This is a genomic window from Novosphingobium aerophilum (assembly GCF_014230305.1).
Lineage (GTDB): Bacteria > Pseudomonadota > Alphaproteobacteria > Sphingomonadales > Sphingomonadaceae > Novosphingobium > Novosphingobium aerophilum.
This window is the reverse complement of record NZ_JACLAU010000005.1, coordinates 1-57,193: the sequence shown is the minus strand read 5'-3', so window position 1 is coordinate 57,193 and position 57,193 is coordinate 1. Positions and strand designations below refer to the sequence as shown.

Annotated in this window: 48 protein-coding genes (1 of these 48 cut by a window edge); 22 read left to right on the top strand and 26 right to left on the bottom strand. The window is 68.5% G+C overall.

What is annotated here, in order from left to right; translation table 11 throughout:
- From H7F49_RS05505 to H7F49_RS05485, 5 genes are all read right to left on the bottom strand, one after another.
- Positions 1–1,093 carry the 5' portion of a family 1 glycosylhydrolase gene (locus H7F49_RS05505; RefSeq protein WP_185682575.1) on the bottom strand. 215 nt of this gene lie to the left of the window's left edge, so the window shows 1,093 of its 1,308 coding nt (coding positions 1–1,093); the start codon lies at positions 1,091–1,093; its stop codon lies beyond the left edge, outside the window.
- Positions 1,094–1,192: 99 nt separating this feature from the next.
- Positions 1,193–2,026: a fumarylacetoacetate hydrolase family protein gene (locus tag H7F49_RS05500; protein WP_185682664.1), complete on the bottom strand. Its 834-nt coding sequence runs from the start codon at positions 2,024–2,026 to the stop codon at positions 1,193–1,195.
- Positions 2,027–2,221: 195 nt separating this feature from the next.
- The gene (locus H7F49_RS05495) at positions 2,222–5,635 is read right to left on the bottom strand and encodes a glycosyl hydrolase (RefSeq protein WP_185682574.1); all 3,414 of its coding nucleotides are present in this window, start codon (positions 5,633–5,635) and stop codon (positions 2,222–2,224) included.
- A gap of 38 nt (positions 5,636–5,673) precedes the next feature.
- Positions 5,674–6,963 carry an L-rhamnose catabolism isomerase gene (rhaI, locus tag H7F49_RS05490; RefSeq protein WP_185682573.1) on the bottom strand — a complete coding sequence of 430 codons (1,290 nt, stop codon included), beginning with the start codon at positions 6,961–6,963 and terminating at the stop codon, positions 5,674–5,676.
- Positions 6,964–7,069: 106 nt separating this feature from the next.
- On the bottom strand, positions 7,070–9,181 hold the full coding sequence (locus H7F49_RS05485) for a bifunctional rhamnulose-1-phosphate aldolase/short-chain dehydrogenase (RefSeq protein ID WP_185682572.1): 2,112 nt from the start codon (positions 9,179–9,181) through the stop codon (positions 7,070–7,072).
- A gap of 112 nt (positions 9,182–9,293) precedes the next feature.
- Between H7F49_RS05485 and H7F49_RS05480 the strand changes: the two genes are divergently transcribed.
- Genes H7F49_RS05480 through H7F49_RS05465 form a run of 4 tightly spaced genes read left to right on the top strand, consistent with a single transcriptional unit; the run spans position 9,294 to position 13,918 of the window.
- Positions 9,294–10,715 (top strand): FGGY-family carbohydrate kinase, encoded by a 1,422-nt coding sequence (locus H7F49_RS05480; RefSeq protein ID WP_185682571.1) that lies wholly within the window; start codon positions 9,294–9,296, stop codon positions 10,713–10,715.
- Positions 10,712–11,860 carry an FMN-dependent L-lactate dehydrogenase LldD gene (gene lldD, locus H7F49_RS05475; protein WP_185682570.1) on the top strand — a complete coding sequence of 383 codons (1,149 nt, stop codon included), beginning with the start codon at positions 10,712–10,714 and terminating at the stop codon, positions 11,858–11,860. Before H7F49_RS05480 ends, lldD begins: the two co-directional genes overlap by 4 nt.
- 2 nt (positions 11,861–11,862) lie before the next feature.
- Positions 11,863–13,128 carry an MFS transporter gene (locus H7F49_RS05470; protein WP_235981893.1) on the top strand — a complete coding sequence of 422 codons (1,266 nt, stop codon included), beginning with the start codon at positions 11,863–11,865 and terminating at the stop codon, positions 13,126–13,128.
- A gap of 19 nt (positions 13,129–13,147) precedes the next feature.
- Complete coding sequence (locus H7F49_RS05465) at positions 13,148–13,918, top strand: DeoR/GlpR family DNA-binding transcription regulator (RefSeq protein ID WP_185682569.1); 771 nt, start codon at positions 13,148–13,150, stop codon at positions 13,916–13,918.
- A gap of 3 nt (positions 13,919–13,921) precedes the next feature.
- Here H7F49_RS05465 and H7F49_RS05460 read toward each other — a convergent pair whose 3' ends face one another.
- The 9 genes from H7F49_RS05460 to H7F49_RS05420 form a co-directional block, all read right to left on the bottom strand.
- A complete protein-coding gene (locus tag H7F49_RS05460) occupies positions 13,922–14,887 on the bottom strand; it encodes a fumarylacetoacetate hydrolase family protein (RefSeq protein WP_185682568.1) in 966 nt (321 codons plus the stop codon).
- Between the two features lie 4 nt (positions 14,888–14,891).
- Positions 14,892–15,671, bottom strand: coding sequence for a cyclase family protein (locus H7F49_RS05455; RefSeq protein WP_185682567.1), 780 nt, complete (start codon positions 15,669–15,671; stop codon positions 14,892–14,894).
- Positions 15,668–17,080, bottom strand: coding sequence for an MFS transporter (locus H7F49_RS05450; RefSeq protein WP_235981891.1), 1,413 nt, complete (start codon positions 17,078–17,080; stop codon positions 15,668–15,670). The genes H7F49_RS05455 and H7F49_RS05450 overlap by 4 nt, the downstream gene beginning before the upstream one ends.
- A 33-nt stretch (positions 17,081–17,113) precedes the next feature.
- Entirely contained in the window at positions 17,114–18,799 is a 1,686-nt protein-coding gene (locus H7F49_RS05445; RefSeq protein WP_185682565.1) for a GMC oxidoreductase, read from the bottom strand.
- Between the two features lie 17 nt (positions 18,800–18,816).
- On the bottom strand, positions 18,817–19,440 hold the full coding sequence (locus H7F49_RS05440) for a gluconate 2-dehydrogenase subunit 3 family protein (RefSeq protein WP_185682564.1): 624 nt from the start codon (positions 19,438–19,440) through the stop codon (positions 18,817–18,819).
- 73 nt (positions 19,441–19,513) lie between these two features.
- Positions 19,514–21,883 carry a TonB-dependent receptor gene (locus tag H7F49_RS05435; protein WP_235981889.1) on the bottom strand — a complete coding sequence of 790 codons (2,370 nt, stop codon included), beginning with the start codon at positions 21,881–21,883 and terminating at the stop codon, positions 19,514–19,516.
- Positions 21,884–22,098: 215 nt separating this feature from the next.
- Positions 22,099–23,256, bottom strand: coding sequence for an alpha/beta hydrolase family protein (locus H7F49_RS05430; RefSeq protein ID WP_185682562.1), 1,158 nt, complete (start codon positions 23,254–23,256; stop codon positions 22,099–22,101).
- Between the two features lies 1 nt (position 23,257).
- A complete protein-coding gene (locus H7F49_RS05425; RefSeq protein ID WP_185682561.1) occupies positions 23,258–24,160 on the bottom strand; it encodes a VOC family protein in 903 nt (300 codons plus the stop codon).
- A gap of 72 nt (positions 24,161–24,232) precedes the next feature.
- A complete protein-coding gene (locus H7F49_RS05420) occupies positions 24,233–25,348 on the bottom strand; it encodes an FAD-dependent oxidoreductase (RefSeq protein ID WP_185682560.1) in 1,116 nt (371 codons plus the stop codon).
- Between the two features lie 147 nt (positions 25,349–25,495).
- Here H7F49_RS05420 and H7F49_RS05415 point away from each other — a divergent pair, with 147 nt between their 5' ends.
- From H7F49_RS05415 to H7F49_RS05405, 3 genes are all read left to right on the top strand, one after another.
- Positions 25,496–26,431 carry a LysR family transcriptional regulator gene (locus tag H7F49_RS05415; RefSeq protein WP_185682559.1) on the top strand — a complete coding sequence of 312 codons (936 nt, stop codon included), beginning with the start codon at positions 25,496–25,498 and terminating at the stop codon, positions 26,429–26,431.
- A gap of 100 nt (positions 26,432–26,531) precedes the next feature.
- Entirely contained in the window at positions 26,532–27,293 is a 762-nt protein-coding gene (locus H7F49_RS05410; protein WP_185682558.1) for a TIM barrel protein, read from the top strand.
- A gap of 34 nt (positions 27,294–27,327) precedes the next feature.
- Positions 27,328–28,641 (top strand): MFS transporter, encoded by a 1,314-nt coding sequence (locus H7F49_RS05405; protein WP_185682557.1) that lies wholly within the window; start codon positions 27,328–27,330, stop codon positions 28,639–28,641.
- Between the two features lie 12 nt (positions 28,642–28,653).
- On the opposite strand, the gene H7F49_RS05400 is transcribed toward H7F49_RS05405, so the two are convergent.
- From H7F49_RS05400 to H7F49_RS05390, 3 genes are read right to left on the bottom strand one after another with little or no spacing between them, the layout of a single operon-like run.
- Positions 28,654–30,213, bottom strand: coding sequence for a carboxylesterase/lipase family protein (locus H7F49_RS05400; RefSeq protein WP_185682556.1), 1,560 nt, complete (start codon positions 30,211–30,213; stop codon positions 28,654–28,656).
- 11 nt (positions 30,214–30,224) lie between these two features.
- The gene (locus tag H7F49_RS05395; RefSeq protein ID WP_185682555.1) at positions 30,225–31,082 is read right to left on the bottom strand and encodes a nuclear transport factor 2 family protein; all 858 of its coding nucleotides are present in this window, start codon (positions 31,080–31,082) and stop codon (positions 30,225–30,227) included.
- Positions 31,079–31,519, bottom strand: coding sequence for a DoxX family protein (locus tag H7F49_RS05390; protein ID WP_185682554.1), 441 nt, complete (start codon positions 31,517–31,519; stop codon positions 31,079–31,081). Before H7F49_RS05390 ends, H7F49_RS05395 begins: the two co-directional genes overlap by 4 nt.
- A 244-nt stretch (positions 31,520–31,763) precedes the next feature.
- On the opposite strand from H7F49_RS05390, the gene H7F49_RS05385 reads away from it, so the two are divergent.
- The gene (locus H7F49_RS05385) at positions 31,764–32,786 is read left to right on the top strand and encodes a sugar phosphate isomerase/epimerase family protein (RefSeq protein ID WP_185682553.1); all 1,023 of its coding nucleotides are present in this window, start codon (positions 31,764–31,766) and stop codon (positions 32,784–32,786) included.
- A 14-nt stretch (positions 32,787–32,800) separates the two neighbouring features.
- A complete protein-coding gene (locus tag H7F49_RS05380; protein ID WP_185682552.1) occupies positions 32,801–33,175 on the top strand; it encodes a C-glycoside deglycosidase beta subunit domain-containing protein in 375 nt (124 codons plus the stop codon).
- Positions 33,176–33,238: 63 nt separating this feature from the next.
- Here H7F49_RS05380 and H7F49_RS05375 read toward each other — a convergent pair whose 3' ends face one another.
- From H7F49_RS05375 to H7F49_RS05360, 4 genes are all read right to left on the bottom strand, one after another.
- Positions 33,239–34,252: an aromatic ring-hydroxylating dioxygenase subunit alpha gene (locus H7F49_RS05375; protein WP_185682551.1), complete on the bottom strand. Its 1,014-nt coding sequence runs from the start codon at positions 34,250–34,252 to the stop codon at positions 33,239–33,241.
- A gap of 229 nt (positions 34,253–34,481) precedes the next feature.
- Positions 34,482–35,252, bottom strand: a complete 771-nt coding sequence (locus H7F49_RS05370) for an SDR family oxidoreductase (RefSeq protein WP_185682550.1) — start codon at positions 35,250–35,252, stop codon at positions 34,482–34,484.
- Positions 35,252–36,307, bottom strand: a complete 1,056-nt coding sequence (locus H7F49_RS05365; RefSeq protein WP_185682549.1) for a sugar phosphate isomerase/epimerase family protein — start codon at positions 36,305–36,307, stop codon at positions 35,252–35,254. Before H7F49_RS05365 ends, H7F49_RS05370 begins: the two co-directional genes overlap by 1 nt.
- A 25-nt stretch (positions 36,308–36,332) precedes the next feature.
- Positions 36,333–37,448 (bottom strand): Gfo/Idh/MocA family protein, encoded by a 1,116-nt coding sequence (locus H7F49_RS05360; RefSeq protein WP_185682548.1) that lies wholly within the window; start codon positions 37,446–37,448, stop codon positions 36,333–36,335.
- Positions 37,449–37,558: 110 nt separating this feature from the next.
- On the opposite strand from H7F49_RS05360, the gene H7F49_RS05355 reads away from it, so the two are divergent.
- From H7F49_RS05355 to H7F49_RS05345, 3 genes are all read left to right on the top strand, one after another.
- Positions 37,559–38,758, top strand: coding sequence for an MFS transporter (locus H7F49_RS05355; RefSeq protein WP_185682547.1), 1,200 nt, complete (start codon positions 37,559–37,561; stop codon positions 38,756–38,758).
- Positions 38,759–39,166: 408 nt separating this feature from the next.
- The gene (locus H7F49_RS05350) at positions 39,167–39,841 is read left to right on the top strand and encodes a TetR/AcrR family transcriptional regulator (protein WP_185682546.1); all 675 of its coding nucleotides are present in this window, start codon (positions 39,167–39,169) and stop codon (positions 39,839–39,841) included.
- A 25-nt stretch (positions 39,842–39,866) separates the two neighbouring features.
- The gene (locus H7F49_RS05345; protein WP_185682545.1) at positions 39,867–40,748 is read left to right on the top strand and encodes an alpha/beta hydrolase; all 882 of its coding nucleotides are present in this window, start codon (positions 39,867–39,869) and stop codon (positions 40,746–40,748) included.
- 73 nt (positions 40,749–40,821) lie between these two features.
- Here the strand turns inward: H7F49_RS05345 and H7F49_RS05340 are convergent, their stop codons facing one another.
- The gene (locus H7F49_RS05340) at positions 40,822–41,817 is read right to left on the bottom strand and encodes a sugar phosphate isomerase/epimerase family protein (RefSeq protein ID WP_185682544.1); all 996 of its coding nucleotides are present in this window, start codon (positions 41,815–41,817) and stop codon (positions 40,822–40,824) included.
- A 20-nt stretch (positions 41,818–41,837) separates the two neighbouring features.
- Complete coding sequence (locus H7F49_RS05335; RefSeq protein WP_185682543.1) at positions 41,838–42,218, bottom strand: C-glycoside deglycosidase beta subunit domain-containing protein; 381 nt, start codon at positions 42,216–42,218, stop codon at positions 41,838–41,840.
- Positions 42,219–42,373: 155 nt separating this feature from the next.
- Here H7F49_RS05335 and H7F49_RS05330 point away from each other — a divergent pair, with 155 nt between their 5' ends.
- Both H7F49_RS05330 and H7F49_RS05325 read left to right on the top strand, forming a co-directional pair.
- On the top strand, positions 42,374–43,990 hold the full coding sequence (locus H7F49_RS05330) for a GMC family oxidoreductase (protein WP_185682542.1): 1,617 nt from the start codon (positions 42,374–42,376) through the stop codon (positions 43,988–43,990).
- A gap of 41 nt (positions 43,991–44,031) precedes the next feature.
- Complete coding sequence (locus H7F49_RS05325) at positions 44,032–44,808, top strand: TIM barrel protein (RefSeq protein ID WP_185682541.1); 777 nt, start codon at positions 44,032–44,034, stop codon at positions 44,806–44,808.
- On the opposite strand, the gene H7F49_RS05320 is transcribed toward H7F49_RS05325, so the two are convergent.
- Together H7F49_RS05320 and H7F49_RS05315 are read right to left on the bottom strand one after the other, a co-directional pair.
- The gene (locus tag H7F49_RS05320) at positions 44,805–46,172 is read right to left on the bottom strand and encodes a sensor histidine kinase (protein ID WP_185682540.1); all 1,368 of its coding nucleotides are present in this window, start codon (positions 46,170–46,172) and stop codon (positions 44,805–44,807) included. The two genes, H7F49_RS05325 and H7F49_RS05320, sit on opposite strands and share 4 nt — an antisense overlap.
- Positions 46,169–46,825, bottom strand: coding sequence for a response regulator transcription factor (locus H7F49_RS05315; RefSeq protein WP_185682539.1), 657 nt, complete (start codon positions 46,823–46,825; stop codon positions 46,169–46,171). Before H7F49_RS05315 ends, H7F49_RS05320 begins: the two co-directional genes overlap by 4 nt.
- Positions 46,826–46,985: 160 nt before the next feature.
- On the opposite strand from H7F49_RS05315, the gene H7F49_RS05310 reads away from it, so the two are divergent.
- The 7 genes from H7F49_RS05310 to H7F49_RS05280 all read left to right on the top strand — a co-directional run bounded on the left by H7F49_RS05310 (position 46,986) and on the right by H7F49_RS05280 (position 55,982).
- The gene (locus H7F49_RS05310) at positions 46,986–48,083 is read left to right on the top strand and encodes an efflux RND transporter periplasmic adaptor subunit (RefSeq protein ID WP_185682538.1); all 1,098 of its coding nucleotides are present in this window, start codon (positions 46,986–46,988) and stop codon (positions 48,081–48,083) included.
- Positions 48,084–48,086: 3 nt separating this feature from the next.
- The gene (locus H7F49_RS05305; RefSeq protein ID WP_185682537.1) at positions 48,087–51,221 is read left to right on the top strand and encodes an efflux RND transporter permease subunit; all 3,135 of its coding nucleotides are present in this window, start codon (positions 48,087–48,089) and stop codon (positions 51,219–51,221) included.
- Complete coding sequence (locus tag H7F49_RS05300) at positions 51,214–52,443, top strand: TolC family protein (RefSeq protein WP_185682536.1); 1,230 nt, start codon at positions 51,214–51,216, stop codon at positions 52,441–52,443. Before H7F49_RS05305 ends, H7F49_RS05300 begins: the two co-directional genes overlap by 8 nt.
- 6 nt (positions 52,444–52,449) lie before the next feature.
- Entirely contained in the window at positions 52,450–52,827 is a 378-nt protein-coding gene (locus H7F49_RS05295) for a hypothetical protein (protein WP_185682535.1), read from the top strand.
- 196 nt (positions 52,828–53,023) lie between these two features.
- Positions 53,024–53,662 carry a TadE/TadG family type IV pilus assembly protein gene (locus tag H7F49_RS05290; protein ID WP_185682534.1) on the top strand — a complete coding sequence of 213 codons (639 nt, stop codon included), beginning with the start codon at positions 53,024–53,026 and terminating at the stop codon, positions 53,660–53,662.
- Positions 53,659–54,345 (top strand): TadE/TadG family type IV pilus assembly protein, encoded by a 687-nt coding sequence (locus H7F49_RS05285; protein ID WP_185682533.1) that lies wholly within the window; start codon positions 53,659–53,661, stop codon positions 54,343–54,345. The genes H7F49_RS05290 and H7F49_RS05285 overlap by 4 nt, the downstream gene beginning before the upstream one ends.
- A gap of 2 nt (positions 54,346–54,347) precedes the next feature.
- Positions 54,348–55,982: a pilus assembly protein TadG-related protein gene (locus tag H7F49_RS05280; RefSeq protein ID WP_185682532.1), complete on the top strand. Its 1,635-nt coding sequence runs from the start codon at positions 54,348–54,350 to the stop codon at positions 55,980–55,982.
- Positions 55,983–56,023: 41 nt separating this feature from the next.
- On the opposite strand, the gene H7F49_RS05275 is transcribed toward H7F49_RS05280, so the two are convergent.
- Positions 56,024–56,653, bottom strand: a complete 630-nt coding sequence (locus tag H7F49_RS05275; RefSeq protein WP_214647669.1) for a TetR/AcrR family transcriptional regulator — start codon at positions 56,651–56,653, stop codon at positions 56,024–56,026.
- Between the two features lie 79 nt (positions 56,654–56,732).
- On the opposite strand from H7F49_RS05275, the gene H7F49_RS05270 reads away from it, so the two are divergent.
- Positions 56,733–57,193, top strand: a 461-nt coding sequence (locus tag H7F49_RS05270) for a hypothetical protein (protein WP_407940290.1), incomplete at its 3' end; no start/stop codon positions are given.

Here is a 57,193-nt window from a genome sequence, read left to right as displayed (position 1 = left end):
GTTCGGCCCGGACGCGGTCGTCATCGGTCCCGACCCCGTGTTCGGAGACCAGCACCGGCACCCCGGTCGCGGCGTGGGCGAAGCGGACAGCCCCGGCCAGGGAGGGAGCATAGACCTCGCCCCCGCTCCAGTTGCGCACCGCGTCGGGCGGCGGCGGCAGTCGCCCCTGTTCGCCCCACACCGCCCGTTCGTAATTCTGCACCCCGATGAAATCATCCTGGCGCGCCTCGCCCAGCCATTCGCCGTAGAGCTCGCCGCGCATCCGGTCGCGGATCGACCGGGGGCCGGCCGCCTGATCGTCCAGCATGGCGAGCGAGACCCCCACCGGCAGGCGCGGCTGCACCGCCTTGATCGCCGCCCGGGCCGCACGGTGGCCCGCCAGCAGGCCGCGCTGCAGATCGGCCAGATCGTCCAACCCGGCCACATTGGCGCTGACGAACCGCGGCACGCCCAGCCGGCGGGCAGCAGTCTCAATCGTCAGCTTCTGCAGGTCCCACACCTGCGGCGGCAGCATCGGCTTCAGCAGCAGCAGGATGTTGGGTTCGTTGAGGGTGATCGCCGCGCGCAGGCCGTCGCCGATGGCACGGGTCACCCGATCGGCATAGCGGGCGAACAGCGCGGCGCTATCGGCATGGGTCCAGCCGCCCCGGGCGCTGAACCACAGGGGGGCGGTAAAGTGGCTGTAGGTCACGATCGGGGCCAGTCCGCGCGCGTGGCAACCGTCGACCAAGGCCCGATAGTGATCGAGCATGCCCTGGGAAAACCGTCCCGGCTCCGGCTCGATCCGGGCCCACTCCACCCCGAAGCGATAGGTGTTCAGCCCGATGCTTTGGGCCAGATCGAGATCACGCTCCCACAGCAGGAAGCTGTTGGCGGCATCGCCCGACGGCTCGCTGAAGATCGTCGGCTGCTGGTGCTCCAGATACCACAGGTCCGACGCGGTGTTGCTGCCTTCAACCTGGTGCGGCGCGGTCGCAGCACCCCACAGGAAGCCCTTGGGAAATGTCCGCGGTGACGGGAGGGTAGCCCCCCGCAGCGCCGTGGCCGGGCCAAGCGCAGCACCGGCGGCAAGCAATTGACGACGATCGATCATCCGGTCGAACTCCTGTGCCGGGGGAACAAGCGTGGCCGCAGCCGTTGGCGGCGGGGCCGATGGCGGGGCCGATGGCGTGGGGGGAGCACGGCGCCCGTCTCAGGCTTCGTCGACCACGGGGTTGGTCAGCGTGCCGATCACGCCGATCGACACCTCCACCCGGTCGCCCCCCTTCATGTAGAGCGGCGGGGTCCGCTTGTCCCCGACGCCACCGGGCGTGCCGGTGGCGATCACGTCGCCGGGCGCCAGCGGGGTGAAGGTCGAGCAGTAGGCGATCAGGAACGGGATATCCCAGATCAGGTCACTGATCGGCTGGTCCTGCACCAGCTCGCCGTTGAGCCGGGTCTGCACGCGTTGGCTGGCGAGGTCGGCGACCTCGTCCGAAGTGACCAGGGCCGGGCCAAAGCCGCCGGTCGCGGGAAAGTTCTTGCCCGGGGTGAACTGGATGTTGTGGCGCTGCCAGTCGCGCACCGAGCCGTCCTGGAACACGGCGTAACCCGCGACGTGCTCCATCGCCTGGTCACGCCCGATCCGCCGCCCGCCCTTGCCGATCACCACCGCAAGCTCGCCTTCATAATCGAAGCGGGTGGTTTCCGGGGGGCGGACCAGCGGTTCGCCATCGGCCACCAGGGTATCGGCCCAGCGGGTGAAGACGGCCGGATGCTCCTTCTGTTCCCGTCCGGTTTCCGCAACATGCGTGGCATAGTTCAGGCCGATACAGAGGATCTTGCCCGGATTGGGCACGACCGGGAGCAGCCGCACCGCCCGGCGCGGGTACGTGCCGATGGCGGCCAGCGCGCCGAGATCGCCCGCCAGGACATCCTTGAGCCAGGACGGCGCCCCCGGGTGGCCGAGATCATGGACGGTCTCGCCGTCGAGGCGCCCGAAGCTGGGGGTGCCGTCAGGGCGGGCAAAGCTGATGTAACGCGTCATGGATCGTGAAACTCCCTTGCCCTTCGCGGCGGCGGTCAGGCCGAGCGCGGCCAGGGCTGCGGCACCGCCTGCGAAGGTGCGTCTGTCAATGTTCAAGCGGCCGCTCCAGCCACTCGCGGCGACATGCGCCTTGCGCGCCGCGGATCGTCCCGGCCGGGTAAATCCTGTGGTATGGGGGCAGCGCCCCGGGACCGATCATTTCCGCTCTATCGCCGGGTTACCGGCTTCGAGCAACCGCACCGGTCCGATCAGGCCCGACGGACGCAGCGGAGCATCCGCGCGATAGGTCGGCAGGGCGGTCCAGGTCAGCGGCTTGGCCCCGGGCTGTGCGTCGCCCACCAGGCGATTGACCCACGTGTTGGCGACGAGGATGTCCAGGCGGTTCACACCGGGTCGCACCGCTGCACCGATGTCGATCCGGTATGGCGCGTGCCAGACGGTGCCGACTTCGACCCCGTTCACGCTCACCCGGGCGAGATCGCCCACCTCTCCCAGATCGAGCCACAGCGGACCCGCAGCCCGGCCCCGCTTCGGCAGAGTGACGCTGCGCGAATAGGTCACCGTGCCGGAGAAGTGCTTCACCCCGGGCTCGGCATGGGTCTGCAGCGGGATCAGTCTGGGCAAGGCCAAGGTCGCCGGGGCGCCGCGCCCGGGCTGGAACGCCAGCGACCAGCCCTCGTCCAGCGCCAGCAGCGGCCGGGCGGAGACCACCGGTACCTGCCGCGTTGCCTCGGTGGCGGGCTTGCGGAACACCACGAAGACCGCATCATCGACCGCCAGGGACAGCGGGACGATCGTCTCGCCCCCGACGATCCGATAGCTGACCGGCTCGCTGGTACCGGTTTCGGCGTGCCACAGTTCGGGCACGCGCCCAGCCACCCGGAAGCGCGCCTCGATCGTTTCGGCGGCGGGACCGCGATTGGTCAGGTAGTAGACGTGCTCGTCGCCGCTGGTGCGGTGCACGAAGGGGATGTCAGCTTGCGCCGATCCTCCGGTGAAGGCGAAATCGGGTGCCAGCCCCAGCCCCGCGAGCCCCGCCTCGGCATCCGGGGCGATCAGGGTCCGGCCGCGCCCCACCGTCGCGCCTGCCCCGCCCGGCCAGAGCCGCGCGACCAGCGCCGCGAAGGCCGCATCGTCCCCGGCCCGGCCGGGATCGGCCAGCGGCGGCCGACCGATCACGGTGGCCCCGCCCTCGACCAGCCCGGCCAGCCGGCGCAGGGCGGCCAGGGTCATCATGCGCGACGTGCCGCCCAGATAGATCGCGCGATAGCGGGCCCCGGCCGGGGTGACGACATCGGCGCCATCATTGGCGAGCTGGCCGGTCAAGGCATCGAAGTTCAGGAAGTCATAAGCGTAACCGCGCGGCGCGTCGGCCACCGGGGTGTCGCCGTAAAGCCCGGTCAACGGGGCTTCCTCGCCATGGAAATAGGCCAGATCAGCGTGGTTGCGCCCCCACTGCAGCAGCAGCGAGGACCGCGCGATGTAATCGACCCAGGGCTTCGCCAGCCCGGCCCAGCTTTCCATGCGGTTGAAGTACTGGCCGAAGATGAACAGCGAGAGGCCGGGGGCCTTGTCGTCGACCGGCACATGGACCGAGGTGTGGATCACCGGCCGGTTGACCCCGGTCACGAATTCCAGATCGATGAAGCGCTTGAGGTCTTTCGGAGCGAAGGCCCAGGGCGCCATGGCCGCGGTCATCGATTCCGCCGCGACCAGGTTCTGGCCATAGACATGCGCGACCGAGGCGGCGCCCTTCATGTCGGCAATCAGGGTCTGGCGCGGGCCTTCCTGGCGGTTGAAGGTCCACAGCGCGGCCATCGGCACGTCGGCATGGCGGCGCATCGCCATGTCGTCGCCCAGCATCGGGCGATGATCCTCCAGCGCCTCGCCATAGACGGTCAGGTCGTTCTCGTGCGCCACCCTGGCCACGGTGCCATAGTGCTCGCTGGCGAGCAGGTCGGCCAGGGTGCGGCGATAATCGAACAGGAACCGGTCGCTTTCGGCCCGGGTCCCCACCAGCGTGCCGGTCAGGGCGGGCAGCCAGGGCAAGGGATCATACCCGCGCAGGCGCTGGAACTGCTCGACCATGCGCGGAGTCCAGTTGGCCTCGCCCACCTCGATCGAATCGGTCAGCAGCGCCCGGACGCCGCGCTTGCCTACCAGCTCGGGCCCGGCCGCGTCCTTGTAGAGGCCCAGGTAGTGATCGAGATAGCCGCGCACAGCGGTCCCGTCGTACTTGTCGACCTCGAGCCCGGTCGCCTCGGGCGTGGCGGGATGATTGGTCGTGCCGAGCAGCGAATAGCCCAGCCTCAGGACGCGCCAGACCTGCCCCTGCGGCAGCCGGGGCGCCCTCCAGTCGAGCGTGCCGTCAGCCCGGAGCTTGCCGGTCAGATCGACCACCTGCGCCGGATCGATCCCTCTGGCGCCATCTTCGATCTGGCCCAGCGCGTAGTAGTCCGGGCTCATCGCGAAGCCGGCCTTGGTCTGGAACTGATCGACCGCCGGATCGCCGGCCAGTTGGAAGGTGCGCACTTCAAGCGGGCGCTGGCTGTAGAACCCGCCGATCGACTGCTCGAAGGGGGCCATCACCAGGCCGGGCACCGGCGCGCCCAGACTGGTCCGCGGGGGAACGGGCTCGAGGATGACGCGAAACTGCCGCGCGTTGACCGCGGCAAAGCTCACCGTGGTGGGAATGGCCGCCAGGGTGACATGGGCCACCTTACGCCATTCCGCTCCGTCGGCGCTCGCTTCGAGCCGGGCCTTGTAGGTCACGCCGAAGAAGGGCACCGACAGGTCCGGCAGGAACAGCGTCGCCGCGCGGGCGGTGACCGGCTTGCCGAAATCGAGGGTCAGACCGGGAGCCACCCCCTCCTTGCGCCCCAGCACGACCGGTTCCGGCCCGGCACCAGCGAGCACCGGCGCCTTGAGCGGGTTGCCAAGGCTGTCCACGGCCGAGACCGGAACGAGCGGAACCGGCGTGGGGACCGGAAAGGCCAGCACGCGCACGTCACCATAGAAGGTCGCGGCCTCGGGGGCCGGCTTGCCGGAAATGAGCTCTTCGATCGACCGGCCGGGGGCGACATCCTGGAACGGGCCGGTGCGCTGTGGCGGGGCCGGCAGGGCGGCCCCGGGCGAGGCCCCCGGGGCCAGATCGACCGACGACCAGACCAGCTTCTTCATGGCATCCTGCGGCTTGACCCAGGGCCCGCCGGTTTCCGACCAGCCGGGCGAGGCCGCAATCGCCAGTTCAAGGCCCAAGCGGTCCGCCTCGCTCGCGGCAAAGCGGAACGCCTCCTTCCACTCGGGGGTCATGTAGACCAGCCGCCGGTCCACGATCTGCGGGGTCTGGAGGTTCGCATCGAAGGTCTGCATCCCGCCGATCCCGACCGCCTTCATCCAGGCCAGGTCCTTGGCGATCCCGTCCTTGGTGACATTGCCGTTCATCCAGTGCCACCAGACGCGCGGGCGGGCCGACTGGGGGGGATCGCGGAACAGGGCTTCCAGCGAAGGATCAGCGGACGCAGCTTCGGCGGCGCGGGCGGACGTGGCTCCGACGAGCGCGGTGGTGCCGAGCAACAGGGCTGCCAGAAAGGTCTTGGTCGTCTTCATGGCGCGCTCTCCCCGCCCGTGTTGTTGGTGTGGTCTCCTCAGACGATGCCGGCCCCCAGCCCCACCGCCCGGCGTTCCTGCGCCTTGCGGTCACGGTAGCGGCTCTGCCGATAGACCGCGAGCACGTCGCAGGCGCCGCCCGCCTCGACCCGCGCCTTGGCGAGGATCGGCGAGACATCGATGGTGTAGGCCCGGCGCAGCGCCTGGAAGGCCATCATTGTGTCATTGGCCTCCTGCGCGGCGTGCAGCGCGCCGCGGTCGACCAGGCTGGCCTTGGCATAGCACTGGGCGATCGCTTCGGCGCTCGAGAGCATCGACTCGATCGGGTCGGTCACGTTGTGCGACTGGTCGATCATGTAGCTCGGGCGGAAGCCGTCTCGCGGATTGGCTTCGGCCTCGGCCAGCTCGTTGAACACCAGGAACAACTGGTGCGGGTTGATCGAGCCGCTGTCGAGATCGTCGTCGCCGTACTTGCTGTCGTTGAAGTGGAACCCGCCCAGCTTGCCGAAGCGGTGCAGCCGCGCGACAATCTGCTCGATGTTCACATTGGGCGCGTGGTGCCCCAGGTCGACCAGGCACTTGGCCTTGGGCCCCAGTTCCTGCGCCGCCAGGATCGAGGAGCCCCAGTCGCTGATCACGGTGGAATAGAACGCCGGCTCGAACATCTTGTGTTCCAGCAGCATGCGCCAGTCATCGGGCAGCGCGGCATAGATCTCGCTCGCGGCCTCGAGATAGCGGTCAAGGCTGCGGGCGAAGTCCTGCTGGCCGGGGAAGTTGGTGCCGTCACCGACCCACACCGTCAGATCGGTCGAGCCGAGCTTCCGGCCGATCTCGATGCATTCGATGTTGTGCTCGACCGCCTGGCGGCGCGCGCCGGGGTCCTGCGCGGAGAGCGAGCCGTTGGCATAGGTGTGCGCCTGGCCGGGCTGGTCCTGGAAGGTGTTCGAGTTGACCGCGTCGAAGCCGAGCCCGAGGCCCGCCGCCTCCTCGCGCAGGGCGGCATAGTCGCTGACCTTGTCCCACGGGAAGTGCGGGCTGACCCGGGGGGTGACCCGGCTGAGCTGGTTGATCACCGCGCAGTCTTCCAGCTTCTCGTGGATGTTGGTCGGCTCACCGGGGATCGGGAACTTGGCGAAGCGCGTGCCCCCCCGCCCCGCGCCCCACGAGGGCACGGCCACCGAGAAGGCCGCGACCCGGTCCTTCACCGCGTTGATGTCGATCCCGGCGCGGGCCAGCTTGCGACCGAGCGCGCCGTAATCATCCTCGAGCGCGGCGGCCTGGGCGGCGTTGTGTTCGGCGATCAGGTCGGCCGAGATGGGCAGGGTCATTTCGTCATCTCTCCCACTTCCCACCTCCGCTCACCCTGAGCCTGTCGAAGGGTGCGCGCGGGCTTCGACAGGCTCAGCCCGAGCGGAGGATGGTGCGATACTGCGATTATCGCGTGAAGGCCTGCACGTTGCCGGCATCCACGTTGATCATGTTGCCGGTCGACTTGGCCGACAGGTCCGAGCCCAGCCAGTAGGCGGCCTCGGCGATATCCTCGGGCAGGACGTCGCGCTTCAGCATCGAGCGGTTGCGGTAATGCGCCTCCAGCTCCTCGCCGGCATCGACCTTGTTCGAGGCCGCGCGCTCCTTGCGCCAGTCGCCATCCCAGATCTTGCTGCCCCTGATCACCGCGTCGGGGTTCACGATGTTGACGCGGATGCCCTCGGGCGCGCCCTCCAGCGCCAGGCAGCGCGCCAGATGGTTCGCCGCCGCCTTGGCCGAGGCATAGGCCGAAGCCCCGGCGGCGGCCGCCACGGCGTTCTTCGAGCCGATGAACACCACCGAGGCGCCACCCTGGTCCTTCATCCGCCTGAGCCGCGGCCAGGCGTGCTTGGCGGTGAGGAAGTAGCCCTGGGCGAGCACGTCGAAATTGCGGTCCCACAGCTCGACCGTGGTCTGCTCGATCGGCGCGGACGAGGCGATCCCGGCATTGGCGACCAGCACGTCGAGCCCGCCGAATTCGCGCGCGGCGAAGTCGAACGCGGCCTTGACCTGGGCCTCGTCGGTGACGTCGCAGGCGACGGCGCGGACCACGTCCTGGCCGAACTGCTTCGCGAAGCCGGTGCGCACGTCCTTGGCGGCGGCGGCATCCCGATCGGCCAGGACCACGCAGGCGCCCTCGCGCAGGAAGCGCGCCGCGGTGGCCGCGCCGATCCCGCCGGCCCCGCCGGTGACGAGCGCGATCCGCCCGACCATCGGCTTGGGCGCGGGCATGCGCTGCAGCTTGGCCTCCTCGAGCAGCCAGTACTCGATGTCGAAAGCCTCCTGCTCGTCGAGCGCGATGTAGTCGCCGATGGCTTCGGCGCCGCGCATCACGTTGATGGCATTGCCGTAGAACTCGCCGGCGAGCCGCGCGGTGGTCTTGTCGGTGGCGAAGGTGATCCGGCCCACGCCGGGCACCAGCACCACCACCGGGTTGGCATCGCGCATCGCGGGCGAGTTCGGCCGCTTGCAGCGCTCGTAATAGGCCGCATAGAGCGCCCGGTAATCGGCGATCTTTTCGGCCAGATAGGCGTCGTCCTGCAGCCGCGCCGGATCGAGCGTGAGCGGCGCGATCTTGGTGCGCAGGAAGTGGTCGGGGCACGAGGTGCCCAGCGCGGCGAGCCGTTCGAAATCGGCCGAGCCGACGAACTCCAGCGCTTCGGCATCGTCGGAGAAATGGCCGACCTTCCGCCGCGCCCCGGTCATCAGCCCGCGCAGGCGGGGCATCAGGTCGGCGGCGATCGCGGCGCGGTCCGGATGGGGCGCGACGGCCTGTCCGCCGAAAGCCGGGCGGGCCGCCAGCCGCGCGTTGAGATAGTCCGCGGCATCGGCGATCAGTCGCACGGTGTGTTCGTAACAGGCCCGGGCGCTGTCGGCCCAGCAGATGATCCCGTGCCCGGCGAGCATCACGCCTTCGACCCCCGGGTTCGCTGCGACATAGTCACGCAGCATCACCCCCAGCGTATAGCCCGGGCGCTTCCACGGCAGCCAGCCGATCCGCCCGCCCCAGATCGCGCGCGTGGCCGCTTCCCCGCCCGACGATGCGGCGAGCGCGATGATCGCGTCGGGGTGGACGTGGTCGACATGGGCGAAGGGCAGCAGCGAATGCAGCGGGGTATCGATGCTGGCGGCGCGGCTGTTCAGGTTGAACGTGCAATGCGGCAGGTAACCCACCATCTTGTCGTCATCTTCCGGCCCGGCATAGTGCTGCTCCAGCCCGAGCAGCTTGGCCTGGTACAGCGTGGCGAAGCCATCGAGCGTCATCGAGCCGATGTCCCCGCCCGAGCCCTTGACCCACAGCACCTCGACCGGTTCGCCGGTGAGCGGATCGGTCTCGGTCAGCTTGGCCGAGGTGTTCCCGCCGCCGAAATTGGTGACCGTCAGGTCCGAGCCGAGCAGGTTCGAGCGGTAGAGCAGCAGCTCCGCCGGAGTGAGCGTGGCGGCCACCGATTCGTCCCACCGGCTGGTCGGAACGGCAAAGGGCAGCGCGGCCGGGGAAATCGGGGTTTCGGCGTTCATGGCATTCTGTCCTGGCCCGTGGCGCGATGGTACGGCTGGGCCGGACTGATAATCTTTTTGCTGGAAATGATCAATCATGATCGATAATGATCATTTCCGAAAAGAGGGAGAGATGCGCTTGAACGCGGGCGCCACCATTGTCATCGATCTGGGCAAGACCCTCAGCAAGGTCAGCCTGTGGGATCGTGCCGGGGCGATGATCGATCGTCGGGTGCGGCCCAACCGGCTGGTGGCGACCGACGGGATCCGTCGGCTCGACCTGGACGGGATCGGTGCCTGGCTGGTCGAGACGCTGGGAGCCTTCGCCGATCATCCGGTGGAACGGATCATCCCGGTGGGCCACGGCGCCGGGATCGTCGCCCTGACCGGCGATACGGTGGCCTTCCCGCCGCTCGACTACGAACAGGTGATCCCGGCCGAGGTGCTGGTGGCATACCGGCGCGAGCGCGATCCCTTCGCGCTGACCGGTTCCCCCGCCCTGCCCGACGGGCTCAACATCGGCAGCCAGCTGTTCTGGCTGGAGCGGCTCTATCCTGAGGCCATGGCCGGGGCCACGCTGCTGCCCTGGGCGCAGTACTGGGCCTGGTTCCTGACCGGCCGCGCGGTCAGCGAGGTGACCAGCCTGGGCTGCCATTCCGACCTGTGGAGCCCTGCCGCGGGCGACTTTTCGCCCCTGGCCCGGCGACTGGGCTGGGCGGCGCGCTTTGCGCCGGTGGTCCGCGCCGGCGATCGGGTCGGGCCGCTGACGCCCGCGATCGCCGCCGCCACCGGCCTGTCTTCGCAGGTCGAGGTGCTGGCCGGGCTCCACGATTCCAACGCTGCGCTGCTCGCCGCCCGGGGTTTTCCCGAGATCGGCGCGGGCGAGGCGACCGTCCTGTCCACCGGCACCTGGTTCATCGGCATGCGCTCCCCGGCTGGACCATTCGACATGGCCGCCCTGCCCGAAGCGCGCGATTGCCTGGTCAATGTGGACGTTCATGGCAGGCCGGTGCCTTCGGCCCGGTTCATGGGCGGACGCGAGATCGAAACCCTGATCGAGCTCGATACCCGCCGGGTCGATATCAAGCCGGACCAGCCCGCCCTGCTCGCCGCCGTGCCCCGGGTGCTGGACGCGGGCGCCATGATCCTGCCAACCCTGGCGCGGGGTTGCGGGCCCTTCCCTGAGGCGCGCTTTGCCTTCCGCAACCGCCCCGACGACTGGATGGAGCGGCGCGCCGCCGCCTGCCTCTATGCCGCGCTGATGACAACCACTGCGCTGGACCTGATCGGCAGCCGGGACCGCATCCTGGTGGAGGGCCGCTTCGCCGAAGCCGAGGTCTTTGTCCGCGCCCTGGCCGCCCTGCGCCCGGATTGTGCAATCTACACCGCAAATGCCCACAACGATGTCTCGTTCGGAGCTTTGCGCCTGGTCGATCCATCGCTTACTCCCTCTGGCGATCTGGTCAGGGTCATCCCGCTCGCGCAGGATCTGGCCCCGTACCGGACCAACTGGCTTGCCGCGCTTGCGGCCGGACAAGAGGAGACCAGGGCGTGATCACCGCATCCGTGGCCGACTTTCGCGAGGCGGCCCGCCGTCGCCTGCCGCATTTCCTGTTCGAATATATCGATGGCGGCTCCTATGCCGAAGCGACGCTGCGGCGGAACATCAGCGATCTGGCCGAGATCGCCCTGCGTCAAAGGGTGCTGCGCGACGTGTCCCAGCTCGACATGTCGACCGAACTGTTCGGCCAGCGTCTGGCGATGCCGGTGGCCCTCGCGCCGATCGGCCTGGCGGGGCTGAACGCCCGGCGCGGCGAATGCCAGGCGGTGCGCGCCGCGGAGCGGGCGGGCGTGCCCTTCACCCTCTCTACGGTCGGCGCCTGTTCGCTGAGCGAGGTCACCCGGGCCGCATCCCGGCCCTTCTGGTTCCAGCTCTACATGGTGCGCGACCGCGGCTTCGTGCGGGACCTGCTCGCCCAGGCCGCCGCTGCGAATTGCGCGGCGCTGGTCTTCACGGTCGACATGCCGGTCCCGGGCGCGCGCTATCGCGACTACCACAGCCGGCTCGCCGGTTCTCCGGGGCTGGGTGGCCAGGTGCGCCGGGTCGCGCAGGTCCTGCGGCGACCCGGCTGGGCCTGGGACGTGGCGCTCAACGGCCGCCCGATGACGCTCGGCAATGTCGCCCCGGTGCTCAAGGGCAAGAGCGGAGTGGAGGACTTCTTCGCCTGGATGCGCGACAACTTCGATCCCTCGATCCACTGGCGCGATCTCGACTTCATTCGCGCCGAGTGGAAAGGCCCGCTGATCATCAAGGGCATTCTCGACCCCGAGGACGCGAAGCAGGCCGCTGAGCTCGGGGCCGACGGGATCGTGGTGTCGAACCACGGTGGCCGCCAGCTCGACGGGGTGCTGTCCAGCGCGCGCGCCCTCCCCCCGATCGCCGATGCCGTGGGGGATCGGCTGACCGTGCTGGCCGATGGCGGGGTCCGCTCGGGGCTGGACGTCGCCCGCCTGATCGCGCTGGGGGCCAAGGGCGTGCTGCTCGGCCGCGCCTGGGCCTGGGCCCTCGCCGCCGGAGGCGAGGCCGGCGTCACGCGGATGCTCGACATCATCGCCGCCGAACTGCGCATCGCCATGGCGCTGACGGGCACCACGCGGGTCGACGAGATCGACCGCTCCATCCTGGCCATGAAAGACTGACAATGGGTTCCGCCGTCCACGCCGAAACGATGTCCTCGCGCGATCACTGGCGCAACACGGTGCTGGCTGGCCTCGCCAACTACATCGATGCCGGATCGATCGTCTCGGGCTCGGTCGCGCTGGCGCTGTGGAAGGAGCAGTACCACCTGTCCGACAGCTTCATCGGGCTGATCGGCGCCTTTTCCGCCAATGCCATCTCGGCCGGGGTCGGCGCCCTGATCGGCGGACGCCTGTGCGACCTGTTCGGGCGCAAGCGGATCTACCAGTTCGACATGCTGTTCTACGCCTTCGGCATGATGTTCCTGATCTTCGCCGCGGCCCCCTGGATGATCATCACCGGCTTCCTGCTGGTCGGGCTGGCAGTGGGCGCGGACATTCCGGCCAGCTGGTCGCTGATCGCCGAGCAGGCCCCCGACGACGCGCGCGGGGCTCATTCCGGGGTGGCGCAGATCCTCTGGTATCTCGGCCCCGTCGCGGTCCTGGTCGCGGGCTATTTCCTCAAGCCCTTCGGAATCGACGGGGTGCGCTGGCTGTTCATCCACCTGGCCGTCCTGGCCTTGGCCCTGACCTTCCTGCGCAGCCGCATGAAGGAAAGCGAGCGGTGGGAGGAAACCGTGGCCGAGACCGGCGGAAAGGTCCCCGGCTGGGCCGACGTGCTGACCGGCCGGCACATCGCCGCGGTGCTCTACCTGGTCGTCATGTACGGCATGTGGAACCTGTGGGCGGGCTACAACGGGTTCTTCACGCCCTACCTGATCGAACAGAACCACTTGCCCGAATGGGCCGCCACGGTCGTGCCCGCAGGCTATTTCTTCATCGGCATGCTCTCGATCTGGTTCATTTTCATGAAGCTGTCGGACCGGGTCAACCAGCGCCGGCTGTTCGCGATCTCGGCCGTGCTCCACGTCATCGGCATGGCCCTGCTGGCCCTGCTGGGCTTCACCCTGCCGGTGGTGATCGTCCACATCGTGATCATGGGTGTCGCGGGCGGGTTCGGCGCGCAAAGCTTTTTCCAACTGTGGAGCGCCGAGCTGTTCCCCACCGCGATCCGCTCGACCGCGCAGGGGCTGGCCTTCGCCATCGTCCGCATCGGCCTGGGCGTCTGGAGCCTGGCCGTGCCTTCGCTGGCGGCCAACAACTTCACCGAACTGGCCTGGATCCTCACCGGCTTCCTGGTGATCAGCGGCGTGGTCGGCGTGATCTGGGCGCCGCGCAACGAAGGCAAGTCGCTGGAACAGCTCACCGCCGAGCGCGCCGGCACGGCCTGAACCAGGGCAGGACGGGATCATGCACGCCGCAGAGCGGGAACGCAGGATCGCCGAGGCGCTGAGCGCCACCGGTTTCGTCAGCTATCGTGAGCTGGAACGGCTGCTCGATGCCTCCCCGGCCACGATCCGGCGCGACCTCACCCGGCTGGAGGAGGAGGGGCGCATCGTCAGGGTCCATGGCGGCGCCAAGCTGCCGCAGGCGGGCGAACCGTCGCTGCGGCTGGGCGGGACGCCGTTCGACCAGTCGATCACCCAGAACCTGGCTGCCAAGCGGGCGATCGGCCGGGCGGCGGCGGCTCTGGTTGTCCCCGGCGAGGGGATCATGATCGATGGCGGCACCACCACGCTGCAGATGTGTCCGCATCTGGCCGGGCTGGGCTGTCAGGTGCTGACCAATTCGCTGCACATCGTCAACGCGCTGCTGTCGCAGGACAGCACGCGGATCCTGGTGCCATCGGGCACGCTGTTTCGCGAACAGAACATCATCCTGGCCGCGGCGGGAGAGGAATCGATGCCGCGCTTCCACGCCCCCAAACTGTTCATGGGAGCGGCCGCGCTGGGCCCGCAGGGGGCGATGCAGGCCGACGTGGTGCTGGTCGCGGCCGAGCGCCGTCTGATCGACCGGGCCGAGGAGGTGATCCTGCTGATCGACAGCAGCAAGTTCCGGTCCCAGTCCGGCACGATCGTCTGCGCGCTGGACGAGATCGACACGATCGTCACCGACGCCCTGCCCGCCGACATGGCCCCGGTGCTGGCCGCCGCAGGGGTGCGGGTGGTGCTGGCGGGCTGACCGTCAGGCCTGGACCACGCGCTGGTCGATGGTCCCGAACGGGGTGCTCCCGTCACTCGCCCTACCCTCGATCCGCACCCGGTCCCCGAAGGCCATGAAGGCGGTGCGGGGATTGCCCTCGGCGATGATCTCGATCGCGCGGCGTTCGGAAATGCAGGCCGATCCGCGTTCGGCATATTCGCGGTTGGACACCGTGCCCGATCCGATGATCGTCCCGGCCACCAGATCGCGCGTGCGCGCCGCATGGGCGACCAGCTCGGGGAAGGAAAAGGCCATCTGATCGCCGTTGACCAGGCCAAAGCGGGCGCCGTTCCATTCGACCAGCAGGTCGCAGCAGACCCGCCCGTCGCGCCAGTCCCCGCCCAGCTCGTCGGGCGTAACGGCAAAGGGCGCGACCGAGCAGGCCGGCTTGGCCTGGACCCAGCCGAACCCGGTCTTCATCTCGATCGGCGCGATCGCGCGCAGCGACCAGTCGTTGATCTGGACGATCAGGCGGATATGCTGCGCAGCATCGGCCACGCTGGTGCCCATCGGCACGGCATCGACGATCACGCCGAATTCGCCTTCGAAATCGATCCCCAGCGCGGAATCGGGCACGGGCACATCGTCGCTGGGACCCAGGAAGCGGTCGGACAGGCCCTGGTACATCAGCGGCCGTTCGCGATCGATCGGATCGAGCCCGAAGGCGATCTGCATCAATTCGCCGTGCGTGGCGAAGGCCGATCCATCGAGCCACTGCCACGATCGCGGCAGCGGCGCGCGCAGGGTGGCGGGATCAAGTGGATCGCCCTGCCCGGCCTGGATCAGCTCGGCGCGGGCCTGCAGCATCGGCACCAGCGCCTCCCACCGCTCCAGCGCGGCGAGCAGGTTGGGGGCGATGTCGGCGGCGGACAGGCAGCTTGTGGCATCGCCGGAGACGACGATCAATTCCCCGTCCGGGGTGCCGTTGGCGCGGGTGGCGAGACGCATTGGTTCAATCCTCGAAAATGGCGACGGCGCGGGTCCACCCGGCCGAGGCGCCCTTGATCTTGTGCGGGAAGCAACTGACCGTGAAGCCGTGCGGCGGCAGCACTTCCAGGTTGTGCAGCTTTTCCAGGTGGCAGTAGCCGATATCGCGACCGGCCTTGTGCCCTTCCCAGATCAGCGAGGTATCGCCGGTTTCCTTCACCTTTTGCGCGGTGTGGACAAAGGGCGCATCCCATGACCAGGCATCGGTCCCGGTCACGCGCACACCCCGGCTGGTCAGGTACATCGTCGCCTCATAGCCCATCCCGCAGCCGCGGCTGACATAGTCGGGATCGCCCAGCGCCTTGCCTGCGGCGGTGTTGACCAGGACGATCTCGAGCGGCTTCAGCTCGTGGCCGATCCGCTTGAGCTCGGCCTCTACGTCGGCGGCGGTGACGACATAGCCGTCCGGCAGAGCAGTGAAGTCCAGCTTCACCCCCGGCTGGAAGCACCATTCCAGCGGGATCTCGTCGATGGTCAGTGACGGCTGCCCGCCGTCCTGCGTCGGGTGGAAGTGCCACGGCGCGTCCAGGTGGGTGCCGCTGTGCGTGGTCAGACGGACCCATTCCGCCGCTGCGAAGCCTTCGCCGCCCGGCAGGTCCTCGGCCTGGAGCCCGGGGAAGAAATGCTGCATCTCGTCCACCGTCTCGCGGTGGGTCTGGTAGGTGATCTCGGGCCGCAGGAACGGCGGGTCACTCACCACATCGTTGCACAGCATGATCGACAGATCGACAAAGCGGCGGGTCATGGCGCGGCAGGCTCCGGGTTGGTGGCGGGATGGAAGATGGTGCTTGGCAGGCGGGTGGCGAGCGTCGCGCACCACGCCAGAATTGCGGCCAGGAGCCAAGCACAAAACAGCGAGGGGCGCAGGCCGATCGCCGTCGCCCAGCCGAAGTAGGCGCTGCCGATCAGCGCCACGCCCAGCCCGCTGCCGAGCTGCTGGCAGGTCTTGACCAGACCCGACGCTGCGCCGGCATGGGCGCGGTCCATGTGCGAGAAGGTGATCGGGCCGATGCTGCCAATCGTCATGCCCATGCCGCTGCCCGCCGTCACCATCGCCGGGACCACGCTGACCAGCGGCCAGCCCAGGCCGATCGCGGCCAGCACCAGCAGGCAGGACACGGCCATCACCAGCGCGCCGATCAACGGCAGGGTGCGCCCCATCCGGGGCAACAGCCGGCGGCTCATGAAGCCGATCCCGAACATCGCTCCCAGGCCAAAGGGCATGTGCAGCAGGCCCGCCATCAGCGGCGACTGGCCCCGCTCGGCCTGAAGCGCGAAGGCGAAGACGAAGAGGAAGCCGGCATTGGCGGCGGCGAAGGCCACCGACATGGCCAGGCCGAGGCGGAAGGTGGGGATCGCCAGGATCGCCGGATCGAACAGCGCGGGGCGGCCTTCCGCGGTGCGCCGAGTCACATGCCGCCAGCCCAACCAGCCAAGCGGCAGGGCCGCGAGGGTCAGCCACAACTGGTCGCCGTGGCCCCGGCCTTCTCCCTCGCCCCCGATGAGCGGCCAGATCAGCGCGCCGACCGCCGCCCCGAACCACAGCGTCCCCGCCAGATCATAGCCGCCGGGCAGATGCGACCGCGAACTCGGCAGGAAGCGCAGGGCCGCCAGGATGGTCACCACGCCCACCGGCACATTGATCAGGAACAGGAGCCGCCAGCCGAGCCCGAAGACATCCGCGTCGATCAGGATCCCGCCCAGGATCGGCCCCGCGATCGCGGCCAGTCCGCCGACCACGCCGAACAGGGCCATCCTGGCAACCCGCTCCAGCGGATCGAACAGGACCTGCAGCAGGGCCATCGACTGCGGCGCCATCAGCGCCCCCGTGGCGCCCTGCAGCAGCCGCGCCGCGACCAGTTGGGCCCCGTCCTGCGCCAGCCCGCAGGCGGCCGAGGCCAGGGTGAACCCGGCCACGCCCCAGACCATCATGCGCCGATAGCCCAGGCTGTCGCCCAGGCGCCCGCCGGCCATCAGCAGCAGCGCGAAGCTGATCGAATAGCCCGCGACGATCCACTGGGCGTGGACGGAATCGGCCCCGATGCCGGTCTTGATCGCCGGCAGCGCGATGTTGACGATCGTCATGTCGACGATTTCCAGCACCAGCGCCACGACCAGCACCAGCACCGCCAGGGTCTTCTGGCGGGGGGTCATCGCCTCGGACTCCATCACGATCCGCGCATCATGTCAGATCCGGCCTTCGCGCAGCATCGACACCGCCGCCGCACAGGCCCGCGCGGTGAGCGCCATGTAAGTGAGCGAGGGGTTCTGGCAGGCGGATGAGCTCATCTGGGCGCCGTCGGTGACGAACAGGTTGGCGACGTCGTGGGCCTGGCTCCACCGGTTGAGCACCGAACTGGCCGGATCGTGCCCCATCCGGGCCCCGCCCATCTCGTGGATCGCCGTGCCGCCGGCGCCCGGGCGGTCGAACCCCATGATCACCGTCCCGCCCGCGGCGGTCAACATCTCGGCCGCATCGGCCTTGGCCTGGGCGAGCGCGGCATGCTCCTCGGCCCCGAAAGCGAAATCGATCTTCAGCAGGGGCAGGCCGTTGGCATCGGTGCGGCGGCGATCGAGCGTCAGGCGGTTGGTGGCGCGCGGCACGCAGTCGGCAAAGCCGACCAGGACCATCTTCCACATGCCGGGATGGCGCAGCTTGTCCTTGTAGTCCGCGCCGATCCCGGCCTCGCGCTTGCCCGCGGTCCAGGTGCTCTGCAACGCGCCGCCCTGGAACGAAAAGCCCCGGGTATGGCCCACGCCGTCCATGGTTTCGAGATTGCGGTAGCGCGCGATGATCGCGCCGGTCGGGCGGTTGCCGAAGGTGGTGTGGCCTTCGAACCCCGGCATCAGGGCCATGGCCGACAGCGTGTTGGCATGGTCCATGATGTGCGTGCCGAGCACGCCGCTGGAATTGGCGAGCCCGTTGGGCATGGCTGCGCTCACCGAGTTGAGCAGGATATGGACCGAATTGAACGCGCCCGCGTTGAGAAACACGATGCGCGACCGGGCGACCTGGCGCTGCCGGGTCTTCGTTTCGATCCAGCGCACCCCGGAGACCCGGCGGGTGGCGGGATCATAGTCGAGCGCCTCGACCACGGCATCGGTGATCACCGTCAGGCGCCCGGTCTTCATGGCCGCCGGCAACGTGCTCGACTGGGTCGAGAAATAGGCGCCATAGGAACAGCCGCGCGCGCAGATCGAGCGGTTCTGGCAGGCCCCGCGCCCCTCGTCGGGCTTGGCCTGGGTGAGGTTGGCGGTGCGCCCGATGGTCAGGCAACGCTCGGGCCATTTGGCTCGGATCGCCTCGCGCGTGTGCCGCTCCACCACATTGAGCGCCATGCCCGGCTGAAAGCGCCCATCGGGCAGTTGGGCCAGACCCTCGGCCTGCCCCGATACGCCGATGAAGTCCTCGACCTTGTCGTACCAGGGGGCGAGATCGGCGTAGCGGATCGGCCAGTCGGTGCCATGGCCGTCGCGCTGGTTGGCCTCGAAATCGTAGTCCGACCAGCGGTAGGACTGGCGCCCCCAGGTCAGCGAGCGCCCGCCGAGCTGATAGGAACGGAACCACGTGAAATCGGTATCGGCCCCCGTGCTGTAGGGGTTCTGGGCATCGTTGACGAAGTGACCCTGCGTGAATTCGGTGAAGTGGCGGTTGAGCATCTGCACCGGGTACTCCCGGCGGTAGAGCGCGGCATCGCCCTGGCCGCGGAACGGCAGCTCCCAGGGCGCCTTCGTCTCGGTGGCATAGTCCTGCTGGTGCCGGATCTCGCGCCCACGCTCGATCATCAGGACCTTGAGCCCCGCCTCGGTCAGTTCCTTGGCGGCCCAGCCTCCGGTGATTCCGGAGCCGACCACGATCGCGTCGAAGTCCATCGGCAAGCGTTCCGTTATCAGCCGAAGTCCACCGCGGTCCAGTCGCTCGAAAAGGCGACGGTCTGCGGGGTGGCGGGAAGATCGGGGTCATAGCGGCCCGGCACCAGTTCGTAGCGCAGCTCGCGCGATCCGCCGATCTCGGTGGTGTAATAGCCGGTCAGGATCAGGCCCTTGATCGTGCGCCACGGATTGTCGCCCGCACCCTCGGCAAAGGCTTCGGCATCCAGCGCGGCGAGGAGTTCCGCCCGCCTGGGGGGGGCAGCGGCCATGAAGCGTCCGCCCCCGCGCCGATCGAGTTCGGCGGCCAGCCAGGCGGCATGGCGCAACGATCCGTCGGGACGCAGATGGGGCAACAGATCGGGGGTGATCGCACCGGGCGGCCGGCGCGAGGCATCAAGTCCGTGCGCCAGGGCCAACAGGACGAAGTCGCCCGCTCCCACATCGCCGGCTCCCGGCGTTGCGGTCCGCGGGATGACCAGCTGGCTCACCTCGCGCAGCAACGCCCGATCCGCCGGACCGGGCCGATCCTCGGCCGGAACAGCCGACCATTCCACCGCGGCCAGCGGCAAACCGAAGGCCAGGGCCACCAGACTTGCCGCACCGAGCACGTCGCGGCGGTTCCAGCCTGTCGCATCGGTCATCGCCCAGCGGTACTCCAGAAGGCGTAAGCACGGCAGGGCGGACCAGCCTGGCCCGCCCTGCCCGATCGTCAGATCAGAAGTCGGCGCTCAACCGCACGCCGTAAGTGCGCGGCGTGCCGAACTGCCAGTTGAACACGTCGTCCACCGGACCGGCCGAGATGAAGCTGCCGTAGGTGAGCGGACGGTTGTTCTCGAGGTTCTTGACGAAGCCCTGGATCGAGAACCGCTTGTTCTCCGGCCGGTATTCAAGGTTCAGCTCGGTGTTGGTGAAGGCCTTCTGCTGCCCGTCACGGTAGTTGTAGAAGTCCGTGAAGTACGAGCTCTTGAAGGTCGTGTTGACGCGACCGGTCAGGCTCCCCGCAGCGCCCAGATCGATGGTGTGATCCAGCCCGGCGGTGATGATCCACTCGGGCGAGAAGCCCGGGCGGTTGCCCGCGAAGTTGGGCTGCTGGACACCCGCAGTGTTCGGATCGAGGTCACCCACGCCGTTGATGTCCGGCCCGGTTCCCGGGACGGCATAGACGTTGAACTGGGCCTTCAGGTCCTTGTACTGGGCGTTCAGGTAATTGACCGAGGCATGGAAGCCGGTGTTGTCGTCCAGCTTCAGGTCAGTCGTCGCCTCGATGCCCCAGATCTTGGCCTTGCCTGCGTTGAAGGTCTGGCCACCCAGCCGCGTGTCAAGCAGCACGGACACCTGCAGGTCCTTGTAGTCGTAGTAGAACCCGGTGAGGTTGAAGACGTGCTGGCCGTACTCGCCGAAGTTCTTCTTCAGGCCGGCTTCGTACGCCGTGTTGGTCTCGGGCTTGTAGTCGCCGACCGAGTCGAACCCGCCGCCCTTGAAGCCGGTCGAAACCTTGCCATAGATCAGCGTGTCGGCATCGGGCTTGTAGTTCAAGCCGGCGAGCCAGGTGACCCGGTCTTCACTGCTGTCGAGATTGAGCGTCGAGCCGAAGCGCAGCGCCGAGAAGTTCTGGCGCTGGATCGGGCCGTTGAACAGCAGCGGATCCGGCGGACCGGCGCCGAACGGGCTGGCATTGCGATAGATGCCGGTGCGCTCGTTCTTGGTGTAGCGCAGCCCGCCGACCGCGGTCAGCTTGTCGGTGAAGGCATATTCGACCTGGCCGAACAGCGACTTGCTGTTGCTGTTCACATAGCGGCCGAAGTACGACAGTTGGACCACGTTCGGACCGAAGGTCGTAACGAAGGCGCTCTCGTTGTTGACCGATTCCTGGAAGTAGAACCCGCCGAACTGATAGGTCAGCGCGCCCGCCGTGCCGTTGAGCCGCAGCTCGTGGCTCTGGGTGTTGGTTTCGCGGTTCCAACTGAACGAGCGATAGGTGTAGGGCAAGGTCAGGAAGGTGCCCGGATCGCCCTTGAAGTTGCGATAACCGCCCGTGTAGGTCAGCGTGGCGCTGTCGCCCAGTTCGTAGGCCAGCCGACCGCGGATCGCCCAGGTCTCCTGACCCAGCTTACCCAGCCCGAAGTTCGGCGGAAGATAGGTCGAACGGTCGATCTTCGACAGCAGGTTGGTGTTGTTGGGCACGCACAGCACCTGCGGATAGGCGGGTGCGACGCGGGTGAAGCCGTTGTTGCAAGCCCCGCCGGTCGGACCATTGCCGGCCACGTTAAGGTCCGCCGCGGCGAAGGCCTGCGGAGTGAAGTCTCGGCGCGCGAATTCCGCTGAAACGTTCGCGGTCAGGCGCTCACCGGGGGTCAGCTTGAGCGAGATGCGCCCGCCGTAGGACTTGTTGTCATCCGACTTGCCGCCGGCGAAGGCCGGGTAGTTGAATCCGCCGCCGTTGAACGCCGGACGCGCGGGGTGGCTCACGTAACCGTCATGCGAGTCGTAGAAGCCCGCGACACGAACGGCAGCCACATCGCCCAGCGGCAGATCCACGCCGCCATCGAGGCGCACGGCATTGTAGTTGCCATAGCTGGCGGATGCGTTGGCGCCCAGGGTGTTGCCGGCCTTGCGAGTGATGAAGTTGATCGCGCCGCCGGTCGAGTTGCGGCCATAAAGCGTGCCCTGCGGCCCGCGCAGCACTTCGACGCGTTCCATGTCGAACAGCGCGACGCTCATCGCGTCGGGGCGGTTCATGTACTCGCCATCGATGTTCACGACGACCGAGGTGTCCTGGGATTCGTCATTGGTGGCGGTGCCGACGCCACGAACCGAAATCTTGACCGTGCCCTGGTCCTGGTTGAGCTGGACCACCGGCGCGATCTTGTCGATGTCGTTCAGGCCACCGAAGCCGGTCTTCTTGAGCGCTTCGGCGTTGACCACGTCGATCGCGATCGGCACGTCCTGCACATTCTGGCTGCGGTTCTGCGCGGTCACGACGATTTCGTTTTCGTTGGCATCGTTACCAGACCCGGCCGCCCCCTGCGGCTGGGTCTGGGCGAACGCCGATGCCGCAACCGCCAGCGAGCAAACACCCGCCAACAGACCGATTCCTGTCCGTCGATATGCCATGTCAGTACCTCCCCTCGAACGCCCCTTTGGGGCGCCAACTATGAATTAGAATGCTAATTTCATAAATTCCAGCCCGATGTCAATAGGTGCTGGCTATGCAGGCTTATGGCTGGTTTCAAAGTCCGGGAAAAATACGGTTTTCTTATGCTCCCATAGGCAGGACCTATGGCTTTATTCCCCGCTCATCAGGCAATCTGGCCACCCAGCGTCTCGGCGAACCAGTCGGCAATGCAGTCGCGCCCATAGCTCATGTTGTCGGCGCCGACGTGCTCGACCCCGCCCTCGCGTTCGGTGAAGATCACCTTCTCGCGGCGGGGCGCGTTGATCAGTTGGTCGTACAGGTCGTCGGCATAGGCCACGCTGATCTGGCGATCGTGCGCGCCGTGAGTGACCAGGAACGGCACCTTGATCCGGTCCATGTGCCCGTTGAGGTTCATGTTGGTGGACTTGGCGAGGAAATCGTCCATGTCGGTGGCGCCGAAGGCCCACATCACGTGGGCCCAGTAATGCGGCACGGGGTTTTCGCCCTCGCGCGCCATGCGCTTGTCCTGGACCTCGCGCCAGTTGTGGTTGGCGCCCCACACCGCGCCGCTGGCGAAGCGCGGCTCATAGGCGACCGCGCGGGGGGCGAAGTGGCCACCCAGGCTGATCCCGGTCATGCCGATCCGCGCGGGATCGACATCGGGCTGCTGCTCCAGCCAGTCCACCGCCTTGCTTGCCCAGCTTTCCGAATGGGGATCGACCGGCAGCCCCTGCAGCCGCAACGCCTCGCCGGAACCCGGCTGATCGACACAGAGGGTCGAAACCCCCCGCCGCGCCAGCGCCTCAGGGAGGCGGCTCCAGTAGAGCAGCTCCTTGCAGCTATCGAGCCCGTTGCAATAGACCACCACCGGATGCGGGCCCGAACCCGGCGCGCGGGTGTAGAGTGCGGGCATCGTTCCGGTCGCCAGCGGAACCTCGACGCGCTCACGGTTGATCTTGCCCAGCGCGGTCGACTTCTCGAAGGCGGCGAGGGCCTTGGCGTAGGTCTCCTTGCGACCCGGGGCGCCATGCCCTTGCATGCGTTCGGCCACCAGCAGGTAGAGCGCAGCGCGCTCGAGCTTGTTGGAGGCGCTGAACGCCCGGCCCCGCGCCTCGTCCTCGGCGGCGAGCTCGATCAGCTTGTCGCCATAGCCGGCCCACTGCTTCATGAAGGCCGGCGTGCCCGCGTCACCGCCGTTGGCGGCCGCCGCGATGATCGGCTGGCACATGTCGACGATTTCGCCGATCTGCCCGCCGCTTTCCATCGCGATCGAGACCGAGAGGTTCCAGATGTAGTTCGGGAAGGGTTCGTAGAGCGCCATGTCAGGCGTCCACTGCCACGAACAGGCCCGGGTTGGGCGCCGGATGCGGCAGGGTCTGTGGACCGCCGGTGCCGATGCCCCACTGGTCCATGATCAGCGGCGCGGGGGTATAGACGGTGGGCTCGCGGGTTTCGAAATCGACCTCCTCGAGCTCGGACGTGTATTCGGTGACGAACCCGCCGGGCGTGACAAAGTAGCTGAAGGTGTTGTTGCCCGCCGTGTGCCGGCCCGGCCCCCAGCCGATGTTCACCCCCCGCTGCTTCAGCCGCAGGATTCCGCGCATCATGTCATCGACGCCCAGCATATCGTAGGCGACATGGTTGAGGCACGGCGGTCCGGGCAGGATCGCGAAACGGTGGTGCGCCGAATTGCAGCGCAGGAAGCACATGAAATCGCCCAGCCAGTCGCTGACCTTGAAGCCCAGGACATCGACGAAGAATCGCACCAGGGCCTGGTGATCCGGCGAGTGCAGCACGATGTGGCTGATCTTGACCGGGACACCCTCCCAGCGGGTGATCTCACGCTTCGATCCGCGCGCCACATCGGCCGAGATCTCCAGTTGCAGGCCATCGGGGCTGAAGAAGCGGAACCCGTAGCCGCCGCCGGGCGTGGTCAGGTCACGCGGGTCGTGGACGATCCGGCAGCCAGCCGCGGTCACCTTGCCGTGCAGGGCATCGACATCGGCGCGGCTGTCCGCCGCCAGCGCGATCACGTCGACGCGGTTCTCCTCAGCCTGGCGCAGGCGGATCACATGGTGCTCGTCGTGCCCCTGGGCCTTGAACCAGGCCATGCCGTCCTCGCTCGGGACAGCTTCCAGTCCGAACACGTCGGCATAGTAGGCGCGTTCGGCCTCAAGGTCGGTCACGCCATAGCCAACATAACGGATTTCGGTAACGCGGGTCATTCTGCAGGTCCTTCAGATCGGCTGGGTTCGGATCGGCTGATGCCAGATCGGCTGATGTCAGATCGGCTGATGTCAGATCGGCTGGGCCACCACGGCGAACATCTCGCCGGTGGCCTTGTGGTTATCGACGGGCGGACCCTTGCCGAGCTGCCCCATGCAGATGGCGAGGCTGGCATTGACGATGTAAGCGCAGCGTTCGTAGCGGCGGTCCCGATAGGCCTTGAGCGCCTCCTCGACGCTGTCGTGACGGCCCAGTTCGTCGGCCAGCACGATCCCGTCCTCGATCGCCATGCCCGCGCCCTGGCCCAGATGCGGGGTCGTGGCGTGGACCGCGTCGCCAAGCAGGCCGATCCGGCCCTTGTGCCACGGGCCTGTGACCAGCATGCCTTCGAGCGGGCGATAGACCACCCCGGCATCGTCGACGATCTGCTCGCCCAGCGCACGGATCGCAGCGGAACAGTTTGCGAGCTTCCCGCGCATGGCGGCCGCGATCCCCTCCAGCGGATAGCGGGGATTGTCCGGCTCGGGCGTGGTGACGTACATGTACATCAGCTCGGCGCTCATCGGCACCAGTCCGACCCCGGTCGGGCCATTGTAAACCTGCAGCGCATCCAGCTCGGCCGGGCGCGGGAAGTTGTAGCGCCACACAGCCTGGCCTGTGAATTGCGGGCTCTCCGCCTCGGGCAGGATCATCCCGCGCAGTTGCGAGTAAACCCCGTCTGCCCCGATCACCAGATCGTAGCGCCCGGTGCTTGCGTCCGAGAACGTCGCGTCGACGCCCTGCCCGTCATCATCCAACGCAGTCACGGTCAGCCCCAGCCGCACGGTTGCTCCGCAAGCCCTGGCCTGATCCGCCAGCACCTTCTGCAGCGCCCGGCGCGAGATGCCGACGTTCGACGGCCGTCCCTCGACCAGCCTGGGTGACGGCACCCGCGCCACCTTGGTGCCGTCGGGCAGGAACACCTCCACCGCATCGAACCCGAAGGCGGCGTCGAGAAACGTGTCGAGCACGCCCAACTGGTCCATCGCCCGGACGACGTTCGATTGTTGAATGATGCCCACGCCATAGACCGACCATTCCGGGTCGCGCTCGATCAGGGTCACGCTGTGCCCCTCGCGTCCGAGGGCGATGGCAGCCGACAGTCCGCCGATCCCGGCGCCGACGATAAGGATGTTCCGCTTGGTCATATGTCCGTTCGAACCGCCGGGCAGGCGGGCCACTCCCCTTGGGCTGATTCCAGCCTTGCATCGTTGGGACCAGCATAACGGCACCATTGCTATCCCCTGAATGATTTGTTTTTATCGATATCGATCTGCCAAACGAATAGGTTGACGATGCGCTTCAAGGGACTCGACCTGAACCTGCTGGTCGCGCTCGACGTGCTGCTGGAAGAGGCGAATGTCTCGCGCGCGGCGGAACGGCTGCACCTCAGCCAACCGGCAACCAGCGCGGCCCTGCGCCGGCTGCGGGCGTGGTTCGGCGATCCGCTGCTGTCGCCGCACGGCAAGCGCCTGATGCTGACGCCCTATGCCCTGCGGCTGCGCCCCCAACTGACCCATTTGCTGGCCGGGATCGATGCCTTCGCCAGCCAGCCGGCCCTGTTCGATCCGGCCACGGCCCAGCGCCGCTTCCGCATCGCCATGTCGGACTACCTCGCCAATGTCGTGCTGGGGTCGTTGACCAACGCGATCGCGGGAATTGCTCCGGGGATCGAGCTTGAGATCGTCACCCCGGACGACACCGCGGCCGACCTGCTCGAGCGCGGGGAGATCGATCTGATCATCGCGCCCCAGGAATTCATCAACCCCCGCAATCCGACGCGACTGGTGCTCGAGGAGCATCACGTGGTGGCGGGATGGATCGGCAATCCGCTGATGCAGGCGCCGCTGACCCTAGAGGGCTTTGCCACGGCCGGGCATGTCTCGGTGCGGCTCGGCCGGATCACCCGCCTCACCTTCGCCGAGGCGCAGTTGCGCGCGCTGGGCATCACCCGGCGCGAGGAGCTGATCGTGCCCTCCTTCGCGCTGGTCCCCGATCTGCTGGTGGGCACGATGCGGCTGGGCATCATGCACGAGCGGCTCGCCCGGCGGGCGGCGCGGCGCAGCGACATCGCCATTCAACCCCTGCCCGTGCCCTTCCCGCCGATGCGCGAGGTCGCCCAGTTCCATCGCGCCCGCGCCGACGATGCCGGGCTGCTCTGGCTGTTCGGCGAGCTCGAGCGGGTCGTCGCCGCCGATGACGCGGCGCAAGCCCCCTTGACCGGGCCGTGACACAATGAGAATGTGTATTCCAATAAAGTAGCGGCGCCGGGTGCCGCCAGGCAAACGGGGCCGCCATGGCCGTCTCGGGGCCGCACCATGGGAGAGAACCGTGCTGCTGGCGCCGTGCATCGAATGGCAATTCACCGAACACGCCAACCTGGCCGACCGGGTCCGCGCGGCAGCCGCCGCCGGTTACCGGGCGGCCGAGTTCCATCTCTGGCGCGACAAGGACCTGCCCGGCATCACCGCCGCCCTGGCCGAGACCGGCCTGGGCCTGACCGGGGTCTGCGTCGATCCGCGCCGGTCGATCGTCGATCCGGCCGAACGGGCCGAGCTGGTCGCCGCCGTGCGCGAGACCATCGCCGCCACCGCTCCGCTGGGCAAACCCCCGCTCATCGTCGCCTCGGGCTTCAAGGTCGATGGGATGAGCGAGGCCGACCACTTCGCCAACGCCGTCGCCGCGCTGAAGGAGGCGGCTGCCCTGGCCGAGGCGGCGGGCGTGACCCTTCTCCTCGAACCGCTCAACACGCGCCTGTTCGCCGCCATGTATCTGGTCAGCACCAGGCTGGGGCTGGACCTGGTCGAGGCGGTCGGCAGCCCCAATCTGCGGCTGCTTTACGATGTCTGGCACAGCGCCTGTATGGGCGAGGACATGGCCGAGGTGCTGGCCGGCCGCATCCATCTGGTCGCGCATGTCCAGGTGGCCGACATGGATGACCGGCACGAACCGGGCACCGGCACGCTCGACTGGGGGCGGATCATGCAGACCCTCACCGACCTGGGCTATACCGGCGGCATCGGGCTGGAATACTTCCCCACCCTGCCGATGGACCAGTCGCTGCAACTGACCCGCGCCACGCTGGCGGTCTGACACGAACCGAACCGCTGCGATCCGGGAGAGGAATGTGGCACACCAACGACTGAGCCTGACCGAGCGGCTGAGCTACGGCTTCGGCGACCTCGGCACCAGCCTGGCCTACAACATGGCCAGCGGCTTCCTGCTGTACTACTACACCGACGTCGTGAACCTGCCGGCTGCGGCGGTCGGCACGGTGTTCCTGGTCGCGCGGCTGATGGACGCGGTGATCGACATGATCGTCGGCGTCTCGGTCGATCGCACCCGCAGCCGCTGGGGCCGTACCCGGGTCTACTTCCTGATCACCGCCCTGCCCTATGCGCTGGTCACCGTGTTGCTGTTCAACGTCCCCGCCTGGGGGCAGACCGCGCAGCTCGTCTATGCCTTCGCCACGTTCAAAGCGCTGGGCATCCTGATGTCGCTCCAGGCGATACCCTACACCGCGCTGATGCCGATGATGACGCTGGACACCGGCGAGCGGCTCAAGCTGTCGGGCATGCGGTCGATCGGCACCTCGGTCTCGGTGGTGCTCGGCACGGCGGCGACCATGCCGCTGGTCGGGCTGCTGGGCGGGGCGGACAGGCAGCGGGGGTTCATGGCGGTGGCCGCGTTGTTCGCCGGCATCGGCCTGATCGCCACGCTCGCCCTGTTCCGCAATTGCCGGGAGCGGCATGACGACCAGTCCAGTCCGCGCTTTCCGATCCTGCCGGCCATCGGCGAAATGCTGCGCAACCGGGCCTGGCTGGTCTGCTTCGGCTTCTGCCTGACCTACTTCGTGCGGTTCGGCGCGATGATGTCGGCCACGGCCTACTTCGCGATCGAGGTGCTGAAGGCCCCGTGGATGATCTCGGTGATGCTCCCGGCGGTGTCAGGCATGCTGCTGCTGTCCTCCTTCGTCGCCCCGCCGGTGCTGTCACGCACCGGGATCCGCCAGGGTTCGGCGGCGGTGCTGATCATCGCCGCAGCCCTGTTCGCCGTCCTGCCGCTGACCGAGGGCAACCTGACGGTCTTTACGCTGGTCTACCTGCTCGCCTGCCTGGCCCCGTCGATCACGATCACGGCCGCCTTTGCCATGATCGCGGAATGCGCCGACTATCACGAGAGCCGCTTCGGCGTGCGGCGCGAAGGGCTGCTGGCTTCGGGGATCAGCCTGTCGACCAAGGTCGGGATGGCCCTGGGCACGGCCGGCTTCGCTTATCTGCTGGGCGAGGTCGGCTATACCCCCGGCCACGTGTCCGACACCGCCCGTGCGGCGATCCGCTGGTCCTATTACGGCAGCGCCGTGGTGCTGCTGTCCCTGCAGGTGGTGGTCGTGCTGTTCTGGCCGATCGATCGGCTGGGCACGGGCCTTAAGCGGGATTGAGGGCCCGGGGCGCTACATCAGGCCCAGGCTGCCGTGCGCCTCGGCATAGGCCTCCCAGGCGGCAAGGCGCTCGGGAGTCGACACGGCCAGACGCGGCCCGATCCCGTCGCCCAGCCCCATGACCACCGGGTTGTACCCGACCGGCCACCACCCGGATTCCGGCAGGGAGGGATTGCCGGTCCGGACGAAGGCCAGCAGGCGGTCCTGCCAATGCCGCGAGACGGCGCGGTCCCTTGCGGTGAACGTGCGATCTCCCAACCCGATCGTGCCGAAGATGTAGGGCAGTTCGGAACTGTGGAAGGCCCCGAAGGCCGCCCCGCCCCGTGCCGGGGGATAAGGATGGTCGTAAAGATAAGCGAAGATGCGCTGGCGCTGCATCGTGCCGCGCGTCTGGGCCCACCGGACCAGTCCCGCCATATAGCGGTCGCGGGCCAGCAGCACGTTGGACGCCTGGGCCTCGGCCGCAGTGGCATGGGGATAGAGCGCCAGCAGGCGATCGGCGAAGGCGCCGTAGCGACGGCGGACTGCCGCTGCGAACTGGTCCGGGCTGCGCACGGTCGGATCGATCATTTCGGCCGCGTTGAACCCGGTCAGCAAGGGCACGGGTGAGACCACCGGCGCCTGGGGCTGGTCGGGATCGTATGGGAGGAGCGTTCCGTCGAGATGGGGGACGAACACCAGCCGGGGTGGCCCGCCCTCTACCGGCACGATGGCACTGGCGGCCAGGAGGGATTCAGGCGGAAGCGCCCGCAAGGCCGCCAGATCGCCCGCCCCCACCTGGGCCGCAAAGGCCAGGCCGTCGTCCTCGCCCTTGGCCAGGGTGGGCGTGGCGATCGCCATGCTCGCCCCGCTCAGCGATATGGCGCGCTGGAACAGGCCCCGCGCCGCCGGCATCATCATCAGGTTGTTGACCGAGGCCGCCCCCGCCGACTCTCCGGCCACGGTGATCCTTGCCGGATCGCCCCCGAAGCGCGCGACATTGGCCCGGATCCAGCGCAGCGCCGCGATCTGGTCAAGCAGGCCATAGTTGCCCGAGGCTTGCGGATCCTCGGCGGTCAGCGCGGGGTGAGCGAGGAAGCCGAACACGCCCAGGCGGTAATTGATCGTGATCACCACCACGCCGCGCGCCGCCAGGCGGGCGCCGTCGTACAGCGGCATATTGCCCGATCCGCCCTGGTAGGCCCCGCCGTGAATGAACACCAGCACCGGCAGGGGCGACGTCCCCGCCTTGGCCGGGCGCCACAGGTTGAGCGTCAGGCAATCCTCGCTCACCGGCGGGGCGGCAACGAACTCGGCCGTATAGGGGCCCCAGGCGCCGGCGATCGCCTGCTGGCAGGCCGGGCCGCGCTGGCTCGCCAGGCGCACCCCGGTCCAGGGCGCGGCCGGCTGCGGCGCGCGCCAGCGTCCCGCCCCTACAGGCGGCGCGGCATAGGGAATGCCGAGGAAGGCCTCGCCCCCCCTGACCGCCACCCCCTCCAGTTCCCCCCCGGCGGTCCGCAGCCGCGGCCCGGCTGCGAGCGGCCCGGAGAGGACGGCAAGCCCGAGCGCGGCCATCGCCAGCCGGGTGCGCATGCCGTTGCTCCTCAGTACTCGAAGGTTTCGGAGATGGTGCGATAGGGCACCGGCGGCGGGGCATCGAGGATCTGGCCCGTGTCGGTGCGATAGGGATTGTTGCGCATGGTCACGGGTCCATCGGGCTTGGGCATCATCACCGGCTTGCCGTCCTCGCCGAAGTACATGAGGTCATCGGGAAAGCTGCTGTTCTGCGCCTTGGCCGCGAAGGGGATCCAGCCGGTCCCGAAGGGACTGCGCGCCACCTCGAAGCAATGGAAGTGCCAGATCTTCCATTCGCCGTCCTGCTTGATGAAGTCGATCCCGTACTTGACCATGATGGTGTGCATCCACACCCGCTTGCCATCGACCAGGATGTCCTTTTCGTACATGAAATCGGGCGCAGCCTTGGCCGCGTCGATGGAGGTGAGGCCGGATTCGACCCCGGACATCAGCCATAGGCCCTTGGCAGTCTGGCCATCCGCCGCAACCTCGATCAGCGGCGTGGTCAGATAGTGATAGATCAGCTTGCCGGCCGGGTGCGGCCGCTGGGCGTGGTACGCGGTGATGCTGTCCCAATTGGTGTAGACGCCATTGTTGCTGTATTGCCCCCGGATCCCCGGGGTTCCCTTCTTGGCCCAAAGCGGAATGATTTCGGGATCGCGAAAGGCGTTGTGCAGGTACATGTAGCGCGAAAACAGGTTTTCCACCTGGGCGCGGTCACGGCTGGCCTGCGCGATCTGGCGCAGTTCCGCGACCTGGGCCTTGAGCGCGGCCAGCTCATCGGCCTGGGTCGCTGACGGAGCGACGGGGGCTGGCGGAGCAGCAGGTGCGGCCACCGCGGGAGCAGCGATCAGCGCCAGCGGGCCGAGCATCAGGATCGGTTTCATGCCTTGCCTTGTTGGTTGGCCGGCGCGCGGCACAGGCCCGCGATCACCAGCAGGGTGACGAACAGGAACAGGTTCTGCGGCAGGGCCGAAGCCTCGCCATGCGTCACGTGAACCCAAGCCGAGACGACCTGGCTCAGCGCCAGCCAGACCGCCATTCTGGAGGCGAAGGGGCCGACGCGGCGGCCGAGCCCGGGGATCGCAGCCAGCGCCATGGCGACTGCCCCGACCAGCTCTGTCCATCCCATCGGCCGCCCGATCCATTCGGGCACGTGCGCGGTCCAGGCGCCGTGCCGGGCCAGTTCGGCCATCGGCGCGAAGGCCTTGTAGAAGCCGACGAAGGCGAAAAAGGCCGCCATGGGGATGGCCAGCACGATCAGCAGACCCTTGCGTGCCATGACCGGCCAGCGTCCTGCCTGGCCCGATTGCAGCCCTTCCATGCCCAGCCTCTCCTTGGCCCGATCGCTCGCTCCGGTGCGTTACTAAAAACAATATATTGATTCTAAAAATGCGCAAGAGCGGCCGGAAGGCGCTTGACGCCGCCGGCGTTTTTAAGAATATTGGTTCCAATTAGGGCCTCGGCCCCAGGGGAGAGAATCCGGACGCCGGCGGCCGCAGTTCGCGAGCTCGCCGAGCAAAGGCTTGACGCCCCGCCCCCCGAAAACCTCATGCGGAGTTTTGAGGATGAGCAGTGCGATCAAGCGGGGCGTCAGCCTCTATTCCTACCAGAACGAGACCTTCCAGGGCAAAATGAGCCTGGAGGACTGCATCCGCACCAGCGCCGAACTGGGCGCCCGCGGCATCGAGATCATCGGCGAGCAAACCTTCTGGGGCTGGCCCGAATATGGTGCGGCCGACGCCGATGTCGACAACTGGCACCGGCTGATCGCCCAGTACGATTGCGTGCCCGTCAGCCACGACTTCATGCTGGACTACAAGCGCTACAAGGGCCGCGAGATGCCCTTCGAAGAGCAGGTCGCCAGCGTTCGCAACGACATCGATTTCGGCGCCCGGCTGGGCATGAAGTACATCCGCGCGCTGGTCTCGATCGCCCCCGAGGTGCTGGTCGCCGCGGCGCCGCATGCCGAGGAGAGGGGCATCAAGATCCTGATCGAGGTACACGCCCCGCTGCACTTCGATCACCCCTGGATCATCCGCCATGCCGAAGCCTTCGAGAAGTCGGGATCGGATGCGCTGGGCTTCCTGCCCGACATGGGCATGTTCCTGTTCGCCTTCCCGCCGGTGTGGAAGGAACGGTTCCTGCGCCTGGGCGTGCCGCAGGCCATCGCCGACTATGTCGTCAAGGCCTACGAGGACCGCGTGCTGTCGGAGTATGTGATCCTGAACGTGCAGCAGATGGGCGGAACCGGCCCGGCCATCGCCATGGCCGAGACCCTGCGCCACAACGCTGCCTTCGAGCCCAAGCGCATGCTGGATCACATGTCGCGCATCCACAACATCCACGGCAAGTTCTACCAGATGACCGAGGACTATGTGGAGCCGTCGATCCCCTATGACGAGATCGTGAAGGTGCTGCAGCAGGGCGGCTTCCAGGGCTACATCTGCTCGGAATACGAAGGCAACCGCTGGATCGAGGACGCCGAGGAGCCGAACTCGGTCGAACAGGTCCGTCGCCAGCAGGTCATGCTGGCCCGGCTGCTGGGCGAAACCGAAGTGCCCAGCCTCAAGACCCCGATCGCGGCCTGAAGGAGACCCCGACCATGATGGACAACAAGATGATCGTCGAGGGCAGCCTCCAGTCCGTGGAGGGCGGCTTTTCGTTCCTGGGGCGCCTGCCCTATTATCGCGGCCTGGGCCTGTCGATGATCGAGGATATCCAGGTGACCGTCGACGGCACGGTGCAGCCGCGCGAGGCGGTGCGTTTCGCCGTCCGTGGCCGGACCTATACCCTCGACGAGATGGAAACGGTTTACGACAACCGCTGGAATTTCGGCGAAAAGGCCACGATCATCGTGCTCAACGGCGGCCTTACCCCCGGTGCCCATGCGATCACCTTCGCGGTGCGCTATCGGGTGTCCTACCTGCCCTTCGTCCCGACCACGAAGGACACCAAGGAGCTGGCGCTGGCCGCCTGAGGCCTGCCCCGCGCGCACTCCGACGGGCCCCGGCATCCGTGCGATGCCGGGGCCCGTTGCGGTTCAGTCGGCCGGCGGCTCCGCCCCGGCTTCGGCCCGGCGCAGCTGCATCAGCCGCCGCCGCGCGCGGATCGCCGCCGCATCGGTCGGCAGGACCACCGGCCGGGCGTCCCAGAAGTCCTCGCCGCCAAGTTGGCGGTGCACCGCTTCGACCATCGGCTCGTCCTCCTCGATGAAGGCCTTGCGGAACAGGGCCTCGGCCTCGGGCCCGTGTTCGCGGGTGAAGAAGTAGTGCGAGCTGCCCGGGGTCTCGGGCGTGATGATGTGCGGGTTGGCCATGGCGGGGACGATCGGCTGGCCGGTCGCGGCATCCTCCAGGGTGATGAACAGCGCCATGGTGGCCGGGGCATGCCAGCGGATGTGCAGCGTCTGGTTGATCCGGGCGCCCTCGCCCAGCATCGGCCTGGCCCATTCGGGCGGCTCGGCCTGCGTGATGTCCCAGTTGTTCCAGATCGCCCCGTCATCCTCGCTCAGCACGGTCTGGCGCCCGTGGCGCAGCAGCGTGCCATTGGTGCCGAAGCTCTCCTTGTGCAGGAACTCGGCATGGCTCAGGTCCATCAGGTTGTCGGTCACCAGCTCGTAGTTCGCCTGCATGGTGAAGTGCGCGCGCAGATGCTCCGGACCGGTGCAGAAGGCAAAGTCGGCGATCGTCGCCGGATCGGCCAGCGCAGGGTCCCCGGGCCAGAACCACAGCGCCCCGTGCCGCTCGATCACGGGCAGGCTGGTGACCCGCGCGTTCTGCGGCGGTGTGCCGCCGAACGGTTCATGGACGCAGCGCCCGGCCGCATCGAAGCCCAGCCCGTGGTACCCGCAGCGCACGGTATCGCCCACCCGCTCACCCAGCGAAAGCGGCGCGAACCGGTGCGGGCAGCGGTCGGCCAGCATGGTGTACCCGCCATCGGCGAGCCGCAGCACGAGCCAGGGCTGGTCGAGCAGCCGCCGGGCAAGCCATCCCCCATCGGGAACCTCGTCCGCCCAGCCCGCCATGTACCAGCAATTGCGCACGTAATCCGACATCACACTCTCCTCGCTTGTCGCGGGCACGGGTGATCGTTGGATTGTTACTGCATCGCCCGCACCCACTGCGGGATTGGACCCGCCCTTACGCCGTGGGGCCTGCAGCTGCCCCCCGAAACGGGGAAGGCATCCCAGACCGGAACGCACCGGTCACCAGGCTGTCGCCCGCCAGAGCGGGCCGACGCAGACTAGATTGGAACGGCGATTCGGGTCAAGTCGAGGCCGCGGGTCAGGGCGCGGCCCCCGGGAGTGCCATCGGCGGGTTCAGCATGGCGAACAGCGCCTCGCCCTTTTCCCGCAGCATCGGCGATGTCCCGACCAGCAGTTCCTCGTCCCCGGCATCGAACCGTGCCAGTGCCGCGGTCACGCAATCGGGCGCGGACATCATGTGGGCGGCCGAGGCGGCGCGGTTCTCGTCGGAGCGGTTGCCCAGCGCCGTATCGACCGCCGGGGGCGCGAATTCCACGACCTGCACGCTTGTCCCCCGCAACTGGTGGCGCAGCGACAGGGTGAAGCTGTGCAACCCCGCCTTGGCGGCGCAATAGACCGGCGCATGAGCGATCGGCGCGAAGGCCAGGCCCGAGCTGACCATGATGATCCAGGCGTGCGGCTGGCGCCGCAGGAGGGGCAGCAGCGCGGCGGTGAGCAGGATCGGGGCGGTCAGGTTGACCGCGATCTCCTCGGCCGTGCCGGCAAAGGCTTGCGGCTGGTCGATCACCCTATGCACCTGGGCCCCAGCATTGTTGACCAGCAGGTCCAGGTCGGGATGCTCGGCCCCGATCCAGGCGACCAGATCGGCGCGGGCGGCATCGTCGGTCACGTCGCAGACGCGGGTCACCAGGCCCGGCAGCTCGGCCCGGGCCGCGGCCAGCGCCGCCTCCCGCCGCCCGCAGACGATCACGCGGGTCCCGCGCGCCAGCCACTGCCGGGCGAGTTCCAGGCCGATGCCGGTCGCGCCCCCGGTGATCAGCGCACAGGTCGGCGCGGGTGGCGCGGTCATCACCCGATGCCCATCAGGCGCTTGTTCAGCGCGCGATCGGCGCCGCCGGCGGCGAAATCGTCGAAGGCGTGGGGGGTGACCTCGATGATGTGCTTCCGGATGAAGGGTGCGCCCTCGGCGGCGCCCTGTTCGGGGTGCTTGAGCGCGCATTCCCATTCGAGCACGGCCCAGCCGGGGAAGTCGTTGGCGGCCATCTTGCTGAAGATGGCGGGGAAATCGACCTGCCCGTCGCCCAGGCTGCGGAACCGGCCCGGCCGGTCGACCCAGGCCTGATAGCCGCCATAGACCCCCGAGCGGCCGTTGGGGCGGAACTCGGCGTCCTTGACGTGGAAGCACCGGATGCGCTCGTGATAAAGGTCGATGAAGGCCAGATAGTCGAGCTGCTGCAGCACGAAGTGGCTGGGATCGTAGAGGATGTTGGCGCGCGGATGGTGGCCGACGCGATCGAGGAACATCTCGAAGGTCACCCCGTCGTGCAGGTCCTCGCCCGGGTGGATCTCGTAGGCGACGTCGACCCCGTTCTCGTCGAACGCGTCGAGGATCGGTTTCCAGCGGCGTGCGAGCTCGGCGAAGGCGTCCTCGACCAGCCCGGCCGGGCGCGCCGGCCAGGGGTAGAAGTAGGGCCAGGCGAAGGCGCCCGAGAAGGTGGCGTGCGCGGTCAGGCCGAGCCGGCGGCTCGCCACGGCGGCGTGCTTCATCTGCTGCACCGCCCATTCCTGCCGTGCCGTCGGGTTGCCGTGAACCGCGGCCGGAGCGAAGCCGTCGAACTGCGCGTCATAGGCCGGGTGCACCGCCACCAACTGGCCTTGCAGGTGAGTCGACAGCTCGGTGATCGCCAGCCCCTTGTCGGCGAGCAGGCCCTTGACCTCGTCGCAATAGGTCTGGCTCTCGGCGGCGAGCGCCAGATCGAACAGCCGCGCGTCCCAACTGGGGATCTGCACCCCCTTGTAGCCCAGCCCGGCAGCCCAGTCGGCGATGGCGGGCAGGCTGTTGAACGGGGCGGCGTCGCCGGCGAACTGGGCAAGGAAGATGCCGGGGCCCTGGATGGTCTTCATGGCGTGGTGTCCTGGTGAAAAGGGATCAGACGGTCAGCGGCACCCAGCCGGCGCGCGCGCGGCTGGCTTCGACCGCGGTGGCGATGAAGGCCATGCCGCGCAGGCCCGTGGCGATCCCGGGCAGCAGCGGAGCCTCCTCACCGCGCAGCACCGCGGCGAAATCGCGGTAGAGGTTGGCGAAGGCCTCGAGATAGCCCTCGGGATGGCCGGTCGGCGTGCGCGTCCGGCTCGCCGCGTCGGGGCCAAGCTGCGGCCCGCCGGCATGGACCACCTCGGTCCGTCCATCGAGCGTATGCAAGGTCAAGGTGTTGGGCTGCTCCTGCCGCCACACCAGCCCGCCCCTGTCGCCATAGAGCCGGATGCGCAGGCCGTTGAGCTCGCCCACCTCGATCTGGCTGGCGAGCAGCACGCCGCGCGCGCCGTTGGCGAAGCGCAGCAGCACGGTGCAGTCATCGTCGAGCCTGCGGCCCGGCACCACGGCACCCAGATCGGCGAGCAGCTCGGTCACCTCCAACCCGGTGATGAATTCAGCCAGTTGGAAGGCGTGGACGCCGATGTCGCCGATGCAGCCGCCCAGCCCCGCGCGCGCCGGATCGACGCGCCATTCGGCCTGCTTGCCCGAAGCTTCGCCGGCCAGCCAGCCCTGGGGATATTCGACCACCACCTTGCGCACTATGCCGAGCGCCCCGGCCGCCACCCGCGCCCGCGCCTCGCGCACCAGCGGATAGCCCGAATAGGTGTGAGTCACGGCGAACGGCAGGCCGGTCTCGGCCACCACCGCGGCCAGCTCGTGCGCCTCGGCCAGGGTCGCGGTCAGCGGCTTGTCGCAGATCACCGGCAGCCCAGCCCGCAGCGCCGCGCGCGCCGAAGGCAGGTGGTTGTGGTTGGGCGTGACCACCGCAACGAAATCGATCCCGTCCGCGCGCGCCCGCTCGGCCGCGAGCATCTCGTCCAGCGAGCCATAGGCCCGCTCCGGATCGATCCGGTAGCTCCCCGCCGCCGCCCGGCTGCGCCCGGCATCGCTGGAGAACACCCCTGCCACCAGCGCGATCTCGCCGTCCAGCTCCGCCGCAATCCGGTGCACCGGGCCAATGAACGCCCCGGGGCCACCGCCCACCATGCCCATCCGAAGGCGAGTCATCGCCGAACCTCTCCCGATAGTATTTGTAACCATAATTCTAGTTTGATATAGGCCGGACCGTCAAGCAGGAAGCGACCATCACAGGATCGCACCGGGAGCGGAAATACGGCATGCAGCACCAGACCAAGCGGCCCCTCACCCTGATTCCCCAGGGCCTTACCATGATTGTCGCCGGCTTCCTGCCGGTCTTCGCGATCATCGCCATGTTCCCGGTGGTCCAATCGATGATCGAGCACTTCCGGGACGTTCCGGATGCGGCCCAGAAGGTGCCCGCCATGGTGACCGCCCCGGGCTATGCGATCGCCTTGCTCGCCCCCTTCGCCGGCTTGTTCGTCGACCGATTCGGACGGCGCCCGCTGCTGCTGGTCTGCACCTTCTTCTACGGGATCATCGGCTCGGCTCCGTTCTTCCTCGAGGATCTGGATGCGATCTTCTATTCGCGGTTCCTGCTGGGGGTCTGCGAGGCCGGGATCCTGACCATCGTCAACACGCTGATCGCCGACTACTGGGATGACACCGGCCGCCGCAACTGGCTGATGCTGCAAGGGCTGGTTGGGCCGTTTTTCCAGCCGGCGGTGTTCTTTCTGGTCGCCGCAGTGGCTGCGGTGCGCTGGAACGGCGGCTTCCTGGTCTACCTGATCGCCTTCCCGATCTTCATTGCGATGTATTTCACCCTGTTCGAACCGAAGCGGGAGCAGCCGGCGGCGGTGGCGGTCGCCTCGGACAGTCCGGAGGCCTTTCCGCTCGGTAGTGCGCTGCAGGTCGGCGGGCTCACGCTGCTGGCCTCGATCATCTACTACGTGTTCATCGTGAACGGCAGCATCGCCTGGAGCGAGGTCGGGGTCAGCGATCCGATGGCGGTGAGTAAGGCGACCTTCATCCCGGCCATGTTCATCCTGGCGGGGTCGGTCGTCTTCCGGCTGGTCTCGCGCTACTCGAACGCCATCCAGATCGCCGTCTTCCTGGCGCTGCTGGGCAGCGGGCTCGCCGGGATCGGCCTGGCGCACAGTGTCACCTCCATGCAGCTCAGCCTCGTGCTTCAGCAGACCGGGGCGGGCATGGCCGTGCCTGCCCTGATCGCCTGGGCCCAGTCCAAGTTCGCTTTCGTCCATCGCGGCCGCGGCATGGGGGTCTGGACCTGCGCGTTCTTCCTGGGTCAGGCGATTTCGCCGAACATCGTCCACGCCGTCCGTGGCATGGCGGGAACCATGCAGGGCGCGTTCCTGGTGATGGGGCTGATCGCCATGGGGGCAGCGGCTGTGGGGGTCGTGGTTTCGCGGCTGCCCCGCCCGGTGACGGCAACGGCCTGATCGGGCCCGCCACGGGACAGCACCCCTGCCCCTCAGCAAGACGAGGACAGCTTCACCCCGACGATTGGAAAATCCCGCAAATGCAGCTAGGCCGTAAACTCATAAGCAGCGCCATCGAGGCGCCCAAATGGCGAACAGATCGGGCGAAGCCGCCCGCCGGGAAGGCTGGTTGCCTTTCCAAGGGCGGGTTTGGCCGAGATGGAAGCCATTTGGGCGTCCCGCAGGGATTTGTCCAGAAAGGCCCATCGCCGCGTTGGATAGGCTTGGAATAGAACCACTATTCCTGCGCCTATCCGCCTTGCGCTGGGCCTTTCTGCCTCAAACCTCGATGGCGCTGTTTATGAGTTTACGGCCTAGGTGCGGGGGATCGTTCTAGATTGCCTGTTCCGATCCTTCAGGACCTGATCCATGCCCGCATCCTCCCGCGCCAAGCCCAAGCCCGAGCCGTTCAATGTCGATTCGGTCAGCCGCACCCCGCAGCAGGGGCGGAGCAAGGCTTCGCTGGAACGCATGCTCGGCGCCGCACGGGCCCTGATGGTGGAGCGCGGGAGCGAGGATTTCACCCTGGTCGAGGTGAGCAAGCGGGGAAACGTCTCGATCGGCTCGATCTACCTGCGGTTCGAAAGCAAAGACAATCTGGTCCGCGCGGTGATCGCCAAGGCCATGGAAGACCTCGCCGCGGCCGAGACCGAAATGGTCGAGCGGCTGACCGCCACGTGCACCACCCTGCGCGATTTCGTCCCCCGCTATGTCGAGACCTATGCTCAGGTCCTGACCGAGAATGCCGCGCTGTTGCGGCTGGCCATGGCCCGGGCCGAGCATGACCCGCTGGTTGCGGCCCCTGGCAAGGCAGCGGCCCTGCGCGCCGTCGCCCAGGCCCGTGACGCCATGCTGCGCTATCCTGACGAATTTGGCAGCGCGGACCACACGACCCGTGCCGAGGCGGCCTATTACATCATCTTTGCCACCCTTGCCCGCCAGCTCAGCCTGGGTTCGTCGCGCGAGGCGGTGACGGACTACGACTGGGAAGAGCTGAAGCGCGAGCTGGGCCGGATGTGCCTGGCCTACCTGACGGCGCCCTGACCTGACCCGACCCGGAAGGCCCCCCATGATCAAATCCCTGCTGCTGGGTGCGGCGCTGAGCCTCGCCATGACGATGCCGGCCCAGGCCGCCGAAACCGCGCCGCCGCCGGCCTTCAGGGTGGTGCCGACCACCGCCTCGTTGCGACCGGCGATCGAGCTTGGCACGGGCGCAGGGGCCGAGCAGTGGGAAGCCTTCGTCGATCAGGTGAGCGTGCGCAACGTCACCGGCGCTGCGCTTTACCCGGTGCTCCCCCCGCCGGGCCAGCGCAACGGCCGGGCGGTGATCGTCGTTCCGGGCGGCGGCTATCGCTTCGTCTCGATCGACAGCGAGGGCTTCCGGGTGGCCGAGGCGCTGGCTGCGGAAGGTTATGCGGCCTTCGTGCTCAAGTACCGCACCGTGGCCACGGCGCCAGACATTCCGGCCTATCTGGCGGACACGATGAAGCTGTTCGCCAACCTGGGCAAAGGCGAGCTGGCCGACCATCCCCCAGCCGTCGAGGACCTGGCGACGGCCCTCGCCCATGTCCGCAGCCATGCCGCCGACTGGCAGGTCGATCCGGCCCGGATCGGAGTGATCGGCTTCTCCGCCGGATCGCGCACGGCGATCCGGCTGATCGAGACCAGCCCCGAGGCGGCGGGCCGGCTCGACAGCGTCGCCTTGCTGTATCCGCCCATGACGCAGCCGGTGAAGCCCGGCCCGCGCCCGCCCCTGTTCTTGGCGATCGCCGCCGACGACCCGCTGTTCCAGCAGGGCAAACTCACCCTGCTCAGCGGGTGGCTGAACGAGAGCCCCAAGGTCGAGTTCCACCTCTATGCGGGCGGATCGCACGGCTTCGGCATGCGTCCGAACGGCAACACCAGTGACTTGTGGATCGGCCAGTACCTGGCCTGGCTGAAGCGCCACTGATCCAGGCGTCCGGGAAACACAAAGGGCCCGGTGGTCAATGCCACCGGGCCCTTTGTGCGTGATCCCCCGAAGATCAGGTCGCGAAGATCCGCCGGCACATCGCCTGGTGCCGCTCCACCTGAAGGAAGGCATCGCGCGCATCGTAGGCGTGGCCTTCCCATTCGCTGACCAGCGTGCCGGTGAAACCGCCGTCGCGGAACAGCGGCAGGATGGTCTCATAGTCGATCGCCTCCTCGACCAGGTCCTCGCTGACGCCATAGAACTTGCCGTGGATGTGGATCGTGCGGTCAACCAGCGCGGCCCAGCTCCTGGGATCGTGGTTCGACAGGATGAAGAAGGCCAGCGAGGCGGCCTGGATGTGCGCCGGGGCGTGGCCGTTGGCCAGCGCCCATTCGCGCAGGCGCCCGGCCTTCTCGTGGCTCATCCCGTCCTCGCACCAGACCTCCTTCAGCTTGTCGAGCAGGCTTTCCGCCGCCCCGGCCCGGCGCGCCGCGTCGAGCATCGATTCGGGAATCCGGCTGGCGGTGCCGCCGAAGTCGGGAATCCAGCCCAGCACCGGGGTGTTCAGCTTGTCGTACATCTCGCCATAGGCCTGCACGGCCGGATGCCCGGCCCACATCGGGGCGTGAACCTCGACCCCCATGCGGATCTCCAGTTCCTCGGCATAGGGCGCGATTTCGGGCAGGAGGTGGACCGGCAGGGCGAACTGGTAGCGCACCAGCGAAAAGCCCATCTTCTTGGCCGAACGCAGCTGGCGCTTGTGGTATTCGACCAGATCGGCATCGTCGATCGGCTGCTGGCCGGGCTTGAGGAACCGGTCGGAGTTGATTGCGCAGGACACCGGGTTCAACCCCGCCTCCGCCACCATATCCTTGAATTTCGCGGCGAAATCATCGCTGACGTCGGGGAACTCCTTGAAACTCTGGAAGCCGATGATCTCGATGTTTGGGCCCATCCCGCGCCGCGCCACCTCGTGGAGCAGGCCCGGCAGATCGAATTGGCGCAGAAGCCATTCGTTGGTGAAGGAATAGAGCGTGACGCCGACCTGCGGCCCGCTTGCAATGGTCATGGACAAGTCCTCTCGATCGCTCAGTTGACGCTGAGGCTCTGGGTCTGCGTGTTGAAGCGGCGCATGCCCGGGATGTAGGGCGGGCTGACGTACAGTGTCAGTTCGACGCTGTGCTCGCTGCCGGGGGCCAGGTCATGCCCGGGCACGACGAGGAACGCGCTGTCGCGCACGAACCAGAAGGTGTTGGTCTGCTCGCCATTGGCGGCGAGAGGCCATTGCTCACCATCGAAGGCGATGGCGGCATCGGACAGGTCGACCGGATTGCCGTCGATCGCCAGGGCGCCGACCTCGACCGTGGAGAACGGCAGCGACCGATACCACGGCAGCCGCATCGCCAGGCGCAGGCCGCCTGAGCTGGCGGTCAGGCCTTCCTCCCCGATGATCCTTTCGACCGGCAGCATCGCACTCTCCCCTGTGATGATCAGAACGTAATAATTAGAAGGCTGGTTCTAATAACGACTTGACAGGCGGTCAAGCCTCGTGCTGAAAAACCAGAATACGAATTCGGATATGCGGGGGCATCCTGCGCCGGAATCAAGCAAGGTGCCGGGAGAGCATGGCGGAGTTTGACTACATCATTGTCGGCGCGGGCTCGGCCGGCTGCGTCCTGGCCAACCGCCTGAGCGCGGACGACCGCACGCGCGTGCTCCTGATCGAGGACGGCGGCGACAACCAGCATCCCTTCATCAAGATGGCCGGCGGCTTCGTGAAGATCATGGGCAACCCGGCCTACTTCCGGTCCTATCCATCGGTCCAGCAGCCGGGCATGCGCAAGGAGATGCACGCCTATGGCCGGGGCCTGGGGGGATCCTCCTCGATCAACGGCACCTGGTACCTGCCCGGCATGCCTGCCGACTACGATGGCTGGGCGGCGCAGGGCCTGACCGGCTGGGGCTGGGATGAGATCGCCCGCTGCTACCGCGCGATCGAAAGCTATCGCGACGTGGACGGCCATCCCGGCCGCGGGCGTGACGGCGAGGTGCAGATCACCCCGTCGACCTATCGGTCGCCGGTGTTCGATGCGCTTGTCTCGGCCTTCGGCGAAGCGGGTATGCCCTGGGTCCCGGACATCACGGCTCCGGGGATCACCGGCGTCGGACGGACCCAGTACACGGTCGACCGCCGGGGCCAGCGCGAGACCAGCTACACCGCCTTTGTCCAGCCGATCCGCAATCGCCGCAACCTGACGATCGCGACCGAGACCGCGGTGCGCCGGGTGCTGATAACCGAGGGGCGGGCCACCGGCGTGCTGTGCGAACGTGGCGGGCAGGAGGTCACTCACACCGCGGGCGAGGTGATCGTCTGCGCCGGTGTCTACGGTTCGCCGCAACTGCTCCAGCTTTCGGGCGTGGGCCCCGGCACCGCGCTGCAGGCGCTGGGCGTGGACGTGCGGCGGAACAGCCCCGCCGTCGGCCGGAACCTGGCGGATCACCAGAAGTTCGGCCTTTCGTTCGATCTGCACAACCATCCCGGCACCAACCGCGAATTCATCGGCTGGCGCCTCTATCGCAACGCCTTGCGCTATGCCCTGACCCGCACCGGCCCCCTCGCCCGGGTCGGCCTGCCGCTGACTGGCCTGGTCTCGAGCGAAGGACGCCCCGACTGGCCCGACTTCCAGGTGGCGGCAGCCCCCTTCGCGATGCGCACCGTCAACGAGATGGCCGAGCGCCCCGGCAGCCCGATCACCGCAAGGCCCGGCCTGACCTTCTCGGGCTATCACCTGCGCCCGCGCAGCCGGGGGTCGGTCACCCTCACCTCACCCGACATCCGCACCCCGCCGCTGATCGATACCGGCATCTGGAGCGATCCCTACGACCGGCAGAAGGCGCTGGAGCTGTTCCACCTGTTCCGCCGCATCGCCGCGTCCCCGGCCCTCGCCCGGTACATCGGGGCCGAGCGGATGCCCGGCGCCCAGGTCACCGGGGACGAGTCGATCCTGCCCGAGCTGGCCAAGATGGTCGAAACCGGGCTTCACGGCACCGGCACCTGCAGCATGGGCACCGATCCCGCGACCTCGGTGGTCGATCCGCGCTGCCGGGTCCACGGGATCGACCGACTGCGGGTGGTCGATTGCTCGATCATGCCGACCCCGGTCTCGGGCAACACCAATGGCCCGGCCATGGCCGTTGCCCAGCGGGCGGCCGAACTGATCATGGCCGACCAACGGGCCTGACCCGGCGCCTCGCCTTCCTTTCCTCCCACAGGACCCCGACCATGCCCTTCGAACTGTCCGTGAACCTCGAATATGGCTTTCACGAAGCGGGTGACCGCATCGAGGCCCGCATCGCCGCGGCGGCGGCGGCGGGCTTTCGCAAGGTCGAGCTGTTCCTGCTCAAGGATCGCGACCTGCCGGCGATCCGCCAGGCGCTCGATGGCCATGGTGTCACACTGATCAGCACGGTCGCCGATTACCTGACGCAACTGGTCGATCCGGCCACGCACGAAGGGTTCTGCACCACCTTCCGCCAGGCCGCCGAGAACGCGCTGGCGCTGGGCTGCCGCAACGTGGTGGTCACCTCGGGCCGAGGGGTGCCGTGGCTCAAGCGCCCGGTCCAGTTGGGGATCTTCGCCGATGCCCTGAAGCGCCTGGTTCCCATCGCCGAGGAACTCGACGTGGTGATCCTGCTCGAATCCGCCAACACCCGCCACGATCACCCCGGCGTGCTCTGCTCCACCACCGAGGACAGCATTCGTGTCGCCGAGATGGTCGATTCCCTGCGCGTCCGGGTACTCTATGACATCTACCACTCGGTGGTGGAGGGGGAGGACCCCGCTTTGGTCCTGCCGCAGGTCGCCCCGTGGCTGGCGCACGTCCAGATCGCCGACGCGCCGGGTCGGGGCGAGCCGGGGTCCGGTGCGATCGACTGGCCGGCGATGCTGCGCCTGGTCGCCGCGAACGGCTACACCGGTCCGATCGGGATCGAGTGCCAGCCGACCGGCCCCTCGGCCCAAGCCTTCGCCTTGATCCGCGACCTCGCCGCCCGGATCTAGGCCAGGCGGACCTGCAGTCCGGCCAGCCCGTCCGAGCGATCGGACAAGGTCAGGCTCAGGCCATGGGCCTGGGCAAGATCGCGAGCGATCGCCAGCCCCAGCCCGGAGCCGGGGCGAGCGGGATCGAACCGCAAGCCCGGTTCACCCGCCATCGCCCGCTGTTCGGCGGTGAGGCCCGGACCATCGTCGACGATCGTCACGACCCCGCCTGCGGCGTTGGCGGTGACGGTCACCGTCACCCGCGCGCGCGCCCATTTCCCCGCATTGTCGATCAGGTTCGACAGCAGCTCGGTCAGGTCGGTGGGATCGATCGGCAGGGTCGCCGGGTCGTCGCTCGGCTGGGTCAGGTCGAACCGGATCCCGGGATGGAGCCGCTGCAGGGCGGACAGGATCGAGGGCAGGACCTCGTCGATCCGGCTCACCGCCCCCGGCAGGGCGCCGCTCACCGCCGCGCGCGCCCGGGCGAGCCGCAGCTCGATCTGCTGCGCCATGCGTTGCGAATGATCCAGCAGGACCTGGGCGGAACCGGCGGTCCGCGGGTCGCGGGAGAGGCGCTCGGCCTCATCGATGATCACTGCCAGCGGCGTGCGCAGGCTGTGCGCGAGGTTGCCGGCCTCCACCCGGGCGCGTTCGACCATTTCGGCGTTGTGGGCGATGTAGGCGTTGAGATCGTCGGCCAGCGGCGCGATCTCGTAGGGGAGCTTGCCCTTCAGGGCCGCCCGGTCGCCCCGGCGCAGGCGGCCGATCGCCAGGGCCAGACGGTCGAGCGGTTCGAACGCGAACAGCACCACCGCCGCCCCGGTCAGCAGCAGGGTCACGGCCAGCCCGGCCAGCCATACCGTGAGATCGCGGGTAAAGTCGGCGATGGTCGCGTCCAGCAGGCGCTGGTCGGTCGCGATCATGTAGTGCACGTCCTGCCCCTGCGGCCCCTTCGCGACGAAGCCATAGGTGATCGCCGGGCCGCTCGGCCCCTTGTCGATCCGGTGCAGCACCTCGGCGGAATGGGCGACCTGCTCATCCAGCTCGCCACGCCGCATCGACCGGGAGCGCAGCGGGGCGTGCCCATCGACGTTGACCTGCCAGTAGAAGCCCGACATCGGCACCAGGTAGCGCGGATCGGACAGCGGCCGGGTCAACACCGGGGTCCCGTCCGGCTGCAGCCGGATCAGCCCGGCCAGCTCGCGGACGTGGACCTCAAGCTCCTCGTGATAGCCCTGCTCGACATGCCGGGCGAACAGGCTGACCGCCGAGATCCAGATCCCGCCGATCCCCACCACCACCCAGGCGGCGATCGCCAGCAGCAGGCGCAGCCGCAGGCTGTTCCAGCCCCAGCGGCGGGCCAAGCTCGGGCGTGGCTCGCTCATCCGCCGAACCGATAGCCCAGCCCGCGCAGGGTCCGGACCCGCTCGGCTCCGATCTTGCGCCGCAGCCGCGAGACCAGCACCTCGACCGCGTTCATGTCGCGCTGGGTGTCCAGGTCATAGAGATGCTCGACGATATCGGACTGGGACAGCACTTGCCCGGGATGGCGCAGGAACAGGTGCAGCAGGCGGAACTCCTGCCGGCTCAGATCGATCGGACGCCCCTCGCAATCGACCGCGCCACTCACCGGGTCAAGCCGCACCCCGGCCGTCTCGAGCGCCCCGGCCCGGGCCCCGCCCTGCCGCCGCAACAGCGCATGGAGCCGCGCCAGCAGCTCCTCGAACCGCACTGGCTTCACCACGAAGTCATCGGCGCCAAGGTTCAACCCCTCGACCTTGTCCTGCCACGATCCCCGCGCGGTCAGGATCAGGATCGGGCACGCCACCGCGCGCTGGCGCCAGAACCGCAGCAGGTCCAGCCCGCTGCCGTCGGGCAGCCCCAGATCGAGGATCACTGCCGCAAGCTTGTCCATGTCGGGCCAGGCCTCGCCCTCCCACCGGGCGGCGGCGTGATCGACGGCAAAACCCGCCCCGCGCAGCCGCTCCGACAGGCGCAGGGCGAGTTGTTCGTCATCCTCGACCAGCAGAATGCGCAATTTCGCTCCTTGCCTGCCCGATCTCCGGGGGTTTCCTGGGACCTGCGTTTGCCAGACCACGAACCTGACAATACAGCGCTAAACTGACAAGTTCCTGTCAGCTTCCTCCGGCATGGGCATCCCGATGACCTCGCATTCCCCAGATCCGCGTGCCCTCGCGATGGCCCTTGTCCTGCTGCTGGTCGGCGGCGGCGCCTACTGGGCGCTGTCGTCGCGGCCGGATCAGGTCCCGCCCCCTACTCCGGCGACCGGGCCCGCAGGGCAGCTCGACGCCGCACAGATCCAGCGGCTGGGCATCCGCCTCGAACCGGCCCGGGCGGCCGAGAGCGTGCCCGTGGGCACGGTCCCGGGGATGGTGACCCTGCCGCCCGAGGCCCGGGTGGCGGTGACCTCGCCTTTTGCCGGCACGGCGCTGCGCGTGCTCGTCACGCCGGGCCAGCAGGTCACTGCCGGGCAAGCCCTCGCCGTGGTCCGCGCGCCCGAAACGATCCAGTTCGGGGCCGAGCTCGCCCGAGCCGAGGCCGACCTGGCCTTTGCCCGGAACCAGGCGGCCCGGCTCGACACCCTCGCCCGCGAAGGCGTGATCGCCGGGGTTCGCGCCGACGAAGCCCGTGCCGCGCTGCACCGGACCGAGGCCACCAGCCGCGAGAACCGCCGCCTGCTGGGCCTGGCCGGGGCCGGCCGGGACGGGACAGTGACGCTGCGCGCGCCGATCGCCGGACGGGTGGCCAGCGTGACCATCGACCCGGGCGCGCCCGTCGGCACGGCCAGCGCCGCACCCTTCGTGATCGAGAACGATGCCGCCCTGGCGCTCGACCTGCAGATTCCCGAACGGCTCGCCGCCCAGGTCCGCCCCGGCATGACCGTGGCGGTCCTGCCGCCAGGGTCCACCAGTCCTGCCGGATCGGGGCGCATCCTGTCGGTCAGTCCCTCGCTCGATCCCCAGACCCGCGCCGTGATGGCCCGGGCCAGTCTCGGCGCGGCCGCCGGGCTCATCCCGGGCAAGGGCGTCAGCGCCGTGATCAGCGATCCGGCCGGACCGGCGCGCGCGGGGGTCAGCGTCCCCTCCGGCGCGGTCACCCGGATGGACGATGCCGACCAAGTCTTCGTCCACGCCGCCGGTCGGTTCGCGCCGCGCAAGGTGGTGGTCGTGGCGGAAAGCGGCGGCCGGACCGTGCTCGCCAGCGGGCTCAAGCCCGGCGAGACGGTCGCGGTCAGTGGCGTCGCCGAACTCAAGTCCCTGCTGGCCGGGCGCTAGGCCATGCTGCGCACGCTCGTCGAACAGGCCTTGCGGCTGCGGCTGATGGTCCTGGCCCTGGCTGTCCTGCTCGCCGGGCTGGGCGCCTGGGCCTTCGTGCGCCTGCCGATCGATGCCTTCCCCGACATCAGCTCGACCCAGGTCAAGATCATCCTGAAGGCCCCGGGCATGACCCCCGAGGAGGTGGAGAGCCGGGTCATCACGCCGATCGAGATGGAAATGCTGGGCATTCCCGGCCAGACCAACCTGCGATCGGTGGGCAAGTACGCGATTGCCGATATCACCATCGACTTCAGGGACGGCACCGACATCTACTGGGCCCGCAGCCAGGTGGCCGAACGGCTCAACGGCGTGCTCGGCAGCCTGCCGGCCACGGTCAGCGGCGGCATGGCACCGATCTCCACCCCGCTGTCGGACATGTACATGTTCACGCTCGACGGCCCCCAGAGCCTGGCCGAGAAGCGCCGCGTGCTCGATTGGGTGATCCGCCCGGCCCTTCGCACGGTCCCGGGCGTGGCCGACGTCAACGCGCTGGGCGGATTCGTCGAGACCTTCGAGGTGGCGCCCGATGCCCAGGCGCTGGCGGCGGCCGGGCTCTCGGTCAACGAACTGGCCACGGCGATCGAGGCGGCCAACCGCAACGACGGCGCCGGCCGCCTGGTGACCGGCGAGGAGGCGCTGATCGTGCGCTCGACCGGGGCGATCCGCTCGCTCGACGATCTGGCGGCGGTGGTGGTGCGTGGCGCCGCGGGGCGGATCGTCCGGGTGGGCGATGTGGCGACGGTCCGTGGCGGCAGCCTGACCCGCTATGGCGCCGTAACCCGCAACGGCCAGGCCGAAGCGGTGGAGGGTCTGGTGATCGGCCTGAAAGGCGCCGATGCCAGCCAGGTCGTCGCCGGGGTCAAGGCGCGCCTCGCCGAAATCCAGCCCAGCCTGCCCAAGGGCATGACCCTTTCGGTGTTCTATGACCGCTCCGACCTGATCGGCCATGCGGTCGGCACGGTCGAGGAGGCGCTGCTCGAGGCGACCCTGCTGGTCGTCGTGCTGTTGCTGCTGTTCCTCGGCGATGTCCGCGCCTCGGTGATCGTCGCCCTGGCCCTGCCCATGGCGGCGCTGCTGACCTTCATTGCCATGCGCGCCGTCGGGCTGACCGCCAACCTGATGAGCCTTGGGGGGCTGGCCATCGCGGTCGGCATCCTGGTCGATGGCGCGGTGGTGGTGGTGGAGAACGTCGTCGAACGCCTGTCCGATCCGCGCCACACCCGCCCCGACCGACCCGGCGCTGGCAAGCTCCACAACGTGTTCCTCGCCTCGGCCGAGGTGGCCAAGCCGGTGGCCTCGGGCCTGGCCATCATCGCGCTGGTGTTCCTGCCGCTGCTGACCCTGGAGGGGCTGGAGGGCAAACTGTTCGCCCCGGTGGCCCTGACGATCGTGCTGGCCCTGCTGTCGGCCCTGGTGCTCTCGCTCACCCTCGTCCCGGTGCTTTCATACTATGTGCTGAAGGTGAAGGAGGGCCATCACGAGCCCTGGCTGATGCGGCAGGTCGGGCCGCGCTATGCCGCCCTGCTCCGGGCGGCCTTCGACCGCCAGAAGACCGTCTTCGTCGGTGCGGGCGTGGCGCTGGTCCTGGCCGGGGGCGCCTATGCGGTGACCGGCAAGACCTTCCTGCCGACCATGGACGAAGGGTCGGTGATCGTGCAACTGACCAAGCTGCCCTCGGTCTCGCTGGCGCACAGCACCGACGGCGACATGCGGGTGCAGCGGGCAATCCTGGCGCAGGTCCCCGAGGTCACCGAGGTGATCGCCCGGGTCGGCTCGGATGAATTGGGGCTCGATCCGATGGGGCTCAACGAAACCGACAGCTTCCTCAAGCTCAAGCCCCGCAGCGAATGGCGCGTGCGCGACAAGGACTGGCTGGTCGAGCAATTGCGCGAAACCCTGGCCGGCCTGCCGGGGATCGAGCCCAGCTTCACCCAGCCGATCGAGATGCGCATTTCCGAAATGCTGACCGGTGCGCGCGGCGATCTGGCGATCAAGCTGTTCGGTCCCGACAGCGCCGAGCTGGCCCGGCTCGCCTCCAGGATCCGGACCCGGCTGCATACCGTGCGCGGCACCAGCGAGGCGATGACGGCGGCCGATGCCAAGGTCGACTATCTCCAGCTCGACATCGACCGGCAGGCCGCGGGTCGGGCCGGCATGCCGGTGAGCGAGTTGCAGGATGCCCTGCGCGCGCAGGTCGAAGGGCTGCGTGCCGGGGTCGTGGCCGATGGCATCCGCCGGGTGCCGATCGTCATCCGGGGCGATGCCGCGGCCCTGACCCCGCAGGCCTTCGCCGATCTGCCGCTGCGCACCCCGGCCGGCGCGCTGGTCCGCGCCAGCGACGTCGCGCAGGTCCGCCGGATCGAGGGCCCGGTCAAGGTCGAGCACGAGAACGGCTCGCGCTATGCCCTGATCCAGGCCTTCGTCACGGGGCGCGACCTGGTCGGCTATGTCGCCGATGCCAAGGCGGACATCGCCGCCCATGTACCGCTGCCCCCGGGCTACCGCATGGTCTGGGGCGGCCAGTTCGAGAACCAGCAGCGCGCCTCGGCCCGGCTGGCCGTGGTGCTGCCGGTGGCGCTGCTGATGATCTTCGCCGTGCTCTATGCCACGCTGGGCTCGCTCCGCGCGGCGCTGCTGATCCTGCTGATGATCCCCTTCGCGCTGGTCGGCGGCATGATCTCGCTGGCGCTGTCGGGCGCCTACCTGTCGGTCCCGGCCTCGGTCGGGTTCATCGCCCTGCTCGGCATCGCGGTGCTCAACGGCCTCGTCATGGTCAGCTATTTCCGGCAACTGCGCGAGGCCGGGGCCAGCCTGGCCGAGGCCGTGCGGAAGGGCGCCGAGCGGCGCTTGCGGCCGGTGCTGATGACCGCCTCGATCGCCGCCTTCGGCCTGGTCCCGCTGCTGTTCGCCTCCGGCCCGGGTTCGGAAATCCAGAAGCCGCTGGCCATCGTGGTGATCGGCGGGCTGGTCTCCTCGACCCTGCTGACGCTGGTCCTGCTGCCGATCCTGTACGAGCGCTTCGGCGAAAGCAGGGCAGAGCGGGACGCGGGCGAGCGGCGGTTGTCCAGCGCGGAGGAGGCCCCCGGCGATGACTAGGCCCGGTTTCTGGTTCGCCTCCATGCTGGCGCTGGTGGCCGGCCGCGCCCTGGCCGAGCCTGCCTTGCCCCCCCCCGAAGCGGTGAGCGCGGCGCTCGACGCGACGCCCTCGGTGATGGCCGCCGAGGCGCGGGCCGGGGCCGCCCGCGCCGATGCCGAAGCGCTGGCCCGGGGCACGCAGGAGTTCAACCTGAGCACCAGCGTCATGCAGCGCTCGATCGATCGCGAGGGGCGCTATGCCGAGTACGATGCGGTGCTGAGCCGCCCGGTCCGCTTGCCCGGCAAAGGCCGGCTGGATCGCGCCGCAGGCCAGTTCGGCATCGCTGCCGCCCGCAACCGGGCTGAGGATGCGCGCCACCAGGCCGCCCTGCTGCTGGCCGAGAGCTGGTGGGACTGGCTGGCCGCCGCCGCTGAGGCGCGGGTCGACCGACAGGCGGTGGCCAACTATGCCGCCATGCTGCAAGCCGTGCAGCGGCGGGTCGCGTTGCGCGATGCCGCCCAACTCGAGGCCGACCAGGCCGAAGGCGCGCTGGGCGCTGCCCGGCTTGCCGCCCAGCAGTCCGCCGGGCGCGAGGCCGTGGCCCGGGCCCGGCTGGCGGCGCGGTTTCCCGCCCTACCCCTGCCCGATCAGGCTCCGGATCCCGATCCCCCCGAGCTGCCGGTGGCGGGTCTGGCCGAATTTGGCACCAAGATCGTCGCGCGCAGCCACGAGATTGCCGCCGCCGATGCCGAAGCTCAGCGCAGCGTGGCGGTTGCTGAACGGGCGCGGCGCGACCGGATCGCCGATCCCTCGGTGGGCGTGCGGCTGTTCTCGGAACGGGGCGGTGCCGAACGGGGCGCCGGGGTGGTCATGTCCCTGCCGATCGGCGGCGGCCATCGCCGGGCCATGGCTGACCGGGCCGGCGCCGAGGCCACCGCCGCGCAGGCCGATCTGGCCAGCGTGCGGCTCGCGGTCACCGAGATGGCGACCACCGACATGGCCGCAGCCGAAGCGGGCCAGGCGGCCTGGCAGCGGGCGCGTGAAGCCTTGAATGCCCAGGTCGCGGCCCTTGCCAAACTGCGCCGCGGTCAGGCGGCGGGAGAGATCGGGCTGGCCGATGTCCTGCTCGGCGAGCGCCAGGTCCACGATGCCTTTCGCGCCGAGGCCCTCGCCCGGGCCGAAGCGCAGCGCAGCCTGACCCGCCTGCGCATCGACAGCCACGAATTGTGGATTTCGGAGTAACCGGCCTTGCCCCGTCCGCTTGCCCGTCTGGCCCTGAAGTTCTGCGGGCTGAGCCTGTGGGCGCCGGGCATCGCCACGGCGCCGGTGGCAGCGGATGAACCGGCTGCACCGCCGTTGCGGGTGCTGTGGTTTCACGCCGATCAGGCCGGGGATGGCTTGGCCATCAACGGCTTCGTGCGGCGAGTATCGGCCCGCCCGGGGACGGTGCCCGGCTATATCCGCGTCGCGGCGCCGCGGGCCGATGGCGGCGGGGACGCGATCGCCTGCCTGCGCTCGCGCGATCTGCAGCGAGCCGGCAGCCGCGGCGGGACCTTCCGGGTGAGGCTGGCTGGAGCAGGCGCGCCGGGCCGGGTCACGGTCGCCTACGCACCCACCTGCCCCTAGCCCCGGCATTTACCCGATCTTTAGCAAGGTTTACGCCGCCGAAGCCGGGCAATCATGTCGGCACGGCCGTTTAATGCGCTGACAAATATACCTTATTGCAGACCAAGGGAGCGTCATTGGCGCACCGAAATCCGGTTCCGCCCTTAACCGACCTTTAAATCTACAACTATAGTGAGGAACGCAGAGGGATCTGCGCATGACGCATCGGCACGTCACCAAGGCTGCGACTTGGAGCCAGCGATGGCTTTCGCTGGGGCGTTCGCTGGCGCGCGACAACCTGGCCTCGGTGACGATCGAGTTCGCGGTGGTCGGTCCGATGACAATCGCGGCAATCGTCGCCATTCTTCACACGGCGCTGGTGTTCATGGCCCAACAGGGCCTGCAGAGCGCGGCCGAGTCCGCCGGGCGCCTGATCATGACCGGACAGGCGCAGAAATACTCCGGCAGCAACTACACCGGCATGACCGCCGACGATTTCAAGAAGGCGATCTGCGGCCAGTTGACCGGCTTTCCCACGCTGCTGCCGCCGTTCCTGACCTGCGACAAGCTGTACGTCGACGTCTCCATTGCCAACAGCCATGCGAACGCGGTCACCTCGGCCCCGACTTTCAGCTACAATTCCGGCGGCAGCGTGACCAACACCTTCGGCTACAGCCCGGGCACCGCCGGACCGGGGGTCATGGCGGCGGGCGGGACCACCCAGGTGGTGGTGGTGCGGCTCATGTACCTGTGGCCGACGGCGACGGCACCGATGGGCTTCAACCTGGTCAACCAGCAGGGCTCCAACCGGCTGCTCACCGCCAGCACCGTGCTGGTGACCGAGGCTTACCAATGAGCGCGGCCCGGGCCCTTCCCGCCCGGATAGCGGCCGGATTGCGCGCGCTGGCCGCGGACCGCACCGGCACGCCGGTGGTCGAGTTCGCGCTGGTCCTGCCGGTGCTGCTGACCGCTTACCTCGGCAGCTTCGTGGTGCTCGATGCCATCTCGTGCTCACGCAAGGTCTCGATCGCGGCCAACCAGGTGACCGACATCACCTCGCGCTACATGTCGGTGACGACCGGCGACCTGGACACGATCATGGCCGCCACCACCCAGATCATGCAGCCCTACAACGCCAGCAACGCGATGGTCCGCCTGTCGCAGGTGCAGGTCTGCGCCTCGGGCTACAAGGGCAAGAGCGGCATCGTCGCCCGGGTGGTGTGGAGCCAGGCCCGCAACGGCACGGCCCGGACCGTGGACACGACCAGCGGGGGCACCCAGCCGGTCGGCAATCCGCAGGAGGTCCCCGACGCGGCCCTGATCACCCTGCCTGCCAACATGCTGACCAGCACCTCTCCGCTGATACCGGCGAGCGGCTGCGCCACGGGCGGTTACTTCATTCTGGGCGAGATGGACTACACCTATACCCCAGCGCTCAAGATGTTCGCGGTGGGGTCCACATCGAGCTTCACCTTCACCGAATCGAGCTACATGAGCCCGCGCGGCACAACCTCGATCGGTCTCGTTACCGGAACCTAGTCATGATCCAGCGCCTCTTCCTCACCCGGATGATCGCTCCGCTGACCCGGCGGATGCGCGATCTCGCGCGGGATGCTTCGGCCAATGTGCTGATGCTCACCGGAGGGGGGATCATGATGCTGATGCTGGCGATCGGGTTCGGCGTGGACTACGCCCGGGCCGTGCAGACCCGCACCGAGCTCAACGCCGCCGCCGACGCCGCAGCGCTGGTCACCGTCGATCCGGCCATGTTCAACCAGCCAGAGGCCACGGCCATCGCCTCGGCCAAGGCGCTGTTCAACGCGCGGGTCGCCGGCTTGCCCGGCGTCACGATCACCAACCTCGACGTGACCGCGACGACCACAACCTCGAGCGTGGCCTCCGCCAGCCGGACCGCGACGGTCACCTGGACGGCGACCATCTCGACCATGTTCGCAAGCATCATCGGGAAGGACACCTTCACGATCGGCGGCCAGGCCGTGTCCAACGCCGCCCAGCCGCCCAACATCAATTTCTACGTGATGCTCGACAATTCACCCTCGATGCTGCTGCCGACGACCAGCGCCGGGATCACCGCCCTCCAGACCGTGAGCGCTCACAACTGCGCGTTCTCGTGCCACATCAACTCGATCGTCTACGGCCCGATCAAGGACAGCGCCGGGAACGTCATCATCCTGGCGAACACCTACTACAACTCCGGGGTCAACCAGGACGCCGGGGTCTATCGCTACAACTCGAGCACCGCCAAGGTCTATGACGCGAACAACACGCTGCTCGGCAGCAATGCCTCGGTCAACGCCACCTCGGGGTCGAGCGCCTACACGACGCTGACCTACAAGAACACGAGCAATGCGACGGTCACGGTCAACACGTACCCCGCCGATCCCTTCTGGCTCGCCCAGAATTACGGCAAGGCCTACGGATCACCCGCCAAGATCGAAATGCGGATCGATGCCGAGCTGGCCGCTGCGCAGGACCTGATCGACACCGCCAAGCTGACCTCATCGCAGCTCAGCAGCGCCTCGACGACGGTGACCTACCAGATGCAGTTCTTCTCGTTGAACTACGAAGCCTACCAGCTGACCCCTTCGCTGACCAACGTCAATGCCATCAATCCCTCTATCCTGGTGCCCAGCAATGGCACGATTACCCCGTTCATGCTGGCAAACGGCTATCACCCGAACAACTCGAACCCCACGGTGGCGCCCGGGGTGAACACCAACAACTCGCACACCGCGCCCTATGCCGCGCTCGGCCAGATGAACACGCTGCTGCCCGATCCGGGCACCGGCGCGCCCAACTCCTCGCCGCAGGAGGTGTTGATCATCGTCACCGACGGCTATCAGGACGAGATGATCGGCGGTTCGCAGATTCGCCAGGCCTGGAACGCCTCGACCCTGGCGCGGTGCACCGCGATCAAGAACCGCGGCATCCGCATCGCCATCCTCTATACGGTCTACGATCCGAACACGATCCTGCCGCTTTACCCGAACTATGCCGCCAAGATCCCGGACATCTCGCCCGCGCTGAAGTCGTGCGCCTCGACCACGTCGGGCGGAGCCAGCCTGATGTACACCGTGGCAGCCGACCAGGACATTTCGGCGGCCCTGTCGAATCTCTTCGCGATGACAGTTCAGACCGCGCACCTGGTGCAGTAACCCCGGCCGACCGCCTGCACCGCAGGCCTGCCGGGTGGCGGTCAGAAGCTCATGCGCCCCAGATGCTCTTCGATCAGGGCCTCGCGGTCGGCCCAGGGGAATTCATGGCGCGCGATCAGCAGCGAGACCAGACCGTGGACATGGGCCCAGGTCGACTGGGCCAGGATCATCGCCCGATCGTCATCGCTGCCGACTTGCTCGACCACGACCCGGTGCATGCACGCAAAGCACTGGAGCCCGGCTGCCAGGACCGGATCGACAAGCCCCTCCTCGGTCTCGATCCCGTGCGGTGTGCAACCCCGGGGGTCTTCCAGCATGAAGGCCACGCGATACATGTCGGGCTGGTCCAGCGCGAAATCGACATAGGCCCGGCCCATCCGGCGGAGCCGCTCGATCGGGCTAGCATCGCCCCCGGCGACTCGCCCCATGGCCTCTGCCAGGGCGCCGAACGCCCGCACGCACAATTCGGCCGCGATCTCGTCGGCGCTGCGGAAATGGGCGTAGAGCGAGGGCTGGGAAATCCCCACCTCCTGCGCAATCTGGCGGGTGGTGACCTGGGCCATCCCCTTCTGGGCAAACAGTTTCAGTGCCACGTCGAGGATCTGCGCGCGGCGGTTTCCCCCACGACGGCGGCCATCACCGTCCACGGCCTCTGCAAGGTCCTGCATCATGGTGCGATTGTGGGAACTTGACAGGCTCCCGTCAACCTATCATTGATAGCCTATCACTGATAGGAACAGGTCGGTCACGATGGACAAGCGCGCGCCGCAGCGGCGACTCGGATCACTCCCGCCGGAGGGGCGCACCCGGCTCCTCGCGCTTGGCACCGCCCTGGCCGCGACTGCGGCGGCCGCATTGTGGGCCGCATCCGGCAAGGAGAGTGCCAACACGCCGGCCGCGCTGGCGCCGGTGCCGGTCCAGATGGCGGTCGTCCGGCCCGAGGGCGTCGAGACCGCGTCTGGTGCCGCCTTCTCGGCCGTGCTGCATCACGATCGCGAAGCCCGTCTGGCCTTCCGTCTGCCGGGGCGCATCGCCGCCCTTCCCGCGCGCATCGGCAGCCGCCTGCCGCAGGGCGCGGTCGTGGCGCGGCTGGAGCCCGAGGTCTATGCCGCCGCCGCCCAGCGCGCCGCCGCCGACGCGGCCCGCGCGGGCCGCGCGGCCGAACGTCTGGCCGGACTGGCCCGCGAAGGCGCCGCGCCCGGAGCCCAGGC

Excerpts from the sequence above, each read along its gene's own strand:
- H7F49_RS05330 (WP_185682542.1), top strand. The coding sequence starts at position 42,374 with ATGGCGGAGTTTGACTACATCATTGTCGGCGCGGGCTCGGCCGGCTGC.
- H7F49_RS05395 (WP_185682555.1), bottom strand. The coding sequence starts at position 31,082 with ATGAAACCGATCCTGATGCTCGGCCCGCTGGCGCTGATCGCTGCTCCC.
- H7F49_RS05480 (WP_185682571.1), top strand. The coding sequence starts at position 9,294 with ATGCGCTTGAACGCGGGCGCCACCATTGTCATCGATCTGGGCAAGACC.
- H7F49_RS05285 (WP_185682533.1), top strand. The coding sequence starts at position 53,659 with ATGAGCGCGGCCCGGGCCCTTCCCGCCCGGATAGCGGCCGGATTGCGC.
- H7F49_RS05415 (WP_185682559.1), top strand. The coding sequence starts at position 25,496 with ATGCGCTTCAAGGGACTCGACCTGAACCTGCTGGTCGCGCTCGACGTG.
- H7F49_RS05305 (WP_185682537.1), top strand. The coding sequence starts at position 48,087 with ATGCTGCGCACGCTCGTCGAACAGGCCTTGCGGCTGCGGCTGATGGTC.
- H7F49_RS05455 (WP_185682567.1), bottom strand. The coding sequence starts at position 15,671 with ATGACCCGCCGCTTTGTCGATCTGTCGATCATGCTGTGCAACGATGTG.
- H7F49_RS05370 (WP_185682550.1), bottom strand. The coding sequence starts at position 35,252 with ATGACCGCGCCACCCGCGCCGACCTGTGCGCTGATCACCGGGGGCGCG.
- H7F49_RS05365 (WP_185682549.1), bottom strand. The coding sequence starts at position 36,307 with ATGAAGACCATCCAGGGCCCCGGCATCTTCCTTGCCCAGTTCGCCGGC.
- H7F49_RS05440 (WP_185682564.1), bottom strand. The coding sequence starts at position 19,440 with ATGACCGATGCGACAGGCTGGAACCGCCGCGACGTGCTCGGTGCGGCA.
- H7F49_RS05325 (WP_185682541.1), top strand. The coding sequence starts at position 44,032 with ATGCCCTTCGAACTGTCCGTGAACCTCGAATATGGCTTTCACGAAGCG.
- H7F49_RS05275 (WP_214647669.1), bottom strand. The coding sequence starts at position 56,653 with ATGATGCAGGACCTTGCAGAGGCCGTGGACGGTGATGGCCGCCGTCGT.
- H7F49_RS05465 (WP_185682569.1), top strand. The coding sequence starts at position 13,148 with ATGCACGCCGCAGAGCGGGAACGCAGGATCGCCGAGGCGCTGAGCGCC.
- H7F49_RS05380 (WP_185682552.1), top strand. The coding sequence starts at position 32,801 with ATGATGGACAACAAGATGATCGTCGAGGGCAGCCTCCAGTCCGTGGAG.
- H7F49_RS05300 (WP_185682536.1), top strand. The coding sequence starts at position 51,214 with ATGACTAGGCCCGGTTTCTGGTTCGCCTCCATGCTGGCGCTGGTGGCC.
- H7F49_RS05280 (WP_185682532.1), top strand. The coding sequence starts at position 54,348 with ATGATCCAGCGCCTCTTCCTCACCCGGATGATCGCTCCGCTGACCCGG.
- H7F49_RS05350 (WP_185682546.1), top strand. The coding sequence starts at position 39,167 with ATGCCCGCATCCTCCCGCGCCAAGCCCAAGCCCGAGCCGTTCAATGTC.
- H7F49_RS05450 (WP_235981891.1), bottom strand. The coding sequence starts at position 17,080 with ATGACCCCCCGCCAGAAGACCCTGGCGGTGCTGGTGCTGGTCGTGGCG.
- H7F49_RS05345 (WP_185682545.1), top strand. The coding sequence starts at position 39,867 with ATGATCAAATCCCTGCTGCTGGGTGCGGCGCTGAGCCTCGCCATGACG.
- H7F49_RS05485 (WP_185682572.1), bottom strand. The coding sequence starts at position 9,181 with ATGAACGCCGAAACCCCGATTTCCCCGGCCGCGCTGCCCTTTGCCGTT.
- rhaI (WP_185682573.1), bottom strand. The coding sequence starts at position 6,963 with ATGACCCTGCCCATCTCGGCCGACCTGATCGCCGAACACAACGCCGCC.
- H7F49_RS05495 (WP_185682574.1), bottom strand. The coding sequence starts at position 5,635 with ATGAAGACGACCAAGACCTTTCTGGCAGCCCTGTTGCTCGGCACCACC.
- H7F49_RS05400 (WP_185682556.1), bottom strand. The coding sequence starts at position 30,213 with ATGCGCACCCGGCTGGCGATGGCCGCGCTCGGGCTTGCCGTCCTCTCC.
- H7F49_RS05290 (WP_185682534.1), top strand. The coding sequence starts at position 53,024 with ATGACGCATCGGCACGTCACCAAGGCTGCGACTTGGAGCCAGCGATGG.
- H7F49_RS05390 (WP_185682554.1), bottom strand. The coding sequence starts at position 31,519 with ATGGAAGGGCTGCAATCGGGCCAGGCAGGACGCTGGCCGGTCATGGCA.
- H7F49_RS05375 (WP_185682551.1), bottom strand. The coding sequence starts at position 34,252 with ATGTCGGATTACGTGCGCAATTGCTGGTACATGGCGGGCTGGGCGGAC.
- H7F49_RS05340 (WP_185682544.1), bottom strand. The coding sequence starts at position 41,817 with ATGACCATTGCAAGCGGGCCGCAGGTCGGCGTCACGCTCTATTCCTTC.
- H7F49_RS05420 (WP_185682560.1), bottom strand. The coding sequence starts at position 25,348 with ATGACCAAGCGGAACATCCTTATCGTCGGCGCCGGGATCGGCGGACTG.
- H7F49_RS05385 (WP_185682553.1), top strand. The coding sequence starts at position 31,764 with ATGAGCAGTGCGATCAAGCGGGGCGTCAGCCTCTATTCCTACCAGAAC.
- H7F49_RS05310 (WP_185682538.1), top strand. The coding sequence starts at position 46,986 with ATGGCCCTTGTCCTGCTGCTGGTCGGCGGCGGCGCCTACTGGGCGCTG.
- H7F49_RS05430 (WP_185682562.1), bottom strand. The coding sequence starts at position 23,256 with ATGGCGCTCTACGAACCCTTCCCGAACTACATCTGGAACCTCTCGGTC.
- H7F49_RS05445 (WP_185682565.1), bottom strand. The coding sequence starts at position 18,799 with ATGGACTTCGACGCGATCGTGGTCGGCTCCGGAATCACCGGAGGCTGG.
- H7F49_RS05425 (WP_185682561.1), bottom strand. The coding sequence starts at position 24,160 with ATGACCCGCGTTACCGAAATCCGTTATGTTGGCTATGGCGTGACCGAC.
- H7F49_RS05500 (WP_185682664.1), bottom strand. The coding sequence starts at position 2,026 with ATGACGCGTTACATCAGCTTTGCCCGCCCTGACGGCACCCCCAGCTTC.
- H7F49_RS05470 (WP_235981893.1), top strand. The coding sequence starts at position 11,863 with ATGGGTTCCGCCGTCCACGCCGAAACGATGTCCTCGCGCGATCACTGG.
- H7F49_RS05360 (WP_185682548.1), bottom strand. The coding sequence starts at position 37,448 with ATGACTCGCCTTCGGATGGGCATGGTGGGCGGTGGCCCCGGGGCGTTC.
- H7F49_RS05355 (WP_185682547.1), top strand. The coding sequence starts at position 37,559 with ATGCAGCACCAGACCAAGCGGCCCCTCACCCTGATTCCCCAGGGCCTT.
- H7F49_RS05335 (WP_185682543.1), bottom strand. The coding sequence starts at position 42,218 with ATGCTGCCGGTCGAAAGGATCATCGGGGAGGAAGGCCTGACCGCCAGC.
- H7F49_RS05460 (WP_185682568.1), bottom strand. The coding sequence starts at position 14,887 with ATGCGTCTCGCCACCCGCGCCAACGGCACCCCGGACGGGGAATTGATC.
- H7F49_RS05320 (WP_185682540.1), bottom strand. The coding sequence starts at position 46,172 with ATGAGCGAGCCACGCCCGAGCTTGGCCCGCCGCTGGGGCTGGAACAGC.